Genomic DNA, 54386 nt, shown 5'->3' with positions numbered 1-54386 from the left:
TTTCTCCTGTTGGTTTAGTCACCTTAAGCATACCGCTGATGCGGCTTGCTAGGGAGGAGGCTCAATGAGTATCAAGAAATTCAACAGGACTAAAAACAGCGGGCTGTTCGCTACGCTACCATTTTAGCCCGCTATTTTTAGCCCGTTAATTAGGCGTTATATTTCATGTGATTTTTAAGGACAAAGATGCCGGATACAAATAATCAATATTCATTCTTTCAGAAACTAATTTTAGATATTATTCCAAATTTCAAGTGGCCACTGCTGGTCTTGGTAATTTGGTTTTTAATGCCAGAAGATTTTGGAGAGAGTTTTAGTAAGTTTGCTAAAGACAATAATTTGAAAAAGCTCGGAATTGGGACAACCGTCATGGAGTTGGATCCAAATAAAAAAATAGAAGAGATTAAGATTGCTAATGAGAAAGCTAATACTACTGAAAATGTAGCAGAAGCTCTTAAAAATATTAGTAAAAAGGCTGATTCAGAATACAATAAAGAGCTTGAAAAATTAGCCGAATCTCTAGACTCTCTCACAGAACAGTCAGCCAAGATAGTTAATCAAAACTCCAAAATATTCGTTCCAAATGAGAATTTAGGCTTAAGTTTCAATGAAGGTAAAAAGCATACTTTTAATTTTGAAATATATAAAGGTGAAGAGCTATCGGTTGACATTTCCATTGGATTTGACTCTTTGCCATTTAAGTATGAGTTCGATTTGTGCGATCCATCCGGTTACTATAAAAATCTTAAATCAGTTAGCTTTGATCCAAATAGAGTAGTCACTGGCTTAGAATACAAAACTGATAAAGTTGATTGTAAAAGTGCTGTCACTGTAGCGCAGCTAAAAAGCGGTTCTTACATGTATGCTTACGACTTAAAAATATTAAATGGTTTTAATATTGCAAAGGCAGATGGTTTTGATGTTTTTCTTCCATTCACTTCGAATAAAGCTATTTCCAACGCTTTGTTCATACCGGGAAGTGATCCTGAAGTATCGAGTAAATACAGTAGAAATAAGTTAGTAGAGAGAACTTTAGTTTACGTCGAATAAAAATATAACAAACCGCTGTAGTCGGTCGCAAGCTCCCTGGGACAATAACACGTGGGCTCAGTCGCTTCGCTCCAAATTTTAGCCCACGTGTTATTGCCCCTAAGCGGGGCGTTAGGTACTTCTAGTGTTTAAGTGTAATTTTAAAGTTTTATTGATATCAATTATTGGAATGCCATTCATTGCATCAGCGCAAGATGATAAGTTGTGCGAACACTTAATTTCCTTTGCTAGCAAATCAAAAGTCGGTAAACCTTTAAAAGTTAAATTGATTAATGATTGGGCTAACTTCTCAAAGAGCTGTGAACATAATGAAACAGAGGAAGGTAAGGAGTTCTGTAATTACTTAATAAAAAACACTTCAACTGAACTTATGAATCTTAATTTATCAAGAGTACTGAGTTGTAGTGTAAATGATTTTAATTTTGGTAGTGTTCACCTAGATAAAATATCAGGTGAATTTTCAGTATTTGAAACACCTAGCTTAAACCAAGATATTACATTGAATATAAATTTCTCAATTGGCGATGATGTAATAAAGGACTTTATAGAAATCAACGCTGAAAATGAGCCTGTAGAATAAGTACCTAACAAGGCCATAAAGTAAACGGATACATAATAGTTGGCTGTGCTCGTTCCTCGCTATTTTAGCCAACTATTATTTAGCCGCTTATGGCGGCGTTAAATGTACAAGGAGTCAAAATGTATACCGGATATTGGATCGATGATAATTATATATGGGGACCAGAGGAATCTGGTAAATTTTGGATCGACGATAACTATATCTGGGGACCATACAATTCCGGAAAATGGTGGATAGACGACGGGTATATTTGGGGCCCTTCAGATAGTGGAACGTTTTGGATAGATGATGGCCATATCTACGGCCCATCAAAAACTTTGCCATGGCTTAAAAAATAAAATTTGGAGATCAAGGAATGACTGAGTGGGTTAATGTAAGGTCTACCGCGATTCGTCGTATTGGTTACGACTCATCAACTATGAAAATGTACATAGATTTTGAGGATAGTGACCCTGTTTATACTTTCTGTAATGTACCTAGAAATATCTTTCAAGAATTTATTAATTCTCGATCCAAGGGTCAGTATTATCATCGTTATATCAAGGATCGGTACGATTGCTAACGACTCAAACATTTAACAAGTCAATGTTGTTCGGCCCTATCGCGCCCGGACTCGCTGACGCTCGCCGCAAATTGAGGCGTTAATCCATAGAAATTTTAATCCTAAACTTACGAATTAGATTTGGAAACCTAACTCGTTTCTGTCCACAAATGCGTTATATGCTTTGCTTGAAAATGTACAAATTCAACCCTTAACTTGAGGCCGTTGAAGAAAATAGCGTGAGCTGGCCATGGATGTCCCGCTAGCTTTCGAGGTACAGGGACGCCCCATCGGAAGCGTTAGCATTTTCGAATAAGGTCGAAGACGGCTACAAATACGGTTTAAAGCTGGATAAATTTCCGTGGCAATTTTTTCGCTGCTGTTGTTTGGTTAAATAGCGAAAATGTTGCCGGAACGGCAGGGGTGATCCAAGAGGGGATTGCTGTTGATTCCCTTTTGGCCCGTGCAGGGTGGAACCTTGCGATCTTAAGCGTTAGTGGCCGCAGGCCATATCTTAAAGCAACGTTTGTCTAAAAAATGAGTTCGCCTCAGCTTACAAATGTGTAAATTCAACCTTGAACTTGGAGTCGTTGAAGAAAATGCATATAGCATTATGTTAAGTAAAAGGTACCTAAAAATGTATATATGGTATCGATCAAGTCCAATAAGTGATTTACACTTTCTAAAACCGCGCACAGATAAATACTAAAACATTATTTTTTTATGGATATTTTATAATGGATATGACTCAAAAAGAAGTTGCAGTTATTAAAGCTGCGATTAAATCACGAAACAAAAGTAGACTGTTCCAGCCTGTGTTATTCGCTATTTTGGTCGTTATGTTGTTGGCTATGCTTTTTGGCTCATTGTCAGGTGATGAGTTTACTTATGTGGCAATCCCATTGGTTTTTCTGACAATTATGTTGCCACAATTAGGTGGTTCTCCAAAATATAATGAGCTAGTCGATATACTGGAAAAGCAATTACCCCAAAACGACACAATGGAAAACATTTTGTCTCAAGAATTAAATAAGATACAAGCTAATCAAAAAGCCAAATAACTGTAGTTTTTGGGAATGCTTGTTTTAGCTATTTGTCGTTTACTTATTTTTGGCGTCAAACCAAGTTGAATGGGTTTGTTGGCAAAGTAAATCAGTATGTCTCGATTTAGAAATTTAGTGTGGTCAGAGTAAACTTTTATAAAAAGTAAATTGAAACATTGGCTTCTCTAAAATGCTTCTGCCTATAAATGACTTAGATACCTCAGCTTGAAATGTACAAATTCAACCCTTAACTTGAGGCCGTTGAAGAAAATAGCGTGAGCTGGCCATGGATGGCCCGCTAGCTTTCGCGGTACAGGATGTACCATCGGAAGCGTTAGCATTTTCGAATAAGGCCGAGGCGGTCTACAAATGCAGGTCAAAGCTAACCCCATGGCGACCTTTTCGCTGTTTGAAAATGTTGCGGGGCGGCTGGGAGTTCCAAGAGGGAACAGCCGTTAGTTTCCTCTTGGTCTGGTGTGGGCGAAGCGCCACGACGTTAGTGGCCGCAGGCCATAAGTACAAAAGTACAAAGCAAAACAAACACCTGGATCCCGGCTCAAAAGCACTACCGGGACGACGAGAAAACTGTTAATAAGATAATCCCCCGCTATACATAAAACAAAGTGTCCGCTCGGACACTTTCTCAATGACCGGACAGTTTATACATCTGTCCGCGGACACTTTTAGAGTGTTCGGTTATCTTTTTAAATACTTATCATTATGAAAAATAACAATAAATAACTATTGGCATGGCTTGTGCTTTATCTTGGTATAAATGTGAAGTTGTGGGTGCGGTTTGTGCGTACCTAAGGAACTAAGATGATTAAAGACACAAGTAGCCAAGATACTGTTATTGCGCCTAAGTTAGGTCGTAAGTTGCGCTTACCCTTAATTATAGGTGGCGGTGCAATATTGATGAGTGCATTGGTGTGGGCGAGTTTGGGCCATGACAGTTCGGTGCGTTCAGTTGATGGCGCTGAATTACGCTTAGCAACGATCACTCGTGGAACCTTAGTTCGTGATATAGCCACTACCGGTAAAATAGTGGCTGCTAATGCGCCGATTTTATATAGCACCGAAGAAGGTGTGGTGACTTTACTGAGCCAACCAGGTGATGAAGTTGAGCAAGGACAGGTAGTCGCTAAAATTGAGAGCCCACGTTTGCAAAGTGAATTACAACAACAGCAGTCGATGCTTGAAGGGATGCAGGGCAGTTTAGAACGTGCCAAGTTAGACGCCCGCCGCGAGCAACTTCGTGTCAGTCAGATTTTAGACATGGCGACAGTGGATTTAGAAGCTGCGGATCGTGAAAGCCGTCGTGGCGATCAATTGATTGAGTCGAGTTTGATCAGCAAAATCGATTTTGAAAAAAGCAAAGATGATTTACACAAAGCTAAATTACTGCATAAGCATGCCCAGCAAGAAGTTGAGTTAATGCGCGATACCCTGAGTTTTGAAATTAAAAACCGTACTCTTGAAGTACAACGTCAAGATTTGGTGGTGAGAGAGTTAACTCGTCAAGCCAATGCTCTGAATATTATTGCTCCGGTTAGCGGCATTATTGGTAACTGGCTGGTGGAGCAAAAAGCCCGTATCGGTCCGAGCCAGCCAATGCTAACTGTGGTCGACTTAACCGCCTTTGAAGCAGAGCTTGCGGTGCCAGAATCTTATGCCGATGAGTTGGGCTTGGGAATGGATGTTGAGTTGAGTTTTGGTAGCGTTAATGTGGTTGGCCAATTGTCGTCAATTTCACCTGAGGTGCGTAACCGCGAAGTGACTGCCCGAGTGCGTTTTGCAGACAGCAACACCTTATCATTACGTCAAAACCAGCGTTTATCTGCCCGAGTATTACTGGAAAACAGACCCAATGTGTTGATAGTAAAACGCGGTGATTTTCTCAATCTTGGCGGTGAAGTAGCCTATCAAGTGAATGATGCGGTTGCTCATAAGAAAACCGTCAAACTGGGGGCACGCAGTATGAGCCAAGTTGAAGTGATTGAAGGCGGTGACGAAGGGGATGTTTGGGTGATATCAGGTACCGAAAGCTTTAAAAATGAACCTAATATTCAGATCCGCTAAGCAAGTCTGCAACTAAGTTAATGACTTAAGCACATAACGAAACACTCAACTGAGTAAGGACATTCAATGACTTTTATTCAACGTAGACAGCTTATCGCACTCGCTGCTTTATTTGTTCTCGCAATAGCTGTGAGTTATCGCATTGATAATCATACCGATTGGTTATCGGTGAGTTTGCAGTTAATTGACATGAGCAGCCAGGTTTCAACTCGGCTAACGGGGGTCAATCCGGCCGTTCGCTTGCATATTGATATTAGCGACATGGTCAACATTAAGCTGCTGTTTTAGCCTCGGCTAGCGGGTACTGTCGCTGGCAGCACTAATCAAATCAGCGACCACGACATATCACCTAAACCGATAATAACAACACTCATAGCATTAAAAAAAGCATTAAAAAAACAGTATTCAGATTAGTAAGATTCACATTATCAGCCATAAGCGCTGGGATGCGACAACCGAATTAACCAAGGAAGCCATTATGTTATCCATGAAAAACATCAGTAAAGTATTCAAAACCGATTTAGTTGAAACCCATGCGCTACGTGACTTTAATCTGGAAGTGAATGAAGGTGAGTTTGTGGCAGTGACGGGCCCATCAGGCTCAGGTAAAACCACTTTTTTGAATATTGCCGGTTTACTTGAAGGGTTTTCATCTGGGCAATACAGTCTTGATGGCGTCAATGTATCGAATTTAAGCGATAACAAAAGTGCCAAAGTGCGTAATGAAAAAATTGGCTTTATATTTCAGGGGTTTAATTTAATTCCTGATCTCAATTTAGCCGAAAACGTCGAAGTACCATTACGCTATCGCGGTATGAATGCCAGTGAGCGTAAGCGTCGAGTCGAGTCAGCATTAGAGCAAGTGGGTTTAGGTGCGCGAATGAAGCACTTACCGACACAATTATCGGGTGGACAACAGCAACGCGTAGCGATTGCGCGAGCATTAGCGGGCGAACCTCGATTTTTATTAGCCGATGAACCTACCGGTAATTTAGACAGCTTAATGGCGCGTCAGGTGATGGAGCTGCTTGAGAATATTAATCAACAAGGCACCACCATTATTATGGTGACTCACGACTCCGAACTTGCACGTCGCGCGCAGCGCAATATTCAAATTGTCGATGGCCAAGTATGTGACTTTTCCATGTATCAACAAGCTGCTACAGGCACGCGATAATCGCATAAGGGGAATATTATGTTTTTTTACTATTGCGATTTAGCATGGCGAAGCATACGTAAAACGCCGATGTTATCGATGTTAATGGTGTTAGCCATCTCGATTGGGATTGGTATTACCATCACCACGTTAAATGTCTATAAAACCATGTCTTATAATCCGGCAGGTGATCGCAGTGAAGTGATTAACTCGGTACAGTTGTGGAGCCAAGGATTGGATACGTGGGATGAGTTTATTGCCAATATTACTTATATCGATGCGATGAATTTGCGTAATAACGATGAGTTAAGCCTTAAAGCTGCCAGTTATCGTACTGGGTTAGCTTTGCAGTCTGATAACCCAAAGATTGAACCAGTATTGCAAAGTGTGCGAGTTACCGACAGAGACTTTTTTAGGATTTTCTCGGTACCATTTTTATATGGCAGTTACTGGGATGCCAGCGTTGATTTACGCCCAGCTTACCAAGTTGTCATTAGCCAAAAGTTAAATTTACGCTTTTTTGAAGGCAAAAACAGTGTGGGTAAAACGGTGTTTTTAGATCGTAAGCCTTATCAGATTGTGGGGGTGATTGAAGATTGGAATCCACAGCCTAAATATTACGATCCAACTAATGGCGCATTTAATGATGCTGAAGAAATATTTATTCCTTTTTCGTTAACCGAACAAGAAGAGTTTGATGTGTGGGGCAATACCAGTGGTTGGAGATTTGAACCCATGCTCACTTACAAGGATCGATTAACGTCAGAAAAAGTGTGGATTCAATTTTGGACCGAACTCAAAACCGATGAGCAAAAACAAAGTTATTTAGCTTGGTTAATCCGTTATGTCGAGCAACAAAGAGCCATTGGCCGCTTTACTGATACGGCTAAAACCGCTGGCGAATCAGTGCAAATTAGCGATATCAGCAAATGGCTTGAAGATAATGAAGTGGTGCCCAAAGATAACAAAATATTAGTCGGTTTAAGCTTACTGTTTTTAAGCGTTTGCTTAGTCAATATTCTCGGTTTATTGCTGACTAAATTTTTAAAGCGTGCGCCTGAGGTGGGGGTCCGTCGTGCGATTGGCGCTAGCCGTGGACAGATTTTTAGCCAGTACATGGTCGAAGTGGGCATGATTGGCTTTATTGGTGGGGTCGTCGGGTTGTTATGGGCATGGGGTTCGTTAACGGCGCTACACAGCTATTTTTCAGTGGACCAAAGTGTCACTGGGCTTGATCTCAGTATGTGGTTTATCACCCCAATTATCGCTATTTCAACGGCGATATTGGCAGGGGTTTATCCTGCATGGGTGGTGTGCCGCACTAAACCCAGCGTGTATTTAAAAGCCCAATAACGGATTATAAACAAGGACATCACCATGCTACATATCAAACCGATTTTATCCAGTTTACTGCGCAGTAAAAGCGCGCCGGTTTTATTGCTATTACAGATCATTTTGTCTGTTGCGATTGTCGCCAATGCTAGCTTTATTATTAACGAGCGTTTGTCGTTAATGCAGCGTGAGTCGGGCTATGCAGAAGATCAAATACTCACATTCAGTGTTTATAACTTCGACCCAGCCGTTGATAATCTTAAGCAAAATGAGGTTGATCAACAGATTTTACGTTCACTTCCTAATGTTATTGATGCCAGTTCTAGCAATATGTTGCCCTTAAGTGACAGTGGTTGGATGGATCGCTATGTTGACAGCCCAAATGAAGATACGGCCAAAAGCACTCCAGGTTTTGCATTTTACTTGGGTAATGAGCATTTGCTCAATGTGATGGGCGCTAAGTTAATTGCCGGACGCAACTTTACGGCAGATGAAATTAATACCAGCTTGAGTGATAGCGGCATGCTGGCGCTAGTGTCGCAACCTTTAGCTAAAGCCTTTTGGGGGGATGAATCGCCGCTGGGTAAAACCATGTATCAAGGAGAGCAAAGTGTTACCATTATTGGCGTGGTTGATAAACTGCAAGGGGCTTGGGTTGATAACAAGAACTTTGAATACAGCGTGATCCAAAATATTGATTTTGGCGGCAACAGCAGTAATAAATCTTATATGGTACGGGCATTACCTGAACACATCCCCGCGTTAGAAAACGCTATCCGAAAAGCCCTGCATGCTGAAAATCCCAATCGGGTTTTTGATAACTTTCAAACTCTGAGTGAAATCAGAAACCTGACTTACAGTAACCACCGTTTAATGGCAACCGTATTAAGTATTATGGTGGTGTTATTGCTACTCATTACTGCGCTAGGATTAACGGGTATGGTGATGTTTAATATTCAACGTCGCACCAAACAAATCGGCACTCGCCGTGCATTGGGAGCTCGTAAGCGTGACATCATTGAATATTTTATGGTTGAAAACTATCTGATTTGTATTGTCGGTGGTGTTATTGGCGGTATGTTATCACTTGTATTGGGACAGCAATTAATGAAACTGTATAGCTTACCAATGGTGCCGGTAGTTTATCCGATAGCATCTGTGGTTGGCTTACTGATAGTTACCACACTAGCGGTTATTATTCCCGCGGCTAAAGCGGCCAATATTTCACCGGCGATGGCGACGCGCAGTGTCTAGAGTCATGCTGATTTTATTCGCAATCTAGTTAGCTTTGCGCTAGCGTGCTAGGCTAGCAAAGGTGCTCAATCGACATCGCGTTTTGGAGTTTAACCAATGAGAATTACATTATAGTAATGGATAATATTTTAATTGTTGACGACAACCATGCCATTTGCCAAGCCCTTGCGCTGATGATTGAACTGCATGGCTATCAGGCTATTTTTTGTCACACGCCAGAAGCTGCAGTTGAGATTGTCACTCATAAAGAGATCTGCTTGGTGATCCAAGACATGAACTTCAGCCGTGATACCACTTCGGGTGAAGAGGGCAAACAGTTGTTTTATGGTTTACGTAAATTACAGCCTAATTTACCGATTATTTTAATGACCGCTTGGACTCAACTTGAAACTGCTGTTGAACTGGTTAAAGCGGGCGCGGCTGATTACATGGGTAAACCCTGGGATGACGCCAAGCTGCTCAATAGCATTAGCAACTTATTATCTATTTATCGATTATCACAACAAAATAGCCAATTAAGTCGCATACACAGCGAACGGATGTCGGCTATTAATGGTGCTGATTTATGTGGGCTAGTATTTGGTAGTGGTGCGATGCAGCGCTGCGTTGATTTGGCGTTACAAGTGGCACGTTCTGATGTGTCGGTAATGATCACTGGCCCAAATGGCGCGGGTAAAGACAAAATAGCCGATATTTTGCAGGCTAATTCGCCATTAAAAGATAAACCTTTTATTAAGGTCAACATTGGCGCTTTGCCGCTAGATTTATTAGAGGCTGAGCTATTTGGCGCAGAAGCCGGCGCCTTTACGGGGGCCAATAAAACTCGTATGGGCCGTTTTGAAGCGGCTGATGGTGGCACGTTATTTTTAGATGAAATAGGCAATTTGCCTTTGTCTGGTCAAGTGAAGTTATTGCGAGTGCTGCAAACGGGTGAGTTTGAACGTTTAGGTAGCCATCAAACTCGTAAAGTCAATGTACGGGTAATTAGTGCCACCAACGCCGATTTAGCCGATGACATTCTCAATGGGCGATTTCGTGAAGATTTGTTTTACCGTTTAAATGTGATTGAACTGAGCGTACCACCATTACATCAACGCCAAGATGATATTTTACCCTTAGTGAAACATTTTATTGGCACTAACTTTAGTCTTGATAAAACGACCCAGCAGGCGTTACTTAATCATTGTTGGTCAGGTAATGTACGTGAATTAGAAAACGCCTGTAAACGAGCGGTATTACTGGCAAAATCTGCCCAGCTTACTCTGCACGACTTTGGCTTGAACCCGAACACGGCTAATCAAGTGGCTGCGGTTTCAAGACTGCATCATTCAAGTGAAGCTGTTAAAAATCAATATTTTGTTAATGATGCTCTTGAGCAGAATGAGTCAGATGATGCCAGTGCGGGTCTTATTTTTGAGCCTGATAAACAACAGATAGAAGCTGCATTAACCCAATATAATGGCGTTATTGCCAGAGTGGCTAAATCGTTTGGCTTAAGCAGGCAAGCCCTGTATCGGCGGATGGAAAAATACGCGATTAGAGTCACTAAGCCATGATGTTATCGTTACGCACTAAAGTCGTGTTAAGCAACATGTTAAGCTGCCTTTTGGCCGCAATGGCAGGGGCTTTAGTGTGGCTGACATTAGGTGATAACTCGCTATGGTTGGCTGTGCTACTAATGTTGGCTGTGTGCTACTTTTGCAGTATGTGGCTTACCAAGCGCTTAAGTGACAGCCTGCAAGCGTTAGAAATCGGCTTATTGAACTTTAAAGACAACGACTTTAGTGTGTCGCTGCATCCTTATGGTGAGCCGCAACTTGATGCTTTGGTGAGTTTATACAATCAAGCATCGGCAAAACTGCGCAGCGAACGACAATTTATTTATCAGCGCGAGTTAATGCTCGATAAAGTGATTCAAAATTCGCCAAATGTGATGTTATTAGTTGATGACTCTCAGCGAGTTATTTATGCCAATGGCGCGGCAAGACATTTGTTCAATCATGGCGTTAAAGTTGAAGGTATGTTGTTACCTGAACTGATTGCGATATTGCCAGAAGCACTTAAAACGGCATTAAATAGTGAGCAAGAAGGGCTGTTTTCGATGGGCAGCAGCTCAGGCGATAGTATCGATGAAAATGATGTTGAAACCTGGCATATTTCCCGCGGTCGCTTTACCCAAAATAATCAGCAACATCATTTAATTTTACTTAAACAACTCACTAAAGAGCTTAATCGCCAAGAAGTCGCCGTGTGGAAAAAGGTGATCCGCATTATCAGCCATGAGCTCAATAATTCAGTGGCTCCTATCGCTTCTATGGTTAACTCTGGTAGGTTTTTAACTCAACATTTAGACAATACTAAGCTGCAACTGATTTTTGATACTATTGAAAATCGCACCAGTCATTTAAGTCAGTTTATTTCTCATTACGCCCAGTTTGCTAAGTTACCTTTACCACAAAAACAGCTAATTGATTGGCCTAAGATTACCCAACAGCTGGCGCAGCAATATCCGTTTCAGGTGTTATCGGCTCTGCCGCAAATACCGATTAAGCTTGATTCGGTTCAACTTGAACAAGTACTGATTAACTTACTTAAAAATGCCCATGAATCAGGTGCAGATGCCGATACTGTTGCGCTGATTTTTGAAGATATTACCCATCCAGTTGCTGGTTTATTGATAAAAGTGAATGATCAAGGTTCGGGGATGTCTAGCGAAGTATTGTCGCAGGCACTGTTGCCCTTTTATTCTACTAAGCAGTCTGGTACTGGCATTGGTTTACCCTTATGCCGGGAAATCATTGAAGCTCACGGTGGCCGAATTAGCCTGCAAAGTCGCCCGGAAGGGGGCTTAAGTGTCAAAGTCTGGTTACCTGCTCAACAGAGTTAATAGGCGTTAGCGACTTACTGTTCAGATGGATGTTTATGTCATCACGCTAATGACTCAGCCGTTGATTCATTAAGCTTAACGTTTGCCCCTAACAATCGATCTCAGTGGAAAACAGTTTCAGGTAACCGTCAAGACAAGTGACTGAAATCTTGTGGATGTGTTAACTTACGATGGCGTAATAAGACGAGGTAAGTTGACTATTTTATCGATAGCATTGACTTGATAATACTAATAACTAATAAAAAGGACAGATTATGCAGACGATACTGATATGTTTATTGATTGCGATGTTATTGCCTTATGTGGCAAAAGTACCGTTAGCAATGGCAATGGCTAAATTGGGCAAATATGACAATAACCATCCGCGGTCGCAGCAAGCTCAGTTAACCGGATACGGTGCACGAGCGGCTGCTGGGCATCAAAATGCGTTTGAGTCGTTAATCATTTTTGGTATTGCTGTGTTAACGGCGTTAATCACTAATAATGTTACTGATATGGTTGCGTTATTAGCGATTGTGCATGTGGTCGCGCGGTTGGTTTACCATGTGATGTATTTATTGAATTATGGCACCATGCGATCATTGACTTGGTTTGTTGGGATTGGTGCATCGATTGGCATATTTTGCCAAGCATTTTAAATTTGAATCACCGATAAAAAAACGCCATAAAGGCGTTTTTTTATCGCGTTAGTTGATACTTTCACGATAGCGATAATATTTAGCGATAATATTGTTTAATCTAGGCTAGTAACCCGTTCATAGCCCATTTCAGTTAACTGGTCGTTCACACAGTCTAATAAAAACGATCCAACCTCAGATTCAGGTAGTTGATCTTCAACTGCAATTTGCTTACAAGCATCTTTTAAAGACACCACATCTTTTATTGGTGCTTGAGGAAGGGCAGCTGCACTAAAACTGATTGCTATGCTGCTGATGAATATTGCAGCTAATGTGGTTAGGGTAATACGGGATGCTTGCATGGGTGTTCCTTCTTGGGAGAACTTTATTATTTCGACAAATACTACTGTAGCTTAGTTCCCTTGGATAGGGTTATTTAAGGGCTTTTTATGATTTTATATGCAAAATGTATGGGATTGATATGACAGGGTTACTGACTGAAATCAAAAATTGTCAGCTTTGTGCTTCTAGCTTAGTTAATGGTGTGCGTCCTGTGGTGCAAATCGATCCCCAAGCGAGAATTTTGATCATTGGTCAAGCCCCTGGTCGCAAGGTACATCAGTCGGGGATCCCATTTGACGATGCCAGTGGCGACAGATTACGCCAATGGTTAGGCATCACCCGAGAGGTGTTTTACGATGCGAAGCAAATCGCTATCATGCCGATGGGCTTTTGCTTTCCTGGGAGCTATAGCGGTAAGGGCCCGTCTGGCGATTTACCGCCAAGACCTGAGTGCGCGCCTAAATGGCATAGTCTGTTGTTAGCGCAACTCGTAAATGTAAAGTTGATCTTGCTGGTGGGCCAATATGCACAGCAGTACTACTTAAGCGATAAACCGAAAACCTTAACCGAAACCGTACTGCAATGGCGCACCTTTGGGCCATGTTACATTCCACTTCCACATCCTAGCCCGCGTAATAATATTTGGCTGAGCCGTAATCCATGGTTTGAGGCTGAGTTACTGAGCGATATTCGTCAACGGGTGGCGATTGCGCGAGCGTAATCGCCAAGTTATTTATTGCTGGAATTGTGCCTAAACTATTGTTTATTTATGATAAAATCAATGGCGCTTTTATCTAGACAGCGCTTAGATAAATAAGTAGTGGTTTTTTCGAGCTTTATTAATAAACCGCTATCCGTTTCAGTAATCCGATAAATATCAGTCCATAAAATCTGTTGATTTACATGCAGCGACTGACTGTTGATGCCTTTATCATCGATGGTCAGACTGACATGTTCTCCTGCCGCTTTACTCATCATTTGACGCCATAACCACCAGGTTTTATTAAAGCGAATACTTAAAAATTCAACAACCGCTAAACCAATGAAAAAGTAGCCTAAATAGTAGGTTTCTTTGGTGCTCATGGCCGCAGAACTGATAGCGTCGAGCATTAAAATTGCCAAACCAATCAGTGCAAACACAGCGGTTTTAATAAAACGTTTTGGTGACGGATTGGGATTAACTGATTGCTGATAGCATTCTTCAAAGTACGACTTATCGAGTACATATTCAGCAGTATAACGAAAGGCTTGTGACATGATGACCTAATGAACGGCAGTTGATGGGCATGATTATCGCATAGTCATCTGTTTGCTCAAAGTATGCTTAAGGGTGAAATAGGTGGGCCATGGCGGTTAAGCCGCTCATGACCCAGTAAATCAACATTATTGAATCATATTCTTATCTACTTACTAGCTTGTAAGCCTTGCTATTGTTTGGCGGTAATCGCTTGCATTAATGTTGCCGACAATTGCTGCTGTTGTTCTGGGGTTAATTGTTGATCGTCTTTATTGGATAATAAAAACACATTGTCTGCACGTTCGCCGACCGTACTGATGGTGGCAGAATGAATATTTAAATCCAATTCCCTGAACGCACTGGCAATTTGTTCCATAAATTCACTAGTGTCTAGTGCGGATACATTAACCAAACTACGAGTCGATTTGCGTGAATGCAAAAATTCGATGTTAGGTTGATTATCAAAACTTTGATGCCGTCTGGACTGACGCTTTTTCGACAAAGTAATGCCCTGATCAAGTACTTGATGTAACTTATCAATAACTTGTTTGCGGCGTTGCTCGCTAGTGATGGGTTTTTCGTCGAAGTCGAGTACCTTAAATGACTCGACCACATAGCCATCTTTGGTGCGGGCAATTTGTGCTTGTTTAACCGAAATGCGTAATGTTGCTAAGGTATTGAATAATTTTACAAATAAGCCGTGGCGGTCTTTGGTGTAAACAAACACATCACTGCAGCCTTTTACCACCACATCGTCGAGTAAAATAAGGGTGTTGTATTGATTATCTGTCGCTGGCGCAAGATCGTGATTAATCATTGCTTGGGTATAGCGGGCGATATCATCAGCTTCGGCATTACTGAAAAAGGCGATAGGCAATCGACGCCATAATTTTTTAATCTCTTCGCTGTTGTTTTCATCAACCAATAAATTGAGCGCTTCTTGTTTGTGCTCTCGCACTAAGGTTCGCAGTTGCAGAATATTTTCAAAACCACTTCGAAGTGCTTTGCGGGTGACAAAATATAAGTCTTTTAGCAGTGATGCTTTCCAGTCATTCCACAGATCATCATTGGTTGCCTGAATATCTGCAATGGTAAGGCAATATAGAGCATCTAAACGGGCTAATGTGCCGACTTTTTTGGCAAAAGCATTGACCACTTCAGGATCGTAGATGTCCATGCGCTGTGAGGTAATAGACATTAATAAATGATGTTCTACTAACCAGCAAATGAGTCTTTCTTGTGAGGCTTTTAAACCATGGAACTTGGCGAATAAACTGGCATCGACAGCGCCTAATTCACTATGATCTCCGCCGCGTCCTTTGGCTAAATCATGGAATAATGCGGCAAACAAGAGTGTCGATTTATTGGACATTTTTTGATAAATATCAGCTGCTAATGTGAGATCTTTATCTAAGGTTTTGATGTCGTGGCCGTAAGTGTAAATATTTTTAAGCACTTTGTGGGTGTGTTCATCAACAGTATAGGCATGGAACAAATCAAACTGCATCTGGCCAACGACTTCACGCCATTGCGGCAAATAAGACGCTAAAATACCGTGCTGATGCATTAAGGTAATCGCCAGTCCCATGCCTTGAGGGTGAACAAATATCGCTTTAAATTGTTCACGACACAGCTGAAAGTCTTGTAAGTCGCCCATTAAGCGGCGTCTCACTTGGCGCAGTGAACGTAGCGTTTCTGCGGTAATCCCGATAATTTTGTCGTGATGAATCGCGATAAATTCAAATAACGCCATAATCTGGGTGCGATCGATAAACACGGTTTCATCTCGAACATGAATGTATTTATCGACAATTTCAAAATTCTCGTTAATCACAATAATGTGTGGATTGAGCTCTGGAATAATTTCTCGCTGGAAATAGGCCATTAAAATTTTGTTTAATTCGCCGATGCGCTTCATGGCGCGAAACAGCTGGCGCATCATTTTTTCGATAGCAATATTGCCGCTTTCGCCGATGGGCATACCATCACCAAAACCCATTAATTTTGCCACTTCAGCTTGGTATTGCAACAACAAACGATTTTCACCACGCTGGGCTGATTGATGCAAGGCAAAGCGCACCCTAAATAAAAAGTGTTGGCATTCCATTAATTCAGCATATTCATCATTGGTTAAAAAACCAAAGCGTCGAAGTGATTGCATGCTGGATACGCCGAAATGCTTGCGAGCAACCCAGGTAAGGGTTTGAATATCGCGCATTCCCCCAGGGCTGGTTTTAAGGTTGGGCTCAATGCTGTATGAGGTACCTTGTGCTTTGGCATGACGCTCTTGCTGTTCACTGAGTTTGGCATTAAAAAATGTTTGGCTTTGCCATAACTCTTGGCCGTAAAGGGCATTGAGAACTTGTTGCTGATGGTGATGGTTACCGGATAAATGGCGGATTTCCAGTAAACTGGTTGCAATGGTTACGTCGTCTTTACAGGCTTGATATGTGTCGTCTAAGCTGCGAACTGCGTGACCTAAATCAAGGTTTACATCCCATAGTTGGGTAAGGAATTGGCTGATAGCGGCCGCTTCCTTAGGTGTTAATTGGCCATCATGGATAACACAAATATCGATATCGGAGAAAGGGTGTAAGGTTTGGCGGCCATAACCACCAACAGCATTAAGCGATATACGCGCAGGGTCTAATTCGAAGGGGTGCCAGAGTTGGCATAATAGAGCATCGAAAAACTGCGATCGCTTATTCAAGGTGTCGTTAATGGCACTCTGAAAAATGTTATCTTGTAAATGTTGATCCAGTGACTTAATCGCCTGTTTTAATTCGGCGCTAGTCATATCTGAGCGCAAAACTGTACTAGCAGGTTGCGAAAGCATGTTACTCCTTAATGTTTTTGCCTTTTAACAGAATAAGGTATTCTTAAACAAATTGGTATCATTCTATATTGGTGAAGTTTTATGGTGTCTAAACGAGGTCGACTCGATCAATTTATTGCTGGCACGTTACAGATCCCTAAAAAAGCCGTGCGCGAACTATTAATCAACAATAAAGTGCGTGTTGATGGTCAATTTGCTAAGTCACTAGATTTACAAATTGATGAGTTTACTCATATTGAGTGTAATGGTGTGGTGCTACGTCATTATCAAAAACGCTACTATATGCTTAATAAGCCTGACGGAGTGGTCAGTGCCACGATTGACGATAAGCATCCGACGGCATTGGGGCTAATGACGGGCATTAATACTGAGATGCTGCATATAGCTGGGCGATTAGATTTACATTCTACTGGGTTATTATTGCTCACCAATGACGCTAAATGGTCGGAGGCTTTGATGGCTCCAGATCATAAAGTCGACAAAAAGTACTTAGTCACCTTAGCCAATCCGCTGGATCAAGCATATGTTGAGGCCTTTGCGAATGGGATGTATTTTGAGTATGAAAATATCACTACGTTACCGGCACAATTGATGCTTTTATCTAGTCATCAAGCTCGAGTAGTGTTGCGTGAAGGTAAGTACCATCAAATTAAACGTATGTTTGGTCGTTTTCGTAATCCGGTAGTTGCGCTACATCGCGAATCTGTGGGCGATATTGTGCTGGATCACACTTTGTTAGCTGGCGAGTTTCGTGCATTAACAAAAGCTGAAGTTGATAGCGTTTTTCAGCACTAGATCAATTTTTATTATTTGAATACATGTTAATTTAATCGCCTCATTACAGCAGATTAGGTGATATGTGGATATTCAAGCATTAAAAAAAGTCAGCGAATTAGACGTATTTAGTTTGTTGGTGTTTAAGCTTATTTACGAGACAGGCTTTGCTAACTTTGCCGCCAAAGAGCTTGCGGTATCTGCACCTAAAATTAGTCGATGTTTAACATCGTTAAGAGTGATTTTTAATGATGAGTTGTTTTTTCGTCGCCAACAGGGATTAAAACCAACTCCATTAGCTGAGCGCTTGTATCAGCCAGTATGTCAATTGTGTGACATGGTAAGTAAAATTGAGCGTGTGGCAGATGAAAGTCAAAATCACCATCAAATGCCCATTCTACATATCGCTGTCTCGCCCAGTATTATTACCAGCGTTGCCATAGCACTCAGTAAATTGCCTCGTAATGTTATCGGTAAGGTGAGCCTTCATAGCTGGCAAGTTGACACCGAAGAGTTGATTTATAATGGTGAGCTCGATTTTGGCATTGGCTTTGATACTCAGAATGCTCATGGCCTAGAGGCTTCCCCAATTGCCAATGTGAAGTCTTTTTGTGTAGTGGGTAACGTTAACCATGAATTTTGGACTAGTGTTGACGAGATTAAATTAGAAAATATCATTCAACATTCAATTGTGTATTTAAGTTGCAAAGGCTTTAACTGCCGTATTGATCCTTTGGAGCTTTATTGTCAAACCCACGGGTTGTTCATCGAAGATATAGAGTGCGTCGCTAAGCTAGAGGATTGGTATTGGCACATGCTCACCATGGACAGTTTGGCGATAACGATTTGCAATGAAGGTTCGTTTGCACAGCAAATTCCACAACTGCGAGTAGAGAAACTACCCGACAGTGAATTTAATAAGCTTAACAGCGTTATGGCGATGCCAAGTTATTGTTTAATTGAGCGTGCAGAGCATTATCGTCGTTACTCGTTAGAGACCAAGCAAATGATAATTGATATCACTAAGTCATTGTTGATATAAGTATTTATCATTTTATGAAATAAGATCCAGCATGATTAACGTGTGATCTGGATCTTTTTTATATATTAACGAGTAAATTCAATGTGTTACGGTTTTTTATTTATCCTCTTATCTTCATTTGTATTTTACTCACCCTCAACTACCTCTTTATGGTTACATAATCTGTAATTGGCAGTTTCGTTTTTATGGATACTCAAAACTAAAATTATCGATTCCTGTTAACGAATTTGCAACCAAGCTTCACAGGTTTGTTACAGCGCGCGGGTGTTTTGTTCTATTTCCCTATACTTTATAAGTGTAAAACCTACAAATTTAAATCGGGGGATTTAAAATGAAAAAATATAATAGAACCTTACTTGCTGCAGCGTTTATTGCTGCATTGGGTGTGACAGGTTGTGGATCTGATGGCAGTGATGGTGCCCAAGGTGAAGCAGGTACTCCTGGAGCACCGGGTGCTGATGGAACTCCGGGCACACCAGCTGGTTCGGTCGTTACAACAGTTGAAAATGCCTATGACTTTACCTTAACACTGGCTCCTACAGATATTGTAGTAGTAGGTACAGATCCTTTTAGCCTCAAATTTACTGCAACAGGTAAAGGAAGTGGCGGAGCGGACGTTCCATATTCAGGACTCGAGAGAGTAGCGTTATATGTGACCAGTCAATCAGCGAATACTACTGACACTGGTGCGCCAATGTTATGGACAAACCATGCACTTGCTAATGATTTTGGTAGCAGCATGTATTGTAATTTAGAGGGTAGTACGACAGCACGTGATGGGTCTGTCGTTGATGCATGTACATTAGTTGAAGATCCTGCTAACCCAGGTACTTATACTGGTTCTTGGGCACATGATGGTAATGCGCCTGTGGTACTAGCAAGTGGTGATGCAAACGATTTAGTGCGGGTGATGATCCGTGTTTATGACGTTACTATGGCTGATGGTACAGCAGTAAGTGATAAGATTTTATCAACTCCGGTTGATTTTATTCCTGCTACTGGCGAACTTGCTATTTCTGCAAAAGACTCAGTGTCTAATGCTGCATGTATTAAATGTCATAGCCCAATGGAAGGTTACGCTGATACTGATATGCGCATTAGCAACATTGGTGCTCATCATAATTACCAAAAAGTTGAAAATTGTGTAGCTTGTCATAATCCTGCTTATGCTGGTGGACAAGACGACCCTGCAGTTGGTTTTAACGTCAACTTCAATGCCATGATCCATACCATTCATGCGGGTCATCATATTGCTGACTCTCTAACTGGTGACGCCAAAGATATGTTTGGTGGAATCGGATTTCCTGCTGAGTTAAACGAATGTACTGTTTGTCATGATAGTGGCACCCAGTGGAACGACAATATCTATGCAGAAGCCTGTTTGTCATGTCACGTCAATGTGAACTTAAAGACTGGTGAAAATCACAGAGGTATTGTGCCAGCAAGTGACGCGAATTGTTCAGGTTGTCATGGCGCTGGTAGTTTAAGCCCAATGCAAGCTCACAGCGTTGACCGCCGTGCAGCCTTTGAAAATGGTTTGGTACTAGAAGTCGCTTCAGCTGAAGTCGCATCAGACGTATTAACTGTCATCATTGATGTTAAATTAAATGGTGCGGTTGCGGCTGATGGTACTGATTTAACCCAGTACTTAAACAAAGCTAAAGCAGGCGATGATATTTTAATCGGTACACTTGATAGCAATGGCGATTATGTGCGTGGCTTAAGTATCAATACTGCTTCTAATCCTGAAATGTTCGTGGTTCAAAGTGGCAAGTTAACCTTAACTAAAGCACTTAACCCTAACCAGTTAGACGGCAAAATACTTTCAGTTTCTTCTGAAATGAACATGTGTGGCAATACAACGACCGATATGGTTGTTGTTAATACCAAACTAGCTGAAGGTGCAGGTACCGATACTGGTGCTTGTGATGTACCTGTTCCAGCAAACATAGTGACTAAGTTCTTTATGTTTGATGCAGTTGCGGCTAAAGGCGTATTAACTGAGGACAATCTACGTTTCGTTAGTCCTGAGTTGACAGCTTATACCTCACCTACACAGGCTGGTAACGACCGTACAACGGCTGATGAAGCTAAATGTAATGCTTGTCATGGCAACTTGTCTCACATTAAATCACCTAACCATGGTGTGACTAACTTTACACAATGTGCTGATTGTCATAACAACAACTATGCAGGTTCATATCATGCTGATGTTTACAAGCAAGCTGGTGTAGATGCTGATGGCGAACCTACGTTTGAAGTGGTTGAAGGATTAACTTATACCAATCGTGACTTAGTTACTGTTGCTCACCGTTTCCACAGTGGTTTGTTTGCAGGTAGCACTGGTGCTGGCATTTACTTAGGTACAGATGGTGAAACTTGGGTTAACTATCCTGCAACTAAAACAAATTGCCAAGCTTGTCATAAAGATGCCAATGCTGCGGGAGATGCTATGCCATTCTTCTCTGGTACTGGTACGTTAACATCTGGTAGAACTGCAATTGCAATCAGTGGTGGCGAATTTATTTCTCCTGTCGCTGAAGCATGTCGTAGTTGTCACGCTCACTCTGGTCCTGCTGCTCTAGCTCACTTCAAGAGTAATGGTGCGACAGTTACTGGTGATAACGTAATGTCTGCTGCCGGTGTACCAATTGAGTCTTGTGCGACTTGTCATGCTGAAGGTAAAACTTATGGTCTTGATAAAGTTCACTCTGGTGCAGCGCACTAGTTATAAAATAACTTCTTAATCATCACTTAAGAAAGTAAGTAAGAAGGAGGCAGCAATGCCTCCTTTTTTATTCATTTTATCTATCAGGGTATAAGCACTTAATGCTCATCCGTGATCAGTATAACTACTCGAAAAATTAGCTATCCAAGCTGATTAGATTTAATCCAGCCCAGTTCAATTCGACTCAATTCAGCTCAATCCAGCTCAATCTAACCAACTCAATCCAACCCAACCTAACCAATCCTGCCAAAGCTAGCAGCTTGAGTTATCGCTATTTAATTAGCCACTGAATTGAGGTTAATGCCGTATTGACCTTAATTGCATCATGAAGCGTGGCGGTGTTTACCTACAACAGACGATGGCTTCATTAGCCGGATACATAAACCTGTAAGTTGTTGAGGTTGCAGGCCCTCGTCTGTTATTTTGCGGATGCCATTTGAGGTACAGTAGCGACAAATAGGCAATAAACAGAGTCGCTAATGAGAACAGGGTTAATAAGATTGACGTTAACTACAGGGTCGTTTTCTTAGGTGTTTATTAAAAACGACCAATGTATTTAGAACAAGAAAACAAAAGGGAAGCATTGTTGCTTCCCTTTTTATTCATCAATCTAAACCTACTGGTAAGTGTTATGCCATCTGTTTAATTAAGCTGCTTGTTGGCGTTGCATGGTCAATAACCATTTTCCATAGATAAAAATACCCACCGCAGAAATAATCCCAATCGCACCGATAATATACCAAGCCATGCCGATATTATTGGCTTCATAAAGCATATGCGTTAGGGGTTGTGCTTCTATGCCAGTAAAGTCGACTAAGCGCATAAAGGCTTCACCTTGCGGAATGCTATCAACATCTACTTGGCTCATGCCACGGCTAACCAGTTCATTTCGAGAGATGATCTCTTTAGAGGCGTAAATTTGGTAAAGCTTAGGGGCAAAGTAGCCTTCTAATGTCCAACCAATCCCTTGCGGCAACATAACAAAACCTAAGTACATGGCTTTTTTGCCTTCAGGGGCAATATTACCCATAAACTCGTTTTTCTTTGGGCTAATCATCATTTCACCGAAAGAAAACATCACAATTGCCAGCACAATCATCCATGCCGCATTAAATACGCCCACTAACATAATCGCGGCAATACTTAAGATGCAGCCAAATAGCATAGTGGTGGTGATCCGGTATTTTGCGGTAAACGCGGCCACTAAAAAACAGGTGGTCATGATCATACCGGCGTTCAGGTTTAGCATGCCTTCTGGCATAACCTTAGTTCCGTCATTATTTAATCCCAACCAGAACTGTAATATGCCGTTACTTGTGCCTTCAGGGCCAAATAGCGAGGTGACAATAACGCTAGTATCAACCCACTCGGCAATGTGGATCGGTAATACGTCAAACAGTGAATTATATAAAAACCAAAAACCAGCAAACACCAGCATGTAGTAAATTACTATCGGTTTTTTAAGTTCTCTTAAGGCATCTTTCCACAGTGCTTCTTGTTGCCGTTCTCCTGACTTTACTTGGCGTGCACGCTCTATGCGATCAGCTTTACCCGGTTCTTTATAAGCCAGTAAAAATAAGAAGTTAAATGAGATTATCGCGGCGCAAGCATAAAAGACGTTGTCCCAAGATAGCTGACGCATGTGCACCGCCACCAATGGGCCGAGAAAGCCACCAATGTTAACGACCTGGTAGAAAATCCCCCAAGCCATAGAGGTGTTCTCGCGTTTTGTCGACAGCACTAAAGTGCCTTGTATACCGGGCTTAAAGACCCCTGTACCTGCAGCGAGTAACATCGCACCAATAAGGAAACCCCAAAAATTGGGCAGTAAAGCCATGGTGAGATAACCCGAAATTTTTATAATCGTGGACACAAAGATAGTCTCTTTATATCCGACACGATCAGAAATTCCGCCAGTGATAACAGGAATAAAGGTTTGTAGCATTGCCCAAACAGCAAGAATAATACCGTAGTCGTGCAAGTCGATGCCTAAACCGCCTTGTGACACCGGAGACTTAGCGTATAAGCCTGCACTGGCTTTGACGCCATAATAGGCGATACGTTCAACCAGCTCCATGCCGCCAACGAGCCAAAATATATAGCCAAGACTGGTGATAGAGGCCCACATTCCCAATTGTTTTACTTCACTCAGATCGTTGCCTGAGTGTGAATTAGTGCTCATAAGTCACCCTTTTATTTTATGTTCTATATCATTTTTATAACAAAGGCTGACACTTTACCTAAGTTCTGCAGAAATATCCAAAACCAATAAAAAAGCGGATCAAATGATCCGCTTTTTTGTTTAATCATTGGCTCGTAACAGATTAAAAATCTGTAACTGCTTAACGGCCATTCTCATTTGAGATGTTGATATAAAAATGTAAATACTCAGGGCTAAGCTTGTTGTTACGGTTTAGGCACCACAACACTTTTTGTACTTTTTACCACTGCCACAAGGACAAGCATCATTGCGATTAGGCTTAGCTTCAGACTTTACCGTTTTAGGTTTATTCAATAAACCACTTAATTCGATAATGTTTTCAGGCTTGTCAGCATCAATAGTGATATTGGCAAAGAGTTGTTTTTCAGCAACCATTGCGGCAACTTCCGTTTTACGCGCCTCGGTTTGCACAGACAACTTAAGCGGTAATGCTTCTGTACCAGGTTTAGCTGTGCGCTTGGTGTTATAACCACTTTCGCCATAAGCCGGCTTAGGGGTTTGACGACCTTTAAAAAAGAATTTATCAGACATGGTTTTAGCCCATAAAATAGAATGATGATATTGGCCGAAGCTTATACACCAAAAATGTAAAGTGAGATATCAAAGTTTCAATTTTGAACAAAATAAAGCGTTAATTATTGCCATGAGTCACATCAACAAAGATAAAAAACCAGCGAATTACTCGCTGGTTTTTTATAGAACGTTTTGTGTAAACTGAGTAAACCCCAAGGTAAATAGAGGCTTTCAGTTAAATCTTAGCTAATTCGACTTTTTGTTCGTTTAATTTTTCAATGTCACGAGTTAAATCTGCCATCTTAGCGCGTTCTTTATCAATTACCGCAGCAGGGGCTTTAGCCACAAAACCTTGATTAGATAATTTACCTTCAATACGGGCAATTTCTTGAGCAAGCTTTTCTAGCTGTTTATCGATACGGGCCATTTCGGCGCCAACATCGATCAAACCTGCCATTGGGATTAATAGCTCCATATTGCCGACTAACTGAGTACTCGACATTGGCGCCGTTTCACCTTCCGCTAAAATAGTCATCGTCTCAAGTTTAGCCAAACTAGCAAAGAATGTTTGGTTTGCTTCAAGACGTATACGATCTTCGTAGCTGACACCACGCAGTAACGCATTAAGCGGCTTTGATGGGGCTATATTAAGCTCTGCACGAATATTACGTACTGCTACAATAACTTGCTTAACCCATTCAAGATCGGCCATCGCGGTCGCATCAACTTGATCTGCTTGATAAGTTGGGAACGATGCTAGCATGATGGTGTCACCAGTGACGCCAGCTAACGGTTTAACGCGTTGCCAAATCGTTTCGGTAATGTACGGCATAAATGGATGCATTAAACGCTGCATTTTTTCAAGCACATTGACCAAAGTGTGGCGAGTGCCGCGCATTTGCGCTTCAGTGCCATTTTGCATAACAGGCTTGGTTAATTCTAAATACCAGTCACAGAATTGATTCCAAGTGAACTCGTATAAGGTGTTAGCGGCTAAGTCGAAACGGTAAGCTGCCATATGGTCTTCAACGGTTTTCACGGTTTGGTTAAATAAACCAATGATCCAACGATCGGCTAGCGACAATTCCATCGCACCTGGTTTACCATCAACTAATAGTTGACCGCAATCTAAAGGCTCGCCAGCTTCATCGCTATCTGGATCTGTCTGCACTTCAGTGTTCATTAACACGTAACGTGACGCATTCCATAACTTGTTACAGAAACTGCGGTAACCATCAAGACGTTTCATGTCCCAGTTGATGTCGCGGCCGGTTGAAGCCATTGCAGCTAAGGTAAAGCGCAGTGCATCGGTACCATGAGCTTCAATGCCGTCGGCAAACTCTTTACGGGTACTTTTTTCAATTTTTGCCGCCAGTTGCGGCTGCATCATGTTGCCAGTACGCTTTTCAACTAAGGTTTCAAGCTCGATACCGTCAATCATGTCTAATGGATCAAGGACGTTACCCTTAGACTTTGACATTTTATTGCCGACTTCGTCACGGATAAGACCGGTAACGTAAACGGTTTTAAATGGTACTTGTGGCTTGCCATCTTCATCTTTAATGAAGTGCATGGTCATCATGATCATCCGCGCAACCCAGAAGAAGATGATGTCAAAACCTGTGACCAACACGTCGGTTGGGTGGAAGGTTTTTAAGTCTTCTAAGTTGTCAGGCCAACCTAAGGTTGAGAAAGTCCATAATGCCGAGCTAAACCAAGTGTCTAACACGTCATCGTCTTGACGTAATACTACTGAATCTGCAAATTTGTGTTTAGCGCGGACTTCAGCTTCGTTACGGCCAACGTAGACTTTACCGTTTTCATCGTACCAAGCTGGAATTCGGTGTCCCCACCAAAGTTGACGTGAAATACACCAGTCTTTAATATCACGCATCCACGAGAAGTACATATTTTCGTATTGTTGCGGTACAAATTTGATGTCGCCATTTTCAACCGCTTCAATCGCCGTTTTGGCCATTGACTGCACGGCCACGTACCACTGGTCGGTTAGTAATGGTTCAATCACCACACCTGAGCGATCGCCATAAGGCACTTTTAAGCCGTGCGGAGCAACTTTCTCAAGTAGACCTAAGCTATCAAATTCAGCCACGATAGCATCACGGGCTTTAAAACGATCCAAGCCAGCATAACGCTCTGGTAAGGCCATTTCGATGTCTTTGTTTGGGGTGCCATCAGTGTTTATCACTTCAACAAAACTACGTACCGTGGCATCTAAGGTGAAGATGTTGTACATAGGCAGTTGATGACGTTTACCGACTTCATAGTCGTTAAAGTCATGGGCTGGAGTGATTTTTACACAACCAGTACCAAATTCCATGTCGACATAATCGTCGGCAACAATCGGTACTAAACGGTTTACGACAGGCAATAGAATGAATTTACCAATTAATGACTGATAACGTTCATCATCTGGATGCACGGCTACTGCGCTGTCACCTAGCATGGTTTCTGGGCGAGTCGTGGCGACTTCTAGGTAATCTTTACCATCGCTAGTTAATGCGCCTTGGGCCAAAGGATAGCGAAAATGCCACATGTGGCCTTGCTTCTCTTTGTTTTCAACTTCCAGATCTGAAATGGCGGTGTGTAGCTTTGGATCCCAGTTAACTAGGCGCTTACCACGATAAATCAATTCATCATCGTACAGGCGAACAAACACTTCTTGAACCGCTTTTGATAAGCCTTCATCCATAGTGAAACGTTCGCGATCCCAGTCAACTGATGCGCCCATGCGGCGAAGCTGTTTGGTAATCGTGCCACCAGACTGATCTTTCCAGTCCCACACTTTATCAATAAAAGCGTCACGGCCTAAATCATGACGAGTTTTACCTTCTTCGGCTTCAAGCTTACGCTCAACTAACATTTGCGTCGCGATACCTGCGTGGTCGGTGCCGACTTGCCACAAGGTATTTTTACCTTTCATGCGCTCAAAGCGGGTAAGGGTATCCATGATGGTATCTTGGAAGGCATGACCCATGTGCAAGCTACCTGTTACATTCGGTGGCGGGATCATGATGCAGTAATTGCCTTTTGATTCATCACCATGCGGCTTGAAGTAACCTTGCTCTTCCCAGTTTTGGTAAAGGGCTTGTTCGATAGACTTTGGGTTGTATGTTTTTTCCATAGGAGCGTTATGTTCTCTATCTAAATTAAGTGTTTATTCAGCTAATGTTTGAGTGCTGGGCGTAATGCCTACATTCTGATATTGACGGTAGCGATTGCGAGCAATGCGCTTGAGTTCGTCATCATTAGCGACAAAATCGATAATATGGGGCAAGTTTACCGCAAAACTGGGCATTTGGTCTGCAAGATTAATCAGAACTTGGCGACTTTTATTTGGCCCTAAGGTATCAAAACCAATTTCCACAGGTGCACCCGTTGTCGGGCCTTCACCTTTTAAGTTGTGTGGTACAAAAGCGTTGGGCTCAAATTGCCACAGTAATTCGTCAATTGCATACGCTTGCTGTTTGTCTTTGCAGTGAATGTAGACGGTTTTTTGTTGGCGATATTGTTGTTCAGCTAACCTGCACGCAGCTAAATACAGCGCATCTAATGCACTCATTTGATTATGATTATCAGGCATAAGGTAAAACAAGGCTTGAGTCATATAGTGATGCTTTTAACAGGTTATAAAGATGAGCTCGAGTTTACACTAAAATAGGCCGTGGGTTAATGGTTGTGAGGTGCGATATTTATATGAGGTTAGAATAGCTCAATATCACCAACGTGAGTTTAATCGCGCTTATTAATCCGGCATAGATCGCTATCACAATGGATTTTTTTCGCCGTTGCGGTAATAGCTCTGTGATGGATGGACGTTGAGGAGATGGGTGAGCTGGCGTTAAGCTTGAACGCCACAGTACAAACCACCTAATGGTTAAATTGTAGGGGATATTATTAATTATTATGTGCTGTTTGCGCCATGGGCCTCACAGTAGTAGTCGACTATAAACTTGTTGCTGATTGACTGATAAGCTAAAACGAGTGCTGAAGCGGTCGTAACAGACAGCTATTTTTGATTATCAATTCAATGTACTTTGTGTTGCTGACGAGTCAAATCGCATTCGGTCTCCTTAGCGGATTAACTCACACTTTACATGAGTAGGACTAGTCCCTTTGGTGCACTCTTTTAAAGCTCTGCGTTGTGCTTTTAACATTGAGTCATAACCAAAACCGTATCCATATCTAACATTACCCATATCGTTAACCGATACAGCCAGTGCTTTATGGTTTTTAAAGCCTTCATACTTGATTAACACATCAATAAGTTTCTGATCATTTGTCACAAACTGACACGCTTTAGGTTGCGGCGTTTGTTCACAGGCTAATGGGTAATGGTCAAATACAGGGTAGGAACTATCGATACTGTCAAACCAAGAGGACCAAGTAGTTTCTTGAGTCTCAATTGCGATATCAGCTGGAATATGAATTTGCAGTTGTTGACCTTGTGAATCATGTTGAGCCAGCCATACTAATTTGAGTTTATTGTTGTTAGGATGGCCATTGGCAACGAGCACGTCGCCAGCGCAATTGTCACACAGTTGCTCGTCAGCTTTTATGATTGATACTTGGGTTGAATGGCCAGAAGCGCCGCCGCAACTTCTTTCAAAGATAACAGCCTTGTACATTTTATCTAATGAAAGTGATTCGGTGTAAACGTTATTACCGCACATGGAACTGAGTAGCCAGCCCAATAAAATAGCCATTAACCCAAAAAGCGCCAACGCGCTGACTATTGAAATGAGTATGACTTTCATCGCCTTCATCTGAACATTCCTTTCAGTGAGTTTTATTTCATTAAATTATACATTTAAGCTATTTTGGGTTTTATATTAAATTTGTTACTTAGATGTAACAAGTTAATCATTGTTTATTCTTAGTCAGTTTGGTTTAGAGAGGATCTTTTGGGGAGATTACATTAAGCATATTTAGCGGGTAACGAAAATTCAATAGTAAAAACTATCTATTGCAGTTGTTATGTATTGGAAATTAATGATCCGTTATCGTTTAGCAAAATCGGTATCAGTTGGAAAATAATCTTGCTAAATGGTTTGGTACATCCCTGATGATGTTAACTCATCAAATACTTACTGCCATAGTGCAATAACCTCATCAGAAGTGTCGTTTGAAAATGCGATATATAAGATAGAGTCGTACAACTTAATAGGAGTACGCTCTATTGAGTTGATATCGATATCGGCTGCTTTTGCCAAAAGGCATCACTAGCTCGCTCATAGGTGCAACATCAACTCTGCCGTAACTGCGCATTTTGAGCGATTGCAATTGGGATTTGTCAGTACTGAGGTTGGTGAAGCCTTGGGAATCTAAGTCGGTGCTCAGCATTACCAAGCACTACACCAACATTTCGGACACGTTTTAAGTCTTCTAAATCTGCTAGTGATAGTCCGTAATTACGCTTTTGGTAAAAATACACTCCGCTACTAATCATGGGGCCTGCCCATTTCATGTTTACTTCTCTTTCCGGCCTTTTAGCAATGACAAATAACGCCGTGTTTGGTTGCGACTTTAATAACTGAAAAGCTCTATTAAGGGGAGGCATTTCAATGTTGGCTGGGTATATTCCATCATCGCTTGAATAATATCGATTGAAAAACCGTTTAAACGGTCATCGTCTAGGTAACTAAATAGGGTAAAGGATGGGGGATGAAATGAACTTGCGGATGGTCTTTTGCAAAGAGCTCGTTGGTTGGCGTATATGCAAAGTAACCGCTTCTTTATTTGTATGCCACTGCTAATGACATTATCAAGTGGTTGATTCACATCATTCAATCACTTCCTTGTGATTGTTAATTTGACTATGAGCGTTAGCGTTAAATTGTTCGATAAACAACCTAAAACATGATGATTATTTTATCGCCACATCACAGTTATTGATCATGTTTAGTGAAGGCTTGAGATAGTCTTGCCGGGTCGGGAAAGGTAAAATTCTCGCGAATGCTCGCCCAAGAATCATGACTTTTAATACAGTGGCCTACCACAACCAGAATGGAGCAGGCTAGAATTCCCCAACCAATGGCATTATCGCCAGCACTCGCCCACACGGCAACCAAGCTTGATGCCCCAAAAGCGATGGTGATTTGAAGAAAGTTTTGTAAACCAGCAGCTTTGGATGCGTTATTGCTGAATTGTTGCAGGGCATTATTAACCACAATCGGGTAAATACCGCCATTGCTTCCTGCGAGTAATGAAAATGCAACTAGCAGTGGTAAGATCGTTTCAGTATCGAGGATCACGCTGGATACAAAAATGGCTGTAACACAACAACCAAAGAAAATAAGTAAACAGTTCAAGCTGACTTGAGTTCCCCACTTTTTAATTAGCAACTTACTCGAGTAGCCACCAACAATAAACATAATGGTCTGAGGTATAAAACTTAAGCCAATTTCAGTCGCAGCATAACCATACTGTTCCATCACCGCAGGCCAAAGCGTTAGGTAAGCAAAGAAAGCACCAGAACAGGCGCCAAAAATTATCACATTACCTAAGTATCGTGTATTAGCCAGTAATTGTTGATAGCCAATATTAGGCTTACTTTTATGCAGGCTCACAGTTTCTTTGGGGACAAAAATAGAGGTCATGACAATCAACAGTACAGCTATAATACACAAACTAATAAACACCGCGCGCCAGCCAAAACTATTCAGTATCATTGCGCCAGCAATGGGCGCCAATGCCGGAGATAATGCCACTAAAGGCATAATATTAGAGAAAATATTTTGAGCTTTATCGGCTGGGTATTGTTCTATCACAATCGCTTGCCAAATGACTGCGGCACTGCAAGCGCCAATCGCTTGGAAGAATCGGGCAATATTCATCGCCATCATACTGTCACTGAGTGCAATCAGTGCACTTGCCAACATAAATACGCTTAAGCCAATAAACAGTGAATTACGTTTACCTATTTTATGGACTAATGGTCCATATAATAACTGTCCAATTGCAAGTCCTGCCAAAAAGCTGGTTAACGATATGGCCACTTCAGAAGTGCTGGCATTAAAAGTCCCTTCAATAGATTTGAATGATGGCAGGTACATGTCGGTAGCAATGAAACCTAACATACTCATTAAGGCTAAATAAAACAGGAAGAGGTAAAATGTAATGTTAGTGTTTTTTTTGTTAATTATTAGGTCGTTGTTACTCATTTTAAACATGTCTTTTTCGTTGTTTCAATAAAGCCTGTTAGCTTAATGGTTTACTTAATTAGCTTAAAACGTTTATTTTTGAATTCTGTCATCAAAAAAATTGATTGGACGCTTATTGTAAAGCATAATTGAATCCGATTATGCCCTTAGCACATGATTCATTTTGTCCTGTTATATCCCATGAATACCGCCATTAAATGAGTTAAATAGATATGCTTTCACAACAAATATTTGAGCTAATTGATGTTGTTGCTCAAACTGGCAGTTTTACTGCTGCAGCAAAAAAACTGCATAAAGTACCGTCTGCTATAAGCTACTCAGTTAAGCAAATTGAAACAGAACTCGGGGTTGAACTATTTATTCGCCACCATAGAAGCGTTAGCCTTACTCCTGCGGGAAAACATTTTGCAGCCAAAGCACGTCAGTTTCTTAGCGAGATGGAATTGATGAAACGAGATACCCTTAGAGTCGCTAATGGGTGGAAACCTATGTTATCTATTGCGCTAGATAATATTGCCAGAACTGACAGCATGCATGCATTAATCGCAGATTTTTACAGACAGTTTCATGATGTTGAACTGATTATTCGTATCGAAGTTTTTAACGGTGTTTGGGAAGCGCTTGCCAAAGGCTTAAGTGACATCGCCATTGGTGCGACAACTGCCAATCCGGTTGGCGGGACATTCAAATACACTAACATGGGTAATATTGATTGGCTGTTTGTGGTCAGTGCAGGGCATCCATTAGCCAAGATAATGCGTCCACTAAGTGATGATGAGTTACGAGGTTTTCCATCTATTTGTCTTGAAGATACTTCCCGTGAGATCCCCAAGCGGATCACTTGGTTGTTAACGAATCAGCGACGGTTAGTGGTGCCTGACTGGCACAGCGCAATTAACTGTTTTGTTGAAGGACTGGGGATTGGTTACATGCCAGAACATTTGGCTGCACCTTTGATTAAATCTGGTCAATTAGTGTGTAAAAAACTGCATAAAGTGAAACAGCCTAGTGCTTGTTGTTTAGCTTGGAATGACGATCAAATGTCACCTGCATTGGCTTGGGTATTAGATTACCTAGGTGATAGTGAGCAATTACATCGTCAATGGTTAGCCTAATCGATGACATCAATCATGTGGGTGAGCTTGTATTTTAATTTACCTGATTGATAACAAAAAAGGGTAAAGCACTAGGCTTTACCCTTTCAATATGTACTTAAATAAACCAAACGATTACTCGTTGATTTCAACTCCAGCACGATTAATTAAGAATTGGCTTAAAATCGGTACCGGACGACCAGTAGAGCCTTTATTCGCGCCGCTGTTCCAAGCTGTACCAGCGACATCTAAATGCGCCCAGTTGTACTTTTTGGTGAAGCGAGACAAGAAACACGCCGCAGTAATCGACCCAGCTGGGCGACCACCTAAGTTTGTCATGTCAGCAAATGGGCTGTCTAGCATGTCCTGATATTCATCCCATAACGGCATGCGCCACGCGCGGTCACCGCTTTGCTCACCAGCATTTAATAGCTCATGGGCTAATGGGTTGTGTGAACTGAATAAGCCAGACGCATGTTTACCGAGTGCAATAACACAGGCACCGGTTAAGGTCGCTGTATCAATCACTATTTCAGGATCATAGCGTTCAACGTAAGTTAATACATCACACAATACTAAGCGGCCTTCAGCATCGGTATTAAGCACTTCAACTGTTTGACCTGACATAGTCGTTAAAATATCACCAGGACGGTAAGCATTACCCGCAGGCATGTTTTCACAACCGGCTAAAATACCAATGACGTTGATAGGTAACTTCATTTCGCATAGTGCTTTCATGGTGCCAATCACACCTGCAGCGCCGCCCATGTCGTATTTCATTTCATCCATGGCTTCGCCAGGTTTTAATGAAATTCCGCCAGAATCGAAGGTTAATCCTTTACCGACAAGCACAATAGGTTTTTCGGTGCTATCAACCGCGCCCTGATATTCCATCACGGTCATGATTGATTCGTTACTGCTTGCACGGCCTACGGCTAAATAAGAGTTCATGCCTAACTTGGCCATTTGCTCTTCACCTATGGTGGTCACTTTCAAGCTTTCGTAAACTTCAGACATTTGGCGGGCTTGTGAAGCCAAGTAAGCTGGATTGCAAATATTCGGTGGCATGTTTGCGACATCACGACACAAATGCATACCTGCAGATACTGCGGTGCCGTGTTCAATGGCACGCTCACCAATAGTTAATTCACGACGTGTTGGCACGTTAAATACCATTTTACGTAATGGACGACGAGTTTCGCCTTTACGGGTTTTTAATGCATCAAATGAATATAAGCTATTTTGCGTGCTTTCAATGGCTTGACGAACTTTCCAGTAGGTGTCGCGGCCTTTGACATGCAGTTCAGTTAAGAAGCAAACAGCTTCCATTGAACCGGTTTCATTTAGGGTACTGATGGTTTTTGTGATAATTTGTTTGTATTGGCGCTCGTCTAGCTCACGCTCTTTGCCACAACCAACCAGTAAAACACGTTCACTCAATACGTTTGGTACATGATGCAATAGCAACATTTGTCCTGGTTTACCTTCAAGGTCACCACGACGAAGGAGGTTACTAATGTAACCTTCACTGATTTTATCCAATTGCTCTGCGATACCAGACAGACGGCGAGGTTCGTAAACGCCAACAACGATACAGGCTGAACGTTGCTTTTCGGGGCTACCGCTCTTTACGCTAAACTCCATGAGCACTCCTAGATTCTTAAAGACAAATTTTTATATTTATTAGATAATGTTTGCATTAGGCCATCTGGCATATAATCAACGAAAAGGTGATAACTGTTTGGGATTATTAACGAAAAAGAGGCGCAAATTGGCAGCCCAAATAGATGTTAACCTTGACCCCAAAGCACCTTCCGCGCTGGTCAGAAAACTAGCAAAACTGCTGAAAGTAGTCAGTTTACATGAAAGTTGCTCTGATACCAGTAAAAAGATAAGTTTAGCCACCGGATCATACTTGTGATTGTATTTAGATATCTTATTAGTGAAGTTTTAAAAGCGCAATTTGCGGTACTTTTGGTACTGCTAACTATTTTTATTAGCCAACAATTTGTGCGCGTGTTGGCAGATGCCTCAGATGGTGAATTCCCCGCGTCTTTAGTGATGACATTATTGGGCTTAAACTTGCCTCAATTAACCGTATTGGTGTTACCGCTGAGTTTCTTTTTAGGGATATTGTTGGCTCACGGGCGCATGTATTCTGAAAATGAAATGGTCGTTTTGCATGGTGTTGGTGTCAGTGAGTGGTATGTCACTCGAGTAACGTTATTAGTCGCATTTGCTAATTTATTGTTCACGGCCTATTTGTCTGTTTACGTCGGACCTTGGGCAGAAGAACGCCAAAATCAAGTACTAGAAAAGGCTCAGTCTGAAGCTGGTCTTGCAGCACTAACTCAAGGCCGTTTTCAAGCAAGCCCAAATGGCCGCGCGGTATTGTTTGTTGAAAAAATAAATAAAGACAATACGTTAGATAAAGTTTTTGTCGCGCAGTTGCCAGACCCAGAAGATGAGAATGGTTTAACTAATATTGTTGTGGCCAAAAAAGGTCGGGTGGTTGAAGATAATATCGGTAGTCAACAATTACAACTCGACAATGGTTTTCGTTATCAAGGCAGCCCTAAATCACTCGAACTACAAGTGATTGAGTTTGGAGGCTATAAAATGGAAATCAAAGAACAAGAAGTCGATGAGCGCCGACGTAAACTTTCTGCACTGCCAGTCAATGAACTATTGGATACCCCAGGGTCGGAAGCGGCGGCTGAATTTCAATGGCGACTGGCGATCCCTATCTCAATTCCATTGTTGACCTTAATTGCCGTGCCATTAGCGCGAGTGAATGTTCGCCAAGGGAAGTTTGCCAAAATGTTCCCCGCTATTTTACTGTATTTAGGTTATTTCGGATTAATGATTGCAGGGCGAAAAGCACTGCAAGATGAGGTGGTGCCGCAGTTCTTAGGCATGTGGTGGATCCATGCATTAGCACTCATGTTAGGATTATTGTTATTAATTAAAGAGCGACCAACAGGGATGAAGTTCTTGGGCTTATTTAAACGTAAGCAGGTGACGCTATGAAAATATTAGACCTGTATATTGCGCGGATGATCGTTAGTACATCTGGCTTATGTTTACTTATTTTGACCGGTTTATCTGGCATCATTAAGTGGGTTGATCAATTACGTTTGGTTGGGCGGGGTGCTTATACCATGCTCGATGCTGCTATCTATGTATTGTTTTTGATCCCTCGAGATATTGAAATGTTTTTCCCAATGGCAGTGCTGCTTGGTGCGCTAATTGGTATGGGCATGCTGGCATCTAACTCTGAGTTAGTGGTGATGCAAGTTTCAGGTATGTCGCGCTTACAAATCACCCAGTCGGCGATGAAAACAGCGATTCCATTGATGATTCTGGTTATGGCTCTGGGGGAATGGGGGGCACCTATTGCTGAGAAAAGTGCTAAAGAGCTTCAAGCGACTAAAATCTCTGGCGGGAGTTTAATTAAATCTCATCGAGGTATTTGGGCGAAAGATGGTGATTTATTCGTCAATATCGGTGAGGTTCAAGACGTTAATACTCTGAATAATATTAGTTTATATGAGTTTAATGACCAACAAGAATTAACCAGAGTGACACATGCTAAAAGCGCTCAATTTAGGGATGATGCTTGGCAATTATCTGTGGTTGAGAACACCACTGTGGTCGATGATAGAGTGGTGCGAGATTTTCTTGATTCCGATGTGTGGCAATCTACATTAACCCCAGATAAGTTGAGTGTTGTGTCGATTAAGCCCGAAGCATTATCCATAAGTGGCTTAATTGATTATTTAGATTATTTAAAAGTTAACCAACAAGATCCGAGTCGTTATGAGCTGGCATTATGGCGCAAGATTATGCAACCCGTCACCGTCGCTGTAATGATGTTAGTCGCGTTATCGTTTGTGTTTGGACCATTACGTACCGTAACCATGGGGGCTCGCGTGTTGTTGGGTGTGGTCGCTGGGTTTAGTTTTTATATTAGCAATGAGATATTTGGGCCTATGAGCATAGTGTACGAATTGCCCGCAGTAGTCGGTGCAATTGCTCCTAGCATGTTATTTACCGGATTAGCTTTGTATTATATTCGCAAATAACACTGAACATTTAATCGATAATCTGTAAAAAATGGCAACCTTCTGGTTGCCATTTTTTTGCTTTAACACTACCCATTAGCCGTGGGTGAATGTGCTATGCGCCACGCCAATTTCGCATTTGATTGGCTTCTACAGACAGCACTACCACTTCTGAACGAGTCATCTTGTCTTGTAATGCTAATTTGTCATCATTGATGATAATCCATAGATTACCAATACCCAGTAAAGACCACACGATTCGAGCACATGCGGTAATAAAACTCAGGTTTTGACCGTTAGGATGTTGCACTTTGAGTCGCCAAGCGCGCATACCTAAGGTTTGCCCGCCTTTACTCCAAAATATGGCATAAAATCCGCCAACACAAAGCGCTATCCAGAGTTGGTAAAAGCCGTGATAAATAGGGGTGTTATTAAGTAGATCTGACACGTGTTCATGACCATTCATCGCGATAAGGCCACTGCTTTGTAAAGCAAAGAACACCCCAAAGCCCAAGGCACCAGCACACATATAAACGGCTACTGCGAGCATTGAGTCATACGCCATAGCACCTAAACGTCGAATAAAACTCGCACGAGGGAAATTAGCATGATCTGAATTCAACATAGACAGTCCTTATTGATATCAAAATGATTAAATATCATCATCTTCACGAACAAATTTAATGCTACTAAAACCAAAACGTGCAAACTCGGTCTTGCGAAATTCTTTTTCTGCTTTAGCGCCTTTTTTTGACGTTAAGGCAACTTGTTGTTCCATGGCCAAAAATTTCTTTAAGTCAATCCCTTCAGCTTCAGCGGCTGCTTCATAAAGATCGCGATGTATGTCGTAGCTAAAAGCGATGGTTTTGGTTTGACCTTTAAAGGTGTAAATCACTTGGCGCGCCATGTAAACTCCTGAAATTAATGTAATTCACTGTAAAAAATAAACAATATGGTACCTAAAAATGCAGATTCTGCCTGCAAGTCGTTAAGCTATTCGTGGGGCTTTGAGATACCAAACTACAAAAGGGCAAATACAGTAAAGTTAGCGGCCTCTTGCATAGCGGTTAATTGTCCCACGTTCATCTCGTTATAACCAAGCCGATTTGCTGTAACTGGCAATAAATTTTTCACCACTAGAAACAATTGAACTTTGTTGGTTGCATTTTGTTCAATGTAAACGTGTATTAATCGAGGCGAGTGGATAGCCGCCTAGCAAGTTAAGCAAGATTCGCTCAACAAACAGCAACACGATTTTAGCTGGCCCTTCGGACCGTGTTTACTGGCCATCGCTCCTGCGTTATCGGCTTTTATGCTGCATAACTTCATTCCTAAGCCCTAGTCTTATTGGCTACTGTTGCCGTTATAGATCAAACATTCACTGCAAAATAACCTTGAAACATCAACATACCCTAGGATATCTCAATCGGCGAGATCCCTAATAAAGCCGCAACGTTACTGCTTAAGTTGATTAGTAATGTCATAGAGTGTTAAACGCACAGTGGTTATAAACCGATAGCAACATGGCGCGAGCTTTTATCATAAGGGTAAATATAAATAACATGCCCCAGTAGGATAGCTTTCTAATGATTGTGCTAGCTTTGCTGAGGTGGGCTCAGGTTTAAACCCTTGCTGTTGCCAATATGTTTGTGCGCCTTGCACTGCAACTAATCCAATACCATTGAGCATTAATGTTTTAGCCTGATTAACTAGGTAGGTAAATAGCTGCTTACCAACACCCATACCTTGTGCATTGGGTGAGATAGCCATGTCATGTAAATACCAGCTGTTGCTCTCAATAGGCCCCTTTAATTCACGGTTCAGTGACGGGGCATCGCCTCTTTGCCACGGGTGAACAAGAGCATAAGCTAGCACATTACCTTGTCGTTCAAATACCACACAGCAAGCAGGCGAGAGTTGCCATTTACTTTGCATAACCTCAAGCGATTCTGGTGTTAGTTCAACATAACATTGCGCTTGGATCGCCATAATAGCGGGCCAATCATTAGCGGTAATTGGACGAATTGACATATCATTCTTTCGTGGTAGTTTTGAGGGCGTAATTATACTCAGAAACGGCATGAATCATAAGCCTAAATCAGTGCTAGAGTAACCATAATAATAGCTATAAGGAATATCAATATAATGACAGTCAGTTTACATTCAGCCCGTAAATGTGTTTTGGCAGCGGCGATATTTACCTTGATGACCTCTTTATCATTTACCGCTTCAGCTGAGACTGAGGCATTTAAATCAGGGTCGATAATTAAAGATTATGGCAAAATAGCTGAAGTAAATAGTAGCTTAGTGATACCTGCTGGAATGAAGTTCAAAGTCGCTTTTGATTTAAGTAGTGCAGCAAAACCTGCAGAATTAAATCGTAGTATTGATACCTTAGCGCGTTTTATCAACATGCATGTGGCAGCCGGGGTTAAGCTTGAAGATATTTCTGTTGCTATGGTGGTGCATGGTAAAGCTGCGAATGATATGACCAAGGATAGTGTTTACCAGCAGCTCAATGCGGGACAAAAAAATGTCAATAAAGACTTAATTGCTCAGCTAGTTAAACATGGCGCAAAGTTCTATGTATGTGGTCAAACCGCGGCATATTATGGCATTACCCCTGACGATTTATTGCCAGGCGTTGAGATGGCATTATCGGCGTTAACTGCCCATGCCGTGTTGGCTCATGAAGGCTACAGTGTAAATCCGTTTTAATTTGCCTGTAGAATGTTGGCAGTACTAGTAGGCAATCGCATTATCGATTAAATACATCTTGCTTGGTGTATTTATCGATAATATTTTGAGTAGTACCATTTTGATTAAATTCTGCAATAGCGGCGTTGATTTGTGGTAACAAGGCTAGGTGCTCTTTACGAAGACGCATCACTAACTCGCCTTGTGTATGAATTGCCGCAAGGCTGATAGGACTGTTGAGTTTTTTAGCCCAATATAAAGCGGGTAAATCGCCGCAGATAGCCGCATCAATTCTGTTTTTATATAGGGCTTTGATGAGATCGCGTTCTGAAACAAAATCGACCCGAGTATATTGCGCATCATCATAGTACAAATAACCACGTACCATGCCTATTTCTTTGCCTTTAATATTATTGATATTTTGCCAGTTTTTAGCATTTTCCTCCAAAGTAATAATATTTTCTTGGATAGCTATTATGGGATCAGATTGTACAAAAAGCGTGCCTAAATCCTTATTAGGAAACCAATCGGGGCTAACAAAGTCGAAATCTAATAAGCCGTTATCGAGGGCATAATTGGTTCTTTTTGGCGGGAAGTTATGTTTTTCAATGTCAATATTGGCTTTTGCCAGCAGTAAAGGTACCAGCTCTCCTAGTATTCCAGGCTCTTCTGCTGAGTCAGCAATATAATAAGGTACCCAACTGCTTGAGGCGTTGACGTTGTACTTAAGAACTGTAGCGGCTTGAGCTGTCGAACCACAAAAAAACATAACAAAGCAAGAAAGTGCTATAAAACGTTTTTTCATGGTGATTCCTTATTTTTATTTTTGTATCAAGACTATATCAACTATTGATAGTTAATAAAGGTCAAGACACAGCAAACATAAACTTGGATGTAAATTACTTGGCATTAGCATGTAAGTTTTATGGTGTTTGATCAGAGAAGTCTTTTTATTGGCTTGACTGAGTAATAAACCTTGTTCTAGTGCTAAGCGAGCGACCAGTTTTTCGTCGCCGCGAATGTACATTGAGATGGGTTTAACAATTTTATCGTCAACAATATGCTGATTAAATTGTTTTGCTGAGATGACTATACTGGATTGACCATCGCTGCCGAGTTTTAATTTTACATCTATATCGGTATCAGTGATCACCACCCACTTTTGTTCCGTCAAGGCGGCTAAAAGGCCTTTAAGTCCTGCACCGGTCGCAATAGTACTGTTGTTAGCTTGTTGATATTGATCTGCAATACAGGTTAACAAACGTTTCAGTTGAGCTCCCGCACCTTGACTTCGTGCTTGACTGATCCAAGTTGTTAAGTCGTCTGCCATGAGCTTTGAAAAGCGTTTTGTTTTTAACGACTCAACCATCCAGTTACATAAAAAATGGCTTTCTTGTGCTGGTGTTCTGACGGATTTGTGTTGTGATGCCGAAGTATTTATGGCTTCTATTCCAGCTAGCGCAAGTGTTAATAAAGCTTGGTTGTATGTTTCTGTCGTCATTTCAACTGGGTCAATAAAGTAATGTGGCGCTTAGTTTACCGTGAAGTGACTCATTGCTAAATAGATATTTGATCAGCCACTGTGCATCGATTATTACTGAGAGTAAAATTAAGGCTATTATTCTTTTTTGGGGGGAAATTGCCCCAAAATAGCGATGATAGTTTGCTGGATACTTTTCACTTTATATTCGCCACCTTGATCATAGCGATACTGACTAGTGCCACGCCAAATTAAGCGTTTACTGGCAGGGTCGATAATATCAATTTGAATCGTTTGAATTTTAGCCGTGTCACTGCCTAGAGGGATCCCCATACTTGTTCCAACGATTAACCCACCATTAGCGCCCCACGTTCCAGAGCCTAGACCAAAAGATAACCCAGAATCTTGCTCTTCGTCTTCAGTGAAAAATGCGTAACTCACTAAAAAGTCAGCATTGTCTTTAGTAAAGACATAACCTTGATTAAGTAAGGTTTGTTTAATTTCGGCATTAATACGATCAGCGGTTAACGGATCATCGGTTTGTTTTACGGTGAGCTGACTGAATGTTTTGAGTACAGAAAAATCGTAATTAACATCATAATCTTGCTTGGGTTTTACCGTGCAAGATGTCAGTAATAGCAGGCTACAGATTAGGGTAATGAATTGATAATGCGCTATTTTTTGAGTAAAAAACTTACCTGAACGCTGTGGTGTTGTCATAAGACTTCCTTTAACGTGCAATAATGTACAAAATTAACTCAATTAGTATAACCTTAATATCAAGGTGTTCGATAACGACGTTAGTCGGTTCTGAGCCGTTATCAAAGCAAACTATTAATGACTATATCGTATATTTGGCATTTAACAATATTCGCTGAGGTTAAGCATTCTAATGATGGAACAGTTAAGTTTTTTTGCGGTGCCAAGCCCTTGTATCGGCGTTTGTCAGTCAGACAGTCGCGGCTACTGTATGGGCTGCCATCGTAGTCGCGATGAACGTTTTAACTGGATGACGTTTAGCGAGTTACAAAAGCAAGATGTGATCCGTTTGTGTTTACAGCGTAAACGACGTCGCCAGTATGCCATTCATAAAGCGAAACAGCTTGAGCTTCAAACCCTGCAAACCGCGCATACACCTCAATTAGATTTTGATACCCAGATAACAGCAGACAATGAAGAAATTGATTTAAGCGGTTTTAGTGTAGATGAATAATACAGTGTTCAGTACGCTACGCTTTCATTGCTTGCCAAAATAATCTAAAACTAGCGTTCCTGTGCGCATCATCGTCACCTAAATTGGGGTTGTCGGTAAAGAATCGAATCGCCGCTAAGTACTGCCCATGGCAGTTTTCGAGTAATAAGGCATTGGGAAAGTCTGCAATAATCTGCTGTTGTTTACCTTGCTCAATCAGCTCGACCACAAATCCTAAAATGCTATTCATCGCTTGCTTTCTGACGTCAGCATCAATGTCTGCTGACATCGAATATTGCAAAAAAAATAGTTGCTTTAACGGTTGTGCAATCGCCCAATCGATGGCTTTTTGCCATAGAGTATTAGCATCTTGTTCAATATCTCCACTAAAATCAGTATTGCTGATCATATTGGTCGCAAATTCTTGTTTAATGGATAAGAACAGCTGGCTCATGATGTCTTTTTTGGTTGGAAAATGATGAAACAAGGTGCCCGTTGCCACGCCAGCCGCTTTGGCTATTGAGGCGGTCGATGTAGCATTAAAGCCTTTCTTTACAAACAGCTGTAAAGCTGAATCTAAAATGGCTTGTTTCTTATCTGTGGTCATCACTGCTTTATGGCTCATCGAATCAAGATACCTGTTGATCTAAAGTCTGTTTATAAGGAGAGAGTTGATGATTATCTGTTAAATCAGTTTGACTCTTCATTACGCAGAGCAATTATTGCTTGCCACACAATAATTGCAGTGGCGATAATCCGGTGTTAACGCAAGAAAAACTTCATTAATAACCGTTGGATAATACCGCCATAAGGCGGGTGAACCAAGATACCACTATTTATTTTACCGCTGTGTAGAATGGTTTTAGCGTGGCTAAAGGTTAAAAAACCTTCTTTGCCGTGGTAGTGCCCCATACCTGATGGACCAATGCCACCAAAGGGCGCATCATCGGCGGCAACATGAAATACCGTATCGTTAATGCATACACCACCAGAATGAGTGTGAGCTAATATTTTTTGTTGAGTTTGTGGCTCAAAACTCATCACATATAAGGCTAATGGACGATCGTTTTTATTGATGTAAGCCATCGCTTCATCAATCGACTGGTAGCTAATAATCGGTAATAAAGGTCCAAAGATCTCGTCTTGCATAATCAGCATATCATCAGTGGTATTAGTCACTAGTTGAGTGGCTATTTTCCGCTGTGTTGTTGATATTGGGCCTGTAATGGCGGAAGTGATGCTTGCACCTTTGGCTTTTGCATCGTCTAACACTTTGATTAGGCGATGGTACTGACGATCATTAATGATATTACCGTAGTCTGGGTTGGTGTCGAAGTTAGGGTACATTTTATTAAATCGACGTTGGTAAGCGGCAATAAATGCCTCAACTTTTTCTGCTGGGCATAAGACATAGTCAGGGGCGACACATATTTGCCCCGCATTTAAGCACTTACCAAAAATAAGTCGCTCTACTGCTGTGTCTATTGGCATATCTGGAGCAATGATCGCTGGCGATTTGCCCCCTAGCTCTAAGGTGACTGGGGTTAAGTTATTCGCTGCGGCGCGCATAACATGGCGGCCAACAACGCTAGAACCGGTAAACAGAATATGGTCAAACGGTAATCCTGAAAACACCGCGGCCACATCGGCTTCACCTTCAACGACTGCAACTTCAGTAGGGTCAAATATTGTTGCCAACATCTGACTTAATACCGCATTCGTTGCCGGAGTAAACTCAGACATTTTGAGCATTGCGCTATTACCGGCGGCAATGGCGGTGATTAGCGGACCCATTGATAACATGACCGGGAAGTTCCACGGCACTATGATGCCTATCACGCCTAATGGCTGATATTGCACCGAAACTTTAGATGGCGACAGTAATAAACCGGCATGGCGTCGACTGGGTTTCATCCATGATTTAAGCTGTTTGATGGTGTAATTGATGTTATTTACACAAGGCATAATATCGGAAATGATAGTGTCATTTGGCGATCTATGACCGTAATCATTGATTAAGGCATCGATAATAGCTTGCTGGTTATCGAGTAATGCTTGTTTTAGACGAGTTAATTTATCGACTCGTGATTGATAATCAGGTGCTGGATTAGACAGGAAACGCGCGCGTTGATCGGCTAGTGATTGTCGTAGTTGTGTTTCAATATTATCAACGGCCATATTCATATTTTGTCTCCAACAAAAATAACGATGTTGATTTGCTGAGTGTCATATTGAACAACTCAATAAACCGACTGATTAGTCGGTCTAATGTTAGGTTGTTTTTTGATCTAAAGCAAGTTTTCGGTTTTGATTTGACTTTGATCACTAAGTGACTCTTTAATATTGACTATACTTAATTTCAATGCTGAACATATCTTTAAACGTGGGGTGTTATTCAGCGTTGATGAAACTTATATTGGTGAAACGAAACAGAGTGTGTTTATCTGGTATGTAATGTTTTAGCAAATGATATGGAGGAAGATAATATGCGTACTCGTAATATTTTATGGCCTACCGATTTTTCTGATACGGCGTCACATGCATTACGTTATGCCATTGAAATGGCAAATTTATACCAAGTTGGGATTCGTATTGTGCACGTAGTTGATCAGCCTTTTGGTGATGAAAATTATATGGTACTTGCGATTACTCCCGAAGAGTTAGCTAAAAGTATGGAAGAAGCGGCTGCGAGTCGAATGCATGAACTGCTTGGGCAGCTAAATACTAATTTAAAAATTGAAACGGTTATCCGCCGTGGCGATGCGATTACCGAAATTTTAGCCGAAGCCAATAAAGGTGATATTGGCATGGTGGTAATTGCCAGTCATGGCAGAAGCGGGTTGGCTCATTTTTTACATGACAATGTAGCCGAAGCCATTGCCAATAAAGCTGATTGCCCTGTATTAGTGGTTAAATAGCATGGCTTGTTGAAGCTGGCTAGGGTATTACCAAACGGTGCTTTTAATCTGCTTAAAAGCTGGAGCCGGGTTGAGTTAAAAATTCGATTTCGGCAGTTGTAGAGTCGCGCCCTAATATTTTATTTCGATGTGGATAACGATTAAATTGCGCGATAATAGCTTGATGTTGCAGTTGGCTGGGCAGATTATTGGGCGCATATTGCTCAAATAATGGCAAGCCTTGTTGATGGATTTTCATTGATTCACTATGCATGTAGGGCATGATTAAAAAGCCCGCTTGTTGTGTTGGTAACTGAGCTAAACAGCCTAATGTTACAGCTTCTTGTGCAAGTACTAATGCGATATTGTCAGCGGCAAATGCCGCTGGGGTATCGCGATGAATATTTCGTGAAAATTGGTCTAGCACGATAATTTCAGCTAATCGGCCTTGAGCATTAGTACGCCAATGTTGTAATTCACCTTTTACGGCTGCATCAAGCGTGGTGCTAAAAGCTTGTTTTATCTGCAAATCAAGCGCTAAATCCTTTATCCACCATTGCTTAGAGGATAGTTGCACAAACCAAAAATCAATTACATGGTCTGGGGTAACACTTGTTATTATTTGATTCATTTTGCTAAATCCAATTGCGGTTATCGTGACTCGTTGCATTAAGTGATCGTGTAATAATCAGTTCGGCCACTTGTATTGGTATATATGGGAACACCACACTGCCACTGGCTAATCCAACTTCAACATATGCTAGTTTAGCCTGTTTTTGGCTTTGAGTTTGAGTAATCGAAACGTGTTGAACTTTTTCAAATGTGACTCGTTTCCATTGTTGACCTAAAAAGCCACTGTGCTGCCAAATCACCTGTTCTGCTACGACATAACCCCACTGTTTATAGCGGATAAACAGTGCAACTATTACCATGATGGCGGCAAACCAAATCACTTCAAAAAAACCAAGGCTTTGATTGCCATAATACCCCATGATACTGATTACACTGGCTAGGGTCAGTGGCAGCGCGATTCTTCTGGTTAGCCAATTAACATGAATAGGCGAGTAACTGTTGGGCAGTGCGCTTGCTCCACCGCTGAGGTGAGGTATTTTTGCCAAAAGAGATTCTATTTCAGCTGACTTAACGCTTGGAACTAACATGTGTTGCTTGGTCTTATGTTCAACCTCATGGCCTTTGACTTGTTTGAAGTATAAGGTCCATCGGTTAAATAAACGTGCAATGATAGGTTGTTGAACATGCACTAATTGAATACGCCTTATAGCCAAGGCATCTTGTTGATGTGAAATCACACCGCCACTGCGCTGTAAAGTATCATCATGTTTGTCGAGCTGATATGGATGATATTTTAAGATTGCCGCGATAATTGAAATTAACGAAAACAAGCTGTAAACCCCAAACAACACCACTATGACCATGATGGTTTGTAGGCCAATATTTTGATGGGTTTGTTGCTGGGCCCATAGCCAAAATTGCTGCGCCACTGGTGAGTCAAATATGTTATCCCAATTGACTTGACCTGCTATGGGGCCGGCAATGACTGCAAACCAAATAAAGTTGTTTTGATAAAAGCCAAATAACACTAAATCCCATAAACTTTTACGCACTACAGTCTGGGAGGTATCTGCGCTATCTTGTTCGTTAACCTGTGAATGTTCACTTGTTGATGCTGTTTTTGCGTGGGGTAAATTTAGCAGCAAACGTTTTAGGGTTTGCGCTTGTTGGGTATCTAAAGCCGCTAAGTGAGCCTCATCATTCTTAGATCCTGCAGTTTCAATCACTAAGGTTCCAAGTGACAGTGGCTTAAAATAAAAGGGTTGTTCATAACGAATATTTTGAATACGGCTAAGGGGTATTTCATCTTTTTTAGTAAACAATAAGCCGCGTTTTACTTCAAGTTGATGGTTATTAAGACGAAAGCGAAATTTACGCCATTCTATTATCGCCAATAATGTCACCAGCAATAATAGTATGCCAGACGCCAATATGCCCCATTGCATGTCAAAACCTTGTTTCCATCCAGTGTAAACAATGGGCACAATAGCAAAGCCATTGCTAAGGATGCTTTTTAAGGTACTGAAAATATTACTGACGATAGACCACGCTGACAGTGCTTGCCATTGCTGTAAATCACTTGCGATATTGATGTTATCGGTTAGCGTATGATTAATATCGCTGCTGGCTGCATCAACTGGTTGAACAGTGACAACGGCTTCCGTTCCATGCGGCTGATGGTTATCTGCTGTTGATGGCTTATCCATTATGGTTATCCTGTTGCGCAGGATAAATGGATAAAGTATCGGTTTCTTGGTTAGGAGCCCTTGTTTCAACCATATCATCTTCGGCGATGCCTGACGGGTGACTCGCTGCCGCTTGGCTTAATAAGTGTTGGCGTAAATGTTCAGCTAAATCAGCATTGAGGCCTGGTAAATCTATTTCAGCTAATCCACTGCCAGCACTAAAGCATTTTAAGGTGACCAAGTTGTATTTTCGCTCAAGAGGTCCCTGAGACAAATTAACATGTTGCAGCCGAGTATAGGGCAGCGCTGTTGTCGATATCCAAAATAATCCTTCACGCAGCACCATTTCATGTTTAAACAATCCATAAGCAATTTTGCTGGCTTTGAGGTGGATAAGTTTAATGATTATAGCGGCCAACAAGGTTACTGAAACTAGCCCTACTAGGGCTATCATTAATGGCAGTGGTTGAGCGATTAATTGAAATACACTTAATAGCGATAAGGCAACTACTGCTATAAGCGTACTAATGATGAGCAATAACTTAGGATAGTTAGCATCAATATTGCTCAGTGGTAAGTCGGCCAGCTGAATGTAATCGGCTTGAGATAAACGTCGACCATGATCATAAATATTTGTTGATGATTCTTTTTCTGCTGACAATTTTTCTGCGGATAATATAGCGGTATCGCTTATTATTGCAGGCTCATTGATTGGTGGTTGCTCGAATGGGTTCTTCACGTGCGGCGGAGTATCCATGTTTGTTCACTGTCCATGTCTGCTATTTCTATTATTAAAAACTATAACTAGATTGGTTTAACTTAGGTAGAGTTAATCATCTTAGGTATCGATAAATCAATGCCGTGGCTTAACAATCAGTAATTAATTATGCAGTAATAAAGCCACTCCAGTAATAGTGCTTGCGTGACGGGCTATTGATACAGTAATTTCAACTGAGTGATATAGAGACAATAGGGCGTGTAAAAGATGTTTTCAAATAATTACGTGATCAATAAATCGCAAAAAGCATTTTTACGGAAATTATATTTAGCGCATTTGCTTGATGAAGAACAGCACAACTTATTAAGCCTGCAAAAACTGACTCAGATGCCCAGAAGAACATTGCAAGATGCAATAGCGGCATTTGTCGATATTGGGATTGAAGTGGACTTTGTGCAACAAGGCCAACGTCATAATGATGGTTATTATCGCATATCAACCTGGGGACCAATTAGCAGTGCTTGGGTTAATAGTCATTTTGAGCAGATTAAACAACATATTGAGACGATTGCTGAGCTTGAAAGGGTAAGTTAGGCTATTTTTACAGCAATAATGAGTTGTTAAAAGGGCTATTCATGGCAATAAAGATAATGTTATTCAATGCACAAGGTCTATTATTATCTCAAGGAGATGAGGCCCTTATGGCTGAATATGACCCACAACAGCATTTAATATGGGTCGATATTACCAGTCAACATAGCCAAGCATTTTTTAAGCAATATCCTTACTTTGGTATCGATCATCTCGATTTTGAAGACGCACAACGTGAACGTCATCCTCCGCAGTTTGAAGAATATGAGACACATTCATACTTGCTCACCCATGAGCTTATGGACCGAGAAGAGTATCTTCTGCTTGAACGCAGCCAGTTACTACTGCATGTAAATGATCACTTTTTAGTCACTCAACATATTAAACCGTCAGTCAGTGTCAGTAAGGTTACCCAACGGATCTCTGAGCATGGTCAGCTTGATAATGCTGATATGAGTCAAGTGTGCTTTGATCTCATGCGCCAAATTGTGGTTGATTATTTAGCTGTGATGTTAGCGTTAGAAGAGCGTTTAAGTGACATAGAAGATGAGATTTTTGAGGTGTCATCTGATGATTTACTGGCAGAGTTAATCGGTTATAGCAGTAAATTACAAAAAGCAAAACGTTCATTCAGTTATCTCGAAGAGATATTGCAACAATTGCTTCGCGATGACAGCCATCAACATATTAAGATGGATTATCAACAGCTAAGCTATTTATATAATCAGTTTGAGCGATTATCCAGTCGTGCCAGTCTTTATCAAGGCTTAGTGGATAGCCTCATTAATGGCTTTATTTCGGTGAGTGCTCATAAAACCAATCGGGTCATGATGACATTAACCCTAGTTACCGCCGTTTTTTTACCGTTAACCTTAGTGGCGGGTATTTACGGAATGAATTTTGATAATATGCCTGAATTAAAATGGCGCTTTGGCTATTTTGCAGTATTGATCCTAATGGCTGTGATTGCGGTATCAGGTTTATGGATCGCAAAGATTAAGCGTTGGTATTAACTAGGCTGAGTGATAAGAGGGTAATTGAGGTGGCAGGATTTCAACATGGGTTAGATTTCGGTGGGCCCCAAGACGGCTTAACCCAAGATTATGTTGTCGAGCCATCGGCTAAAAATCCAATTAGCCCCCCAGTTACTTGGATTAAAGGTTTTCTATCGCCCAAGCAACAGCAGTTATTGCTCAATGAAGTGAATCAATATCCATTAGAGCGGGTTTCAATTGAGGTATATGGTAAACAGCATCTGACTCCTCGAACCCAAGTGTGGTTTGGTGATCCTGGATGCGATTATCATTATTCTAAATTACACATTACCGCATTACCTTGGCCCAGAGTCCTGAGCCGATTACGTGCCAAATTACTTAATGATCATCAAATAGACACTAATTCAGTATTGGTTAATCGTTATGCTGATGGCCATGATTGTATGGGCTGGCACAGTGATGATGAACCTGAGATTGTCAGCGGTTCTGCTATCGCTTCTGTTACTTTAGGCGCCTGTAGAGACTTTGTTGTGCGTCACAAAAACACTAAAATAAAAGTGAATTTTGCACTTGGATCTGGCGATTTACTCATTATGCATCCCAGTATGCAGCAACACTGGCAACATGCTTTACCTAAACGCCTTAAGGTGGTTGAACCGCGTATTAATTTTACTTTTCGACAAATTATCCCTAATTACTATGGTTAACAGATATCGTTAATGGCCATAGCTAAAAGCGAAATGCCTAGAGGCTAGGACGCTGCGCGGCTAGATGCTATAGAATCTCAGTAGCTAAGCAGTCTCTATCCCAGAGATGACAAGCGATATCGAGTAAAATTGAAGTGCTGTATCCGCGTAGCGAACTAGCAGCGAAGCGAATCTAGAACCTCGGAGACCGAAGGTCGAGCTAGTTTGGGAATATCGCTAAAATGGATCATTATTGAACCGTTAACCGCTATGTATACGTACTCATTAGCATTGGTACAAACTGTGGTAATGAATAGATGAATAATGCTGGTGGGCAAACTTTCGAAGACTCGAACCTACAATCGACGTCACAATCTACTGTCAATGCACTTTATTGGTTAGGTGATGATCTGCGGGTAGCAGATAATGCCATTTTTGCAGATATCGCCCAGCATGCACAACAGTTGATGGTGGTGTACTGCATCGACCCTAGCTGGTTTCGCCAAGCTCAATATCAGGCTGAGTATGTTGGTAAGTACCGACTGAGGTTTTTACTGGAGTCATTACGGGCTTTAGACGAAACGTTAAATCAATATGGTCAACAGGTGCATATTGTTTATGCATCAGCGCAAAAATCGTTACCCTATATAATTCAAGCTCATAATATTTCAAGGGTATACCGTAGTAACCATAGTGGTGCCGATGAGCAAACGGCTTGGCAAGTGATTCAGCAGCAATGCCCCAATGTTGAATATTCGACTATTACTACGCAAACGCTGTTTGAGCTGCAGCAACTGCCTTTTGAATTAGCCGATCTGGCTGCGACATTCAGCCAGTTTCGTAAAAAGGTCGACAACGTTAATATCAGCCCAGCCATTGATGCAGTATCTTGGCTCCCGCCTATGGTTGCACTTAAGCCACAAGACAAACAACTTCAGTCTTGGCTGGCTTATCCTAGTTGGTTGCCACAAACTCACACGATGAACAATGTCTTTTGCGGTGGTGAAGCACAAGGAAAATTGCAATTAGACAGTTACTTTTCGTCAAATTTAGCTCATAACTATAAAGCGGTACGCAACGAACTTGATGGCTGGGAATGCTCAACAAAGTTTTCGCCTTGGTTAGCCAATGGTTGCTTATCGGCAAGACAAGTCGTGGTAGCATTAAAGCAATTTGAGTTGCAACAAGGTGCTAACGAATCGACCGAGTGTATTTTGTATGAGCTGCTTTGGCGTGAGTATTTCCATTTTTACGCGCATAAATTCAATACGCTGGTGTTTAGATTTTCAGGCATTAATGGGCGTAAACCATTAACCAGTTTTTACGCCCAACGCATTCAAGCTTGGAAAACCGCCACTACACCTTATCCGTTTGTGAATGCATTGATGAAGCAGTTAAATGACACTGGCTATATGTCAAACCGCGGCAGGCAAATTGTAGCAAGTTGCTTGGTCAATGAACTGCAATGTGATTGGCGTTATGGGGCGGCGTATTTTCAACAGCAATTAATTGATTATGATCCAGCTGTGAATTGGGGCAATTGGCAGTATCTAGCCGGTGTTGGCGCCGACCCACGCGGTTCGAGACGTTTTAATCTGCAAAAACAGCAGCAGACATACGATCCACAAGGATTATTTATTAATGCATGGTTGGGACGTGAGGCATTACAGCAACATGATGAGAGCCATGCGTTATATTGTATCGATAGTGTCGATATAACCGATTGGCCAAGGAGTTAATGTCAGTTCAACTTGAGAAAGCTGTGCTCAAACGTTAACTTTTACCCTGCTTGTTTGACCTTTATTCGGCAAACCAGTACCCTGCGATTTCATCGATATGGATTAATAAGAGTATCACTATGTCTGTCGAACAAATCATTACCGATAAATTGAATCACGCTTTTGCGCCATTGCATCTAGAGGTGATTAATGAAAGTAACCGTCATCATGTGCCGCCTAATTCAGAAACCCATTTTAAAGTGGTTGTAGTTAGCGATCAATTTAGCGAACAGCGTTTACTTGCTCGTCACCGTTTGGTTAACCAAGCACTTGCAGACGAATTAGCCAACGGTGTACATGCCTTATCTATCAATGCTTACAGCCAGCCAGAATGGCAAGCTTTAGATGAAGTACCTAAAACGCCTAACTGTAAAGGCTAATGTTTCTCACTTTGTCTAGTGTATAAAAAAACCTCACCTATGACGTGAGGTTTTTTGTTTTTGTCGTAAATCAGTTGTATTTGTCACTCGTTATGAATATGTTACAGTCATGGAGTAGAAGAGCCTGATTGATAAAGGATATAGACATGGGCAAGGTGGTACCAATCTGCTGGTTAATGGTTCTTATATTACTATTTGGCTGTCAACAAGAGGCGCCAGCAAAGGCAAACTCTGTTTCTCAAACTGATTTACTCCCTCATCAAGTTATTAAATGGCGTTTAGCAACCTCATGGCCGAAAAACTTGCCCGGTTTAGGCATGGCCCCAGAACGATTTGCGCAGTTAGTCAAACAAATGTCAAACGGACGTTTAGTGATTACGGTTTATGGCGCCGGGGAGTTGATGCCTGCTTTATCGGTTTTTGATGGTGTAAGTAACGGCACCATTGAAATGGCGCATAGCGCTTCATATTATTGGAAAGGCAAAGCACCCGCTGCGCAGTTTTTTTCATCAATTCCTTTTGGTTTAACCGCACAACAGATGAATGCATGGCTTCATTATGGTGGTGGAATGGCATTGTGGGAGGAAGTTTATCAGCCTTTTGGCGTGTTACCGTTGGCAGGAGGAAATACTGGCATGCAAATGGGCGGCTGGTTTAATAAAGTCATTGCAACACCTGAAGATTTTAAAGGCCTTAAAATGCGCCTACCTGGCATTGGGGGCGAGGTGCTTAAGAAACTGGGTGGTGTTCCTGTTGATGCGCTAGCTGGCAGGGAATTATATAGCGCGCTCCAAACCGGGGCTATTGATGCTGCTGAGTGGGTCGGCCCTTATAATGATTTACCGCTAGGTTTGTATCAGGTGGCTAAGTACTACTATTATCCAGGCTGGCACGAGCCTGGATCGACCATGGAATTTCTCATTAACAAGCAGGCTTTCTCTGCCTTACCTGAAGATTTACAAATGATGGTTAAAGTTGCGGCAAGTGCCATTAACCAAGATATGTTAGACGATTATACTCAAGGCCATATTGCTGCCATGGACGTATTGCTTAACGAACACAATGTCCAAGTGAAAGCTTTTCCCTATAGTGTTATGCGAGCATTAAAAAATGCCCGAGATGATGTCCTTAATCATGAAGCGGCTAAAGATCCGCTATTTAATAAAGTATTAGAGTCATATATCGCTAATGAGAAGTCTGTGAAACGTTATTTTAGTTATACCGAAGATGCGTTAAGTCAGTTTGAAATAGATGAACAACATGCGCAGTAAACTCTGACTGTGACAATGCTGGAATAGTGATAGTATCTGGTTATTAGGCTTTATATTGTAAGATTTTTAAATTTATTTTGGAGAAAGCAATGCCTTTATTAGACAGTTTTACCGTAGACCATACACGTATGAATGCGCCAGCGGTTCGTGTTGCTAAGCATATGAGCACGCCAAGTGGCGATGCTATTACTGTATTCGATTTGCGTTTTTGTGCACCCAATAAAGATATCCTCAGCGAGCGTGGTATTCATACGCTTGAGCATTTATTCGCTGGCTTTATGCGTGATCATTTGAATGGTGATGGTATTGAGATTATTGACATTTCACCTATGGGATGTCGCACAGGTTTTTACATGAGCTTAATTGGTCAACCGACAGAAAGTAACGTTGCTGATGCTTGGTTAGCAGCCATGATTGACGTCACAAATGTGATTGATCAAAAAGATATCCCTGAATTAAATGAGTATCAATGTGGCACATACGAGATGCACTCATTAGAACAAGCTCAAGATATTGCGCGGATGATTATTGCTGCTGGCGTAAGCGTTAACCAAAATGATGATCTCAAACTGAGTGATGAAATTTTAGGTAAATTATAATTCAATTGATTAACTCGGTAATCATAAAGCGGCTTTAGCCGCTTTTTTTGAAAATAGCACATCTCAATGTCGAGTAAACGTTAAAAGTACGCTATTTTTATGTGAAAAAAACCGTTATTGTGATGCCTATGTTTTAGTTAGTAACTTGTCAAATTAAGCGATTTTTGCGTGAACAGACACATATACGGAGATTAATATGTCTAACCACCCATTTAGCCTGTCAGTGATAGCCACCGCAGTGCTTTATGTTTGCTATTCAACCAATGCTGTTGC

At 41.5% G+C, this 54386-nt stretch carries 53 protein-coding genes (1 of these 53 only partly in view); 30 read left to right on the top strand and 23 right to left on the bottom strand.

Going from position 1 to position 54386, the window contains the following annotated elements; translation table 11 throughout:
* The first annotated feature begins 186 nt into the window (after positions 1 to 186).
* The 12 genes from GW828_RS17960 to GW828_RS17910 all read left to right on the top strand — a co-directional run bounded on the left by GW828_RS17960 (position 187) and on the right by GW828_RS17910 (position 12560).
* Complete coding sequence (locus GW828_RS17960) at positions 187 to 1050, top strand: hypothetical protein (protein WP_273058528.1); 864 nt, start codon at positions 187 to 189, stop codon at positions 1048 to 1050.
* Between the two features lie 124 nt (positions 1051 to 1174).
* Positions 1175 to 1630, top strand: coding sequence for a hypothetical protein (locus GW828_RS17955; RefSeq protein ID WP_273058530.1), 456 nt, complete (start codon positions 1175 to 1177; stop codon positions 1628 to 1630).
* Positions 1631 to 1985: 355 nt separating this feature from the next.
* The gene (locus tag GW828_RS19295; RefSeq protein ID WP_353681934.1) at positions 1986 to 2192 is read left to right on the top strand and encodes a KTSC domain-containing protein; all 207 of its coding nucleotides are present in this window, start codon (positions 1986 to 1988) and stop codon (positions 2190 to 2192) included.
* Positions 2193 to 2908: 716 nt separating this feature from the next.
* Entirely contained in the window at positions 2909 to 3232 is a 324-nt protein-coding gene (locus tag GW828_RS17950) for a hypothetical protein (protein WP_273058531.1), read from the top strand.
* 801 nt (positions 3233 to 4033) lie between these two features.
* Entirely contained in the window at positions 4034 to 5293 is a 1260-nt protein-coding gene (locus GW828_RS17945) for an efflux RND transporter periplasmic adaptor subunit (protein WP_124015628.1), read from the top strand.
* A gap of 66 nt (positions 5294 to 5359) precedes the next feature.
* A complete protein-coding gene (locus GW828_RS17940; RefSeq protein ID WP_182697819.1) occupies positions 5360 to 5581 on the top strand; it encodes a hypothetical protein in 222 nt (73 codons plus the stop codon).
* Positions 5582 to 5771: 190 nt separating this feature from the next.
* Positions 5772 to 6470, top strand: a complete 699-nt coding sequence (locus tag GW828_RS17935; protein WP_124015630.1) for an ABC transporter ATP-binding protein — start codon at positions 5772 to 5774, stop codon at positions 6468 to 6470.
* An 18-nt stretch (positions 6471 to 6488) separates the two neighbouring features.
* Positions 6489 to 7802 (top strand): ABC transporter permease, encoded by a 1314-nt coding sequence (locus GW828_RS17930; RefSeq protein ID WP_124015631.1) that lies wholly within the window; start codon positions 6489 to 6491, stop codon positions 7800 to 7802.
* A 24-nt stretch (positions 7803 to 7826) separates the two neighbouring features.
* Positions 7827 to 9035 (top strand): ABC transporter permease, encoded by a 1209-nt coding sequence (locus GW828_RS17925; RefSeq protein ID WP_124015632.1) that lies wholly within the window; start codon positions 7827 to 7829, stop codon positions 9033 to 9035.
* A gap of 116 nt (positions 9036 to 9151) precedes the next feature.
* Positions 9152 to 10591 carry a sigma-54-dependent transcriptional regulator gene (locus GW828_RS17920; protein WP_182722081.1) on the top strand — a complete coding sequence of 480 codons (1440 nt, stop codon included), beginning with the start codon at positions 9152 to 9154 and terminating at the stop codon, positions 10589 to 10591.
* A complete protein-coding gene (locus GW828_RS17915; protein ID WP_273058613.1) occupies positions 10591 to 11922 on the top strand; it encodes a sensor histidine kinase in 1332 nt (443 codons plus the stop codon). Before GW828_RS17920 ends, GW828_RS17915 begins: the two co-directional genes overlap by 1 nt.
* Positions 11923 to 12176: 254 nt before the next feature.
* Positions 12177 to 12560: an MAPEG family protein gene (locus tag GW828_RS17910; RefSeq protein ID WP_124015634.1), complete on the top strand. Its 384-nt coding sequence runs from the start codon at positions 12177 to 12179 to the stop codon at positions 12558 to 12560.
* Positions 12561 to 12655: 95 nt separating this feature from the next.
* Here GW828_RS17910 and GW828_RS17905 read toward each other — a convergent pair whose 3' ends face one another.
* Positions 12656 to 12901 carry a hypothetical protein gene (locus tag GW828_RS17905; RefSeq protein WP_182697821.1) on the bottom strand — a complete coding sequence of 82 codons (246 nt, stop codon included), beginning with the start codon at positions 12899 to 12901 and terminating at the stop codon, positions 12656 to 12658.
* Positions 12902 to 13014: 113 nt separating this feature from the next.
* Between GW828_RS17905 and GW828_RS17900 the strand changes: the two genes are divergently transcribed.
* Positions 13015 to 13602, top strand: a complete 588-nt coding sequence (locus GW828_RS17900) for a uracil-DNA glycosylase family protein (protein ID WP_420542435.1) — start codon at positions 13015 to 13017, stop codon at positions 13600 to 13602.
* A 35-nt stretch (positions 13603 to 13637) separates the two neighbouring features.
* Here the strand turns inward: GW828_RS17900 and GW828_RS17895 are convergent, their stop codons facing one another.
* Together GW828_RS17895 and glnD are read right to left on the bottom strand one after the other, a co-directional pair.
* Entirely contained in the window at positions 13638 to 14138 is a 501-nt protein-coding gene (locus GW828_RS17895) for a YcxB family protein (RefSeq protein WP_124015637.1), read from the bottom strand.
* A 170-nt stretch (positions 14139 to 14308) separates the two neighbouring features.
* The gene (glnD, locus tag GW828_RS17890; protein ID WP_182697823.1) at positions 14309 to 16954 is read right to left on the bottom strand and encodes a [protein-PII] uridylyltransferase; all 2646 of its coding nucleotides are present in this window, start codon (positions 16952 to 16954) and stop codon (positions 14309 to 14311) included.
* 81 nt (positions 16955 to 17035) lie between these two features.
* Between glnD and GW828_RS17885 the strand changes: the two genes are divergently transcribed.
* The 3 genes from GW828_RS17885 (at position 17036) to GW828_RS17875 (ending at position 21498) form a co-directional block, all read left to right on the top strand.
* Positions 17036 to 17749 carry a 16S rRNA pseudouridine(516) synthase gene (locus GW828_RS17885; protein WP_182697824.1) on the top strand — a complete coding sequence of 238 codons (714 nt, stop codon included), beginning with the start codon at positions 17036 to 17038 and terminating at the stop codon, positions 17747 to 17749.
* A gap of 64 nt (positions 17750 to 17813) precedes the next feature.
* Positions 17814 to 18770, top strand: coding sequence for a LysR family transcriptional regulator (locus tag GW828_RS17880; RefSeq protein WP_273058542.1), 957 nt, complete (start codon positions 17814 to 17816; stop codon positions 18768 to 18770).
* 331 nt (positions 18771 to 19101) lie between these two features.
* A complete protein-coding gene (locus GW828_RS17875; protein ID WP_124015641.1) occupies positions 19102 to 21498 on the top strand; it encodes an OmcA/MtrC family decaheme c-type cytochrome in 2397 nt (798 codons plus the stop codon).
* A 646-nt stretch (positions 21499 to 22144) separates the two neighbouring features.
* On the opposite strand, the gene GW828_RS17870 is transcribed toward GW828_RS17875, so the two are convergent.
* The 7 genes from GW828_RS17870 to punC form a co-directional block, all read right to left on the bottom strand.
* Complete coding sequence (locus GW828_RS17870) at positions 22145 to 23680, bottom strand: MFS transporter (protein ID WP_124015642.1); 1536 nt, start codon at positions 23678 to 23680, stop codon at positions 22145 to 22147.
* 231 nt (positions 23681 to 23911) lie between these two features.
* Entirely contained in the window at positions 23912 to 24250 is a 339-nt protein-coding gene (locus GW828_RS17865; protein WP_124015643.1) for a PBPRA1643 family SWIM/SEC-C metal-binding motif protein, read from the bottom strand.
* A 217-nt stretch (positions 24251 to 24467) separates the two neighbouring features.
* Positions 24468 to 27374 carry a valine--tRNA ligase gene (locus GW828_RS17860; protein ID WP_273058545.1) on the bottom strand — a complete coding sequence of 969 codons (2907 nt, stop codon included), beginning with the start codon at positions 27372 to 27374 and terminating at the stop codon, positions 24468 to 24470.
* Positions 27375 to 27407: 33 nt separating this feature from the next.
* Positions 27408 to 27857, bottom strand: coding sequence for a DNA polymerase III subunit chi (locus GW828_RS17855; protein WP_273058547.1), 450 nt, complete (start codon positions 27855 to 27857; stop codon positions 27408 to 27410).
* A gap of 466 nt (positions 27858 to 28323) precedes the next feature.
* The gene (locus tag GW828_RS17850; RefSeq protein WP_273058549.1) at positions 28324 to 29016 is read right to left on the bottom strand and encodes a hypothetical protein; all 693 of its coding nucleotides are present in this window, start codon (positions 29014 to 29016) and stop codon (positions 28324 to 28326) included.
* Between the two features lie 527 nt (positions 29017 to 29543).
* Positions 29544 to 29717 carry a hypothetical protein gene (locus GW828_RS17845; RefSeq protein WP_273058551.1) on the bottom strand — a complete coding sequence of 58 codons (174 nt, stop codon included), beginning with the start codon at positions 29715 to 29717 and terminating at the stop codon, positions 29544 to 29546.
* 421 nt (positions 29718 to 30138) lie between these two features.
* A complete protein-coding gene (gene punC / locus GW828_RS17840; protein ID WP_404948304.1) occupies positions 30139 to 31413 on the bottom strand; it encodes a purine nucleoside transporter PunC in 1275 nt (424 codons plus the stop codon).
* Between the two features lie 212 nt (positions 31414 to 31625).
* Between punC and punR the strand changes: the two genes are divergently transcribed.
* Complete coding sequence (gene punR / locus GW828_RS17835; RefSeq protein ID WP_182722071.1) at positions 31626 to 32528, top strand: DNA-binding transcriptional activator PunR; 903 nt, start codon at positions 31626 to 31628, stop codon at positions 32526 to 32528.
* A gap of 114 nt (positions 32529 to 32642) precedes the next feature.
* On the opposite strand, the gene pepA is transcribed toward punR, so the two are convergent.
* Entirely contained in the window at positions 32643 to 34151 is a 1509-nt protein-coding gene (gene pepA, locus GW828_RS17830) for a leucyl aminopeptidase (RefSeq protein WP_273058554.1), read from the bottom strand.
* A gap of 273 nt (positions 34152 to 34424) precedes the next feature.
* Between pepA and lptF the strand changes: the two genes are divergently transcribed.
* Both lptF and lptG read left to right on the top strand, forming a co-directional pair.
* Positions 34425 to 35537 (top strand): LPS export ABC transporter permease LptF, encoded by a 1113-nt coding sequence (lptF, locus tag GW828_RS17825; protein ID WP_124015650.1) that lies wholly within the window; start codon positions 34425 to 34427, stop codon positions 35535 to 35537.
* Positions 35534 to 36592 carry an LPS export ABC transporter permease LptG gene (lptG, locus tag GW828_RS17820; RefSeq protein ID WP_124015651.1) on the top strand — a complete coding sequence of 353 codons (1059 nt, stop codon included), beginning with the start codon at positions 35534 to 35536 and terminating at the stop codon, positions 36590 to 36592. The genes lptF and lptG overlap by 4 nt, the downstream gene beginning before the upstream one ends.
* 94 nt (positions 36593 to 36686) lie before the next feature.
* On the opposite strand, the gene GW828_RS17815 is transcribed toward lptG, so the two are convergent.
* From GW828_RS17815 to GW828_RS17805, 4 genes are all read right to left on the bottom strand, one after another.
* The gene (locus GW828_RS17815; RefSeq protein ID WP_124015652.1) at positions 36687 to 37196 is read right to left on the bottom strand and encodes an RDD family protein; all 510 of its coding nucleotides are present in this window, start codon (positions 37194 to 37196) and stop codon (positions 36687 to 36689) included.
* Positions 37197 to 37223: 27 nt separating this feature from the next.
* The gene (locus GW828_RS17810; RefSeq protein WP_124015653.1) at positions 37224 to 37478 is read right to left on the bottom strand and encodes a DUF2960 domain-containing protein; all 255 of its coding nucleotides are present in this window, start codon (positions 37476 to 37478) and stop codon (positions 37224 to 37226) included.
* 113 nt (positions 37479 to 37591) lie between these two features.
* A complete protein-coding gene (locus GW828_RS19315) occupies positions 37592 to 37705 on the bottom strand; it encodes a DMT family protein (protein WP_474340168.1) in 114 nt (37 codons plus the stop codon).
* A gap of 405 nt (positions 37706 to 38110) precedes the next feature.
* Complete coding sequence (locus GW828_RS17805; RefSeq protein WP_273058558.1) at positions 38111 to 38602, bottom strand: GNAT family N-acetyltransferase; 492 nt, start codon at positions 38600 to 38602, stop codon at positions 38111 to 38113.
* A gap of 114 nt (positions 38603 to 38716) precedes the next feature.
* On the opposite strand from GW828_RS17805, the gene GW828_RS17800 reads away from it, so the two are divergent.
* Positions 38717 to 39289, top strand: coding sequence for a DsrE family protein (locus GW828_RS17800; RefSeq protein WP_273058560.1), 573 nt, complete (start codon positions 38717 to 38719; stop codon positions 39287 to 39289).
* A 40-nt stretch (positions 39290 to 39329) separates the two neighbouring features.
* Here the strand turns inward: GW828_RS17800 and GW828_RS17795 are convergent, their stop codons facing one another.
* The 3 genes from GW828_RS17795 to GW828_RS17785 form a co-directional block, all read right to left on the bottom strand.
* Positions 39330 to 40073, bottom strand: coding sequence for a substrate-binding periplasmic protein (locus tag GW828_RS17795; protein WP_273058562.1), 744 nt, complete (start codon positions 40071 to 40073; stop codon positions 39330 to 39332).
* A gap of 51 nt (positions 40074 to 40124) precedes the next feature.
* Positions 40125 to 40769, bottom strand: coding sequence for a DUF2913 family protein (locus GW828_RS17790; protein ID WP_182697835.1), 645 nt, complete (start codon positions 40767 to 40769; stop codon positions 40125 to 40127).
* A 117-nt stretch (positions 40770 to 40886) separates the two neighbouring features.
* A complete protein-coding gene (locus GW828_RS17785) occupies positions 40887 to 41468 on the bottom strand; it encodes a DUF4136 domain-containing protein (RefSeq protein ID WP_207891311.1) in 582 nt (193 codons plus the stop codon).
* Between the two features lie 175 nt (positions 41469 to 41643).
* Between GW828_RS17785 and GW828_RS17780 the strand changes: the two genes are divergently transcribed.
* Complete coding sequence (locus GW828_RS17780; RefSeq protein WP_124015702.1) at positions 41644 to 41961, top strand: DUF1289 domain-containing protein; 318 nt, start codon at positions 41644 to 41646, stop codon at positions 41959 to 41961.
* A 16-nt stretch (positions 41962 to 41977) separates the two neighbouring features.
* Here the strand turns inward: GW828_RS17780 and GW828_RS17775 are convergent, their stop codons facing one another.
* Positions 41978 to 42565 (bottom strand): TetR/AcrR family transcriptional regulator, encoded by a 588-nt coding sequence (locus tag GW828_RS17775; RefSeq protein ID WP_273058566.1) that lies wholly within the window; start codon positions 42563 to 42565, stop codon positions 41978 to 41980.
* A gap of 137 nt (positions 42566 to 42702) precedes the next feature.
* Positions 42703 to 44124, bottom strand: coding sequence for a coniferyl aldehyde dehydrogenase (locus GW828_RS17770; RefSeq protein WP_273058567.1), 1422 nt, complete (start codon positions 44122 to 44124; stop codon positions 42703 to 42705).
* A 302-nt stretch (positions 44125 to 44426) separates the two neighbouring features.
* Between GW828_RS17770 and GW828_RS17765 the strand changes: the two genes are divergently transcribed.
* Positions 44427 to 44858, top strand: a complete 432-nt coding sequence (locus GW828_RS17765) for a universal stress protein (protein ID WP_124015659.1) — start codon at positions 44427 to 44429, stop codon at positions 44856 to 44858.
* 52 nt (positions 44859 to 44910) lie between these two features.
* Here the strand turns inward: GW828_RS17765 and GW828_RS17760 are convergent, their stop codons facing one another.
* The 3 genes from GW828_RS17760 to GW828_RS17750 are packed head-to-tail and all read right to left on the bottom strand — an operon-like array spanning position 44911 to position 47852.
* Positions 44911 to 45468 carry a DUF924 family protein gene (locus tag GW828_RS17760; RefSeq protein ID WP_273058569.1) on the bottom strand — a complete coding sequence of 186 codons (558 nt, stop codon included), beginning with the start codon at positions 45466 to 45468 and terminating at the stop codon, positions 44911 to 44913.
* Between the two features lie 4 nt (positions 45469 to 45472).
* A complete protein-coding gene (locus GW828_RS17755) occupies positions 45473 to 47116 on the bottom strand; it encodes a PH domain-containing protein (RefSeq protein ID WP_273058570.1) in 1644 nt (547 codons plus the stop codon).
* Complete coding sequence (locus tag GW828_RS17750; protein ID WP_273058572.1) at positions 47109 to 47852, bottom strand: PH domain-containing protein; 744 nt, start codon at positions 47850 to 47852, stop codon at positions 47109 to 47111. Before GW828_RS17750 ends, GW828_RS17755 begins: the two co-directional genes overlap by 8 nt.
* 228 nt (positions 47853 to 48080) lie before the next feature.
* On the opposite strand from GW828_RS17750, the gene GW828_RS17745 reads away from it, so the two are divergent.
* The 8 genes from GW828_RS17745 to GW828_RS17710 all read left to right on the top strand — a co-directional run.
* Entirely contained in the window at positions 48081 to 48407 is a 327-nt protein-coding gene (locus GW828_RS17745; protein ID WP_182741460.1) for a winged helix-turn-helix domain-containing protein, read from the top strand.
* A gap of 41 nt (positions 48408 to 48448) precedes the next feature.
* Positions 48449 to 49417, top strand: a complete 969-nt coding sequence (locus GW828_RS17740) for a magnesium transporter CorA family protein (protein WP_124015664.1) — start codon at positions 48449 to 48451, stop codon at positions 49415 to 49417.
* 29 nt (positions 49418 to 49446) lie between these two features.
* Positions 49447 to 50106, top strand: a complete 660-nt coding sequence (locus GW828_RS17735; RefSeq protein WP_124015665.1) for an alpha-ketoglutarate-dependent dioxygenase AlkB family protein — start codon at positions 49447 to 49449, stop codon at positions 50104 to 50106.
* Positions 50107 to 50402: 296 nt separating this feature from the next.
* On the top strand, positions 50403 to 51824 hold the full coding sequence (locus GW828_RS17730) for a DASH family cryptochrome (protein ID WP_273058575.1): 1422 nt from the start codon (positions 50403 to 50405) through the stop codon (positions 51822 to 51824).
* Positions 51825 to 51943: 119 nt separating this feature from the next.
* On the top strand, positions 51944 to 52243 hold the full coding sequence (locus GW828_RS17725) for a BolA family protein (RefSeq protein ID WP_124015667.1): 300 nt from the start codon (positions 51944 to 51946) through the stop codon (positions 52241 to 52243).
* 146 nt (positions 52244 to 52389) lie between these two features.
* Positions 52390 to 53514, top strand: coding sequence for a TRAP transporter substrate-binding protein (locus GW828_RS17720; protein WP_273058577.1), 1125 nt, complete (start codon positions 52390 to 52392; stop codon positions 53512 to 53514).
* Between the two features lie 89 nt (positions 53515 to 53603).
* Positions 53604 to 54113 carry an S-ribosylhomocysteine lyase gene (gene luxS, locus GW828_RS17715; RefSeq protein ID WP_124015669.1) on the top strand — a complete coding sequence of 170 codons (510 nt, stop codon included), beginning with the start codon at positions 53604 to 53606 and terminating at the stop codon, positions 54111 to 54113.
* 196 nt (positions 54114 to 54309) lie between these two features.
* Positions 54310 to 54386, top strand: partial view of a TonB-dependent receptor gene (locus GW828_RS17710; RefSeq protein WP_273058580.1) — the 5' end (the start) only. It continues 1999 nt past the right edge of the window; 77 of the gene's 2076 nt are visible here — the first part of the coding sequence; the start codon lies at positions 54310 to 54312; its stop codon lies off the right edge, out of view.

It is taken from the genome of Shewanella vesiculosa, assembly GCF_009994065.1.
GTDB lineage: Bacteria > Pseudomonadota > Gammaproteobacteria > Enterobacterales > Shewanellaceae > Shewanella > Shewanella vesiculosa.
Note: the sequence above shows the minus strand (reverse complement) of the source record. Positions and strands in the feature narration are given on the sequence as shown.

Excerpts from the sequence above, each read along its gene's own strand:
- GW828_RS17895 (WP_124015637.1), bottom strand. The coding sequence starts at position 14,138 with ATGTCACAAGCCTTTCGTTATACTGCTGAATATGTACTCGATAAGTCG.
- GW828_RS17850 (WP_273058549.1), bottom strand. The coding sequence starts at position 29,016 with ATGAAGGCGATGAAAGTCATACTCATTTCAATAGTCAGCGCGTTGGCG.
- GW828_RS17910 (WP_124015634.1), top strand. The coding sequence starts at position 12,177 with ATGCAGACGATACTGATATGTTTATTGATTGCGATGTTATTGCCTTAT.
- GW828_RS17765 (WP_124015659.1), top strand. The coding sequence starts at position 44,427 with ATGCGTACTCGTAATATTTTATGGCCTACCGATTTTTCTGATACGGCG.
- GW828_RS17920 (WP_182722081.1), top strand. The coding sequence starts at position 9,152 with ATGGATAATATTTTAATTGTTGACGACAACCATGCCATTTGCCAAGCC.
- GW828_RS17925 (WP_124015632.1), top strand. The coding sequence starts at position 7,827 with ATGCTACATATCAAACCGATTTTATCCAGTTTACTGCGCAGTAAAAGC.
- luxS (WP_124015669.1), top strand. The coding sequence starts at position 53,604 with ATGCCTTTATTAGACAGTTTTACCGTAGACCATACACGTATGAATGCG.
- GW828_RS17795 (WP_273058562.1), bottom strand. The coding sequence starts at position 40,073 with ATGAAAAAACGTTTTATAGCACTTTCTTGCTTTGTTATGTTTTTTTGT.
- GW828_RS17935 (WP_124015630.1), top strand. The coding sequence starts at position 5,772 with ATGTTATCCATGAAAAACATCAGTAAAGTATTCAAAACCGATTTAGTT.
- GW828_RS17950 (WP_273058531.1), top strand. The coding sequence starts at position 2,909 with ATGGATATGACTCAAAAAGAAGTTGCAGTTATTAAAGCTGCGATTAAA.
- GW828_RS17810 (WP_124015653.1), bottom strand. The coding sequence starts at position 37,478 with ATGGCGCGCCAAGTGATTTACACCTTTAAAGGTCAAACCAAAACCATC.
- GW828_RS17725 (WP_124015667.1), top strand. The coding sequence starts at position 51,944 with ATGTCTGTCGAACAAATCATTACCGATAAATTGAATCACGCTTTTGCG.
- GW828_RS17790 (WP_182697835.1), bottom strand. The coding sequence starts at position 40,769 with ATGACGACAGAAACATACAACCAAGCTTTATTAACACTTGCGCTAGCT.
- GW828_RS17845 (WP_273058551.1), bottom strand. The coding sequence starts at position 29,717 with ATGAAATGGGCAGGCCCCATGATTAGTAGCGGAGTGTATTTTTACCAA.
- GW828_RS17875 (WP_124015641.1), top strand. The coding sequence starts at position 19,102 with ATGAAAAAATATAATAGAACCTTACTTGCTGCAGCGTTTATTGCTGCA.
- GW828_RS17905 (WP_182697821.1), bottom strand. The coding sequence starts at position 12,901 with ATGCAAGCATCCCGTATTACCCTAACCACATTAGCTGCAATATTCATC.
- GW828_RS17785 (WP_207891311.1), bottom strand. The coding sequence starts at position 41,468 with ATGACAACACCACAGCGTTCAGGTAAGTTTTTTACTCAAAAAATAGCG.
- GW828_RS17800 (WP_273058560.1), top strand. The coding sequence starts at position 38,717 with ATGACAGTCAGTTTACATTCAGCCCGTAAATGTGTTTTGGCAGCGGCG.
- GW828_RS17860 (WP_273058545.1), bottom strand. The coding sequence starts at position 27,374 with ATGGAAAAAACATACAACCCAAAGTCTATCGAACAAGCCCTTTACCAA.
- GW828_RS17945 (WP_124015628.1), top strand. The coding sequence starts at position 4,034 with ATGATTAAAGACACAAGTAGCCAAGATACTGTTATTGCGCCTAAGTTA.
- GW828_RS17740 (WP_124015664.1), top strand. The coding sequence starts at position 48,449 with ATGGCAATAAAGATAATGTTATTCAATGCACAAGGTCTATTATTATCT.
- GW828_RS17940 (WP_182697819.1), top strand. The coding sequence starts at position 5,360 with ATGACTTTTATTCAACGTAGACAGCTTATCGCACTCGCTGCTTTATTT.
- GW828_RS17760 (WP_273058569.1), bottom strand. The coding sequence starts at position 45,468 with ATGAATCAAATAATAACAAGTGTTACCCCAGACCATGTAATTGATTTT.
- GW828_RS17885 (WP_182697824.1), top strand. The coding sequence starts at position 17,036 with ATGGTGTCTAAACGAGGTCGACTCGATCAATTTATTGCTGGCACGTTA.
- GW828_RS17870 (WP_124015642.1), bottom strand. The coding sequence starts at position 23,680 with ATGAGCACTAATTCACACTCAGGCAACGATCTGAGTGAAGTAAAACAA.
- pepA (WP_273058554.1), bottom strand. The coding sequence starts at position 34,151 with ATGGAGTTTAGCGTAAAGAGCGGTAGCCCCGAAAAGCAACGTTCAGCC.
- GW828_RS17780 (WP_124015702.1), top strand. The coding sequence starts at position 41,644 with ATGGAACAGTTAAGTTTTTTTGCGGTGCCAAGCCCTTGTATCGGCGTT.
- GW828_RS17805 (WP_273058558.1), bottom strand. The coding sequence starts at position 38,602 with ATGTCAATTCGTCCAATTACCGCTAATGATTGGCCCGCTATTATGGCG.
- GW828_RS17775 (WP_273058566.1), bottom strand. The coding sequence starts at position 42,565 with ATGAGCCATAAAGCAGTGATGACCACAGATAAGAAACAAGCCATTTTA.
- GW828_RS19295 (WP_353681934.1), top strand. The coding sequence starts at position 1,986 with ATGACTGAGTGGGTTAATGTAAGGTCTACCGCGATTCGTCGTATTGGT.
- GW828_RS17865 (WP_124015643.1), bottom strand. The coding sequence starts at position 24,250 with ATGTCTGATAAATTCTTTTTTAAAGGTCGTCAAACCCCTAAGCCGGCT.
- GW828_RS17930 (WP_124015631.1), top strand. The coding sequence starts at position 6,489 with ATGTTTTTTTACTATTGCGATTTAGCATGGCGAAGCATACGTAAAACG.
- punR (WP_182722071.1), top strand. The coding sequence starts at position 31,626 with ATGCTTTCACAACAAATATTTGAGCTAATTGATGTTGTTGCTCAAACT.
- GW828_RS17745 (WP_182741460.1), top strand. The coding sequence starts at position 48,081 with ATGTTTTCAAATAATTACGTGATCAATAAATCGCAAAAAGCATTTTTA.
- lptG (WP_124015651.1), top strand. The coding sequence starts at position 35,534 with ATGAAAATATTAGACCTGTATATTGCGCGGATGATCGTTAGTACATCT.
- GW828_RS17770 (WP_273058567.1), bottom strand. The coding sequence starts at position 44,124 with ATGAATATGGCCGTTGATAATATTGAAACACAACTACGACAATCACTA.
- GW828_RS17720 (WP_273058577.1), top strand. The coding sequence starts at position 52,390 with ATGGGCAAGGTGGTACCAATCTGCTGGTTAATGGTTCTTATATTACTA.
- GW828_RS17960 (WP_273058528.1), top strand. The coding sequence starts at position 187 with ATGCCGGATACAAATAATCAATATTCATTCTTTCAGAAACTAATTTTA.
- GW828_RS17755 (WP_273058570.1), bottom strand. The coding sequence starts at position 47,116 with ATGGATAAGCCATCAACAGCAGATAACCATCAGCCGCATGGAACGGAA.
- glnD (WP_182697823.1), bottom strand. The coding sequence starts at position 16,954 with ATGCTTTCGCAACCTGCTAGTACAGTTTTGCGCTCAGATATGACTAGC.
- GW828_RS17730 (WP_273058575.1), top strand. The coding sequence starts at position 50,403 with ATGAATAATGCTGGTGGGCAAACTTTCGAAGACTCGAACCTACAATCG.
- GW828_RS17815 (WP_124015652.1), bottom strand. The coding sequence starts at position 37,196 with ATGTTGAATTCAGATCATGCTAATTTCCCTCGTGCGAGTTTTATTCGA.
- GW828_RS17915 (WP_273058613.1), top strand. The coding sequence starts at position 10,591 with ATGTTATCGTTACGCACTAAAGTCGTGTTAAGCAACATGTTAAGCTGC.
- GW828_RS17750 (WP_273058572.1), bottom strand. The coding sequence starts at position 47,852 with ATGGATACTCCGCCGCACGTGAAGAACCCATTCGAGCAACCACCAATC.
- punC (WP_404948304.1), bottom strand. The coding sequence starts at position 31,413 with ATGAGTAACAACGACCTAATAATTAACAAAAAAAACACTAACATTACA.
- GW828_RS17855 (WP_273058547.1), bottom strand. The coding sequence starts at position 27,857 with ATGACTCAAGCCTTGTTTTACCTTATGCCTGATAATCATAATCAAATG.